At 30.2% G+C, this 49,637-nt stretch carries 47 protein-coding genes, 1 tRNA gene and 4 pseudogenes; 7 read left to right on the forward strand and 45 right to left on the reverse strand.

The annotated features are described in order from the left end of the window. Positions 1–77: 77 nt before the first annotated feature. The 11 genes and pseudogenes from HMPREF9131_RS03075 to HMPREF9131_RS03115 all read right to left on the reverse strand — a co-directional run bounded on the left by HMPREF9131_RS03075 (position 78) and on the right by HMPREF9131_RS03115 (position 12,342). Entirely contained in the window at positions 78–905 is an 828-nt protein-coding gene (locus HMPREF9131_RS03075; protein ID WP_009345316.1) for an exodeoxyribonuclease III, read from the reverse strand. Positions 906–1,039: 134 nt separating this feature from the next. Next, a complete protein-coding gene (locus HMPREF9131_RS08600) occupies positions 1,040–1,648 on the reverse strand; it encodes an ABC transporter permease (RefSeq protein ID WP_009345324.1) in 609 nt (202 codons plus the stop codon). A gap of 64 nt (positions 1,649–1,712) precedes the next feature. Beyond that, positions 1,713–5,066: an FtsX-like permease family protein gene (locus HMPREF9131_RS03080; RefSeq protein ID WP_009345322.1), complete on the reverse strand. Its 3,354-nt coding sequence runs from the start codon at positions 5,064–5,066 to the stop codon at positions 1,713–1,715. 7 nt (positions 5,067–5,073) lie between these two features. Continuing rightward, positions 5,074–5,775, reverse strand: coding sequence for an ABC transporter ATP-binding protein (locus HMPREF9131_RS03085; protein WP_009345323.1), 702 nt, complete (start codon positions 5,773–5,775; stop codon positions 5,074–5,076). A gap of 171 nt (positions 5,776–5,946) precedes the next feature. Then, complete coding sequence (gene smpB / locus HMPREF9131_RS03090) at positions 5,947–6,408, reverse strand: SsrA-binding protein SmpB (protein ID WP_009345329.1); 462 nt, start codon at positions 6,406–6,408, stop codon at positions 5,947–5,949. Then, positions 6,389–7,873, reverse strand: a complete 1,485-nt coding sequence (gene rnr / locus HMPREF9131_RS03095) for a ribonuclease R (RefSeq protein WP_232202578.1) — start codon at positions 7,871–7,873, stop codon at positions 6,389–6,391. Before rnr ends, smpB begins: the two co-directional genes overlap by 20 nt. Then, the gene (locus HMPREF9131_RS08605; RefSeq protein ID WP_009345318.1) at positions 7,800–8,504 is read right to left on the reverse strand and encodes a ribonuclease B OB domain protein; all 705 of its coding nucleotides are present in this window, start codon (positions 8,502–8,504) and stop codon (positions 7,800–7,802) included. Before HMPREF9131_RS08605 ends, rnr begins: the two co-directional genes overlap by 74 nt. Further along, positions 8,501–9,673, reverse strand: coding sequence for a D-alanine--D-alanine ligase family protein (locus tag HMPREF9131_RS03100; protein WP_004824416.1), 1,173 nt, complete (start codon positions 9,671–9,673; stop codon positions 8,501–8,503). The genes HMPREF9131_RS08605 and HMPREF9131_RS03100 overlap by 4 nt, the downstream gene beginning before the upstream one ends. Before the next feature lie 4 nt (positions 9,674–9,677). After that, positions 9,678–11,210: pseudogene (murF, locus tag HMPREF9131_RS08940) on the reverse strand (UDP-N-acetylmuramoyl-tripeptide--D-alanyl-D-alanine ligase). 3 nt (positions 11,211–11,213) lie between these two features. Further along, a complete protein-coding gene (locus HMPREF9131_RS03110) occupies positions 11,214–11,987 on the reverse strand; it encodes an alpha/beta fold hydrolase (RefSeq protein ID WP_009345337.1) in 774 nt (257 codons plus the stop codon). Beyond that, positions 11,980–12,342 carry a hypothetical protein gene (locus HMPREF9131_RS03115; RefSeq protein ID WP_009345317.1) on the reverse strand — a complete coding sequence of 121 codons (363 nt, stop codon included), beginning with the start codon at positions 12,340–12,342 and terminating at the stop codon, positions 11,980–11,982. The genes HMPREF9131_RS03110 and HMPREF9131_RS03115 overlap by 8 nt, the downstream gene beginning before the upstream one ends. 147 nt (positions 12,343–12,489) lie before the next feature. On the opposite strand from HMPREF9131_RS03115, the gene HMPREF9131_RS03120 reads away from it, so the two are divergent. Continuing rightward, a complete protein-coding gene (locus HMPREF9131_RS03120) occupies positions 12,490–12,732 on the forward strand; it encodes a glutaredoxin (protein ID WP_009345301.1) in 243 nt (80 codons plus the stop codon). A gap of 32 nt (positions 12,733–12,764) precedes the next feature. Here the strand turns inward: HMPREF9131_RS03120 and mgtE are convergent, their stop codons facing one another. From mgtE to HMPREF9131_RS03165, 9 genes and pseudogenes are all read right to left on the reverse strand, one after another. Beyond that, positions 12,765–13,739: a magnesium transporter gene (mgtE, locus tag HMPREF9131_RS03125; protein ID WP_232202579.1), complete on the reverse strand. Its 975-nt coding sequence runs from the start codon at positions 13,737–13,739 to the stop codon at positions 12,765–12,767. A 7-nt stretch (positions 13,740–13,746) separates the two neighbouring features. Beyond that, positions 13,747–14,124 (reverse strand): magnesium transporter MgtE N-terminal domain-containing protein, encoded by a 378-nt coding sequence (locus HMPREF9131_RS08625; RefSeq protein ID WP_009345308.1) that lies wholly within the window; start codon positions 14,122–14,124, stop codon positions 13,747–13,749. Positions 14,125–14,134: 10 nt separating this feature from the next. Then, positions 14,135–14,662, reverse strand: coding sequence for an NYN domain-containing protein (locus HMPREF9131_RS03135; protein ID WP_004824412.1), 528 nt, complete (start codon positions 14,660–14,662; stop codon positions 14,135–14,137). Next, positions 14,662–15,366 (reverse strand): 23S rRNA (guanosine(2251)-2'-O)-methyltransferase RlmB, encoded by a 705-nt coding sequence (rlmB, locus tag HMPREF9131_RS03140; RefSeq protein WP_004824439.1) that lies wholly within the window; start codon positions 15,364–15,366, stop codon positions 14,662–14,664. The genes HMPREF9131_RS03135 and rlmB overlap by 1 nt, the downstream gene beginning before the upstream one ends. Beyond that, positions 15,363–16,129 (reverse strand): annotated as a pseudogene (gene thyX, locus HMPREF9131_RS03145) (FAD-dependent thymidylate synthase). Before thyX ends, rlmB begins: the two are co-directional and overlap by 4 nt. After that, positions 16,126–16,539, reverse strand: a complete 414-nt coding sequence (locus tag HMPREF9131_RS03150; RefSeq protein ID WP_009345320.1) for a Mini-ribonuclease 3 — start codon at positions 16,537–16,539, stop codon at positions 16,126–16,128. Before HMPREF9131_RS03150 ends, thyX begins: the two are co-directional and overlap by 4 nt. Beyond that, positions 16,524–17,928 (reverse strand): annotated as a pseudogene (gene cysS, locus HMPREF9131_RS03155) (cysteine--tRNA ligase). The gene HMPREF9131_RS03150 and the pseudogene cysS overlap by 16 nt, the downstream one beginning before the upstream one ends. A gap of 29 nt (positions 17,929–17,957) precedes the next feature. Then, complete coding sequence (locus tag HMPREF9131_RS03160) at positions 17,958–18,461, reverse strand: NUDIX domain-containing protein (protein WP_009345333.1); 504 nt, start codon at positions 18,459–18,461, stop codon at positions 17,958–17,960. A gap of 80 nt (positions 18,462–18,541) precedes the next feature. Further along, a complete protein-coding gene (locus tag HMPREF9131_RS03165; protein WP_009345313.1) occupies positions 18,542–19,066 on the reverse strand; it encodes a GNAT family N-acetyltransferase in 525 nt (174 codons plus the stop codon). Between the two features lie 126 nt (positions 19,067–19,192). On the opposite strand from HMPREF9131_RS03165, the gene HMPREF9131_RS03170 reads away from it, so the two are divergent. Continuing rightward, complete coding sequence (locus tag HMPREF9131_RS03170; protein ID WP_004824449.1) at positions 19,193–20,155, forward strand: L-lactate dehydrogenase; 963 nt, start codon at positions 19,193–19,195, stop codon at positions 20,153–20,155. A gap of 188 nt (positions 20,156–20,343) precedes the next feature. On the opposite strand, the gene HMPREF9131_RS03175 is transcribed toward HMPREF9131_RS03170, so the two are convergent. The 11 genes from HMPREF9131_RS03175 to HMPREF9131_RS03225 form a co-directional block, all read right to left on the reverse strand. Beyond that, complete coding sequence (locus HMPREF9131_RS03175; protein ID WP_009345299.1) at positions 20,344–21,039, reverse strand: ABC transporter ATP-binding protein; 696 nt, start codon at positions 21,037–21,039, stop codon at positions 20,344–20,346. Beyond that, positions 21,032–21,805 (reverse strand): ABC transporter ATP-binding protein, encoded by a 774-nt coding sequence (locus tag HMPREF9131_RS03180; RefSeq protein WP_004824447.1) that lies wholly within the window; start codon positions 21,803–21,805, stop codon positions 21,032–21,034. The genes HMPREF9131_RS03175 and HMPREF9131_RS03180 overlap by 8 nt, the downstream gene beginning before the upstream one ends. Next, a complete protein-coding gene (locus HMPREF9131_RS03185; protein WP_009345307.1) occupies positions 21,798–22,793 on the reverse strand; it encodes a branched-chain amino acid ABC transporter permease in 996 nt (331 codons plus the stop codon). The genes HMPREF9131_RS03180 and HMPREF9131_RS03185 overlap by 8 nt, the downstream gene beginning before the upstream one ends. A 2-nt stretch (positions 22,794–22,795) precedes the next feature. Next, the gene (locus HMPREF9131_RS03190; protein WP_009345335.1) at positions 22,796–23,683 is read right to left on the reverse strand and encodes a branched-chain amino acid ABC transporter permease; all 888 of its coding nucleotides are present in this window, start codon (positions 23,681–23,683) and stop codon (positions 22,796–22,798) included. A gap of 41 nt (positions 23,684–23,724) precedes the next feature. Continuing rightward, on the reverse strand, positions 23,725–24,891 hold the full coding sequence (locus HMPREF9131_RS03195) for an ABC transporter substrate-binding protein (protein WP_009345312.1): 1,167 nt from the start codon (positions 24,889–24,891) through the stop codon (positions 23,725–23,727). Positions 24,892–25,141: 250 nt separating this feature from the next. Next, positions 25,142–26,749, reverse strand: coding sequence for a CTP synthase (locus tag HMPREF9131_RS03200; RefSeq protein WP_009345311.1), 1,608 nt, complete (start codon positions 26,747–26,749; stop codon positions 25,142–25,144). Between the two features lie 8 nt (positions 26,750–26,757). Continuing rightward, positions 26,758–28,833, reverse strand: a complete 2,076-nt coding sequence (locus tag HMPREF9131_RS03205; RefSeq protein ID WP_009345330.1) for a glutamine synthetase III — start codon at positions 28,831–28,833, stop codon at positions 26,758–26,760. Between the two features lie 189 nt (positions 28,834–29,022). Continuing rightward, a complete protein-coding gene (locus HMPREF9131_RS03210) occupies positions 29,023–30,135 on the reverse strand; it encodes a metal ABC transporter permease (protein ID WP_004824450.1) in 1,113 nt (370 codons plus the stop codon). Next, the gene (locus HMPREF9131_RS03215; RefSeq protein WP_009345293.1) at positions 30,132–31,013 is read right to left on the reverse strand and encodes a metal ABC transporter permease; all 882 of its coding nucleotides are present in this window, start codon (positions 31,011–31,013) and stop codon (positions 30,132–30,134) included. Before HMPREF9131_RS03215 ends, HMPREF9131_RS03210 begins: the two co-directional genes overlap by 4 nt. After that, complete coding sequence (locus HMPREF9131_RS03220) at positions 31,006–31,728, reverse strand: metal ABC transporter ATP-binding protein (RefSeq protein ID WP_009345297.1); 723 nt, start codon at positions 31,726–31,728, stop codon at positions 31,006–31,008. Before HMPREF9131_RS03220 ends, HMPREF9131_RS03215 begins: the two co-directional genes overlap by 8 nt. A gap of 8 nt (positions 31,729–31,736) precedes the next feature. Further along, positions 31,737–32,690, reverse strand: a complete 954-nt coding sequence (locus HMPREF9131_RS03225) for a metal ABC transporter solute-binding protein, Zn/Mn family (protein ID WP_009345294.1) — start codon at positions 32,688–32,690, stop codon at positions 31,737–31,739. A 191-nt stretch (positions 32,691–32,881) separates the two neighbouring features. On the opposite strand from HMPREF9131_RS03225, the gene HMPREF9131_RS03230 reads away from it, so the two are divergent. After that, positions 32,882–32,958, forward strand: a tRNA-Pro gene (locus HMPREF9131_RS03230). 8 nt (positions 32,959–32,966) lie between these two features. Here HMPREF9131_RS03230 and HMPREF9131_RS03235 read toward each other — a convergent pair. Beyond that, positions 32,967–33,491 carry a guanylate kinase gene (locus HMPREF9131_RS03235; RefSeq protein WP_009345310.1) on the reverse strand — a complete coding sequence of 175 codons (525 nt, stop codon included), beginning with the start codon at positions 33,489–33,491 and terminating at the stop codon, positions 32,967–32,969. Positions 33,492–33,596: 105 nt separating this feature from the next. Here HMPREF9131_RS03235 and HMPREF9131_RS03240 point away from each other — a divergent pair, with 105 nt between their 5' ends. From HMPREF9131_RS03240 to HMPREF9131_RS03255, 4 genes are read left to right on the forward strand one after another with little or no spacing between them, the layout of a single operon-like run. After that, complete coding sequence (locus HMPREF9131_RS03240; protein ID WP_009345306.1) at positions 33,597–34,664, forward strand: ABC transporter substrate-binding protein; 1,068 nt, start codon at positions 33,597–33,599, stop codon at positions 34,662–34,664. Then, positions 34,636–35,376, forward strand: a complete 741-nt coding sequence (locus HMPREF9131_RS03245; RefSeq protein ID WP_009345327.1) for an ABC transporter permease — start codon at positions 34,636–34,638, stop codon at positions 35,374–35,376. Before HMPREF9131_RS03240 ends, HMPREF9131_RS03245 begins: the two co-directional genes overlap by 29 nt. Next, complete coding sequence (locus HMPREF9131_RS03250) at positions 35,373–35,948, forward strand: ATP-binding cassette domain-containing protein (RefSeq protein WP_009345325.1); 576 nt, start codon at positions 35,373–35,375, stop codon at positions 35,946–35,948. The genes HMPREF9131_RS03245 and HMPREF9131_RS03250 overlap by 4 nt, the downstream gene beginning before the upstream one ends. After that, positions 35,935–36,237, forward strand: coding sequence for a cupin domain-containing protein (locus HMPREF9131_RS03255; RefSeq protein ID WP_009345303.1), 303 nt, complete (start codon positions 35,935–35,937; stop codon positions 36,235–36,237). Before HMPREF9131_RS03250 ends, HMPREF9131_RS03255 begins: the two co-directional genes overlap by 14 nt. 168 nt (positions 36,238–36,405) lie before the next feature. Here the strand turns inward: HMPREF9131_RS03255 and HMPREF9131_RS03260 are convergent, their stop codons facing one another. The 13 genes and pseudogenes from HMPREF9131_RS03260 to HMPREF9131_RS08630 all read right to left on the reverse strand — a co-directional run. Then, positions 36,406–37,242, reverse strand: a complete 837-nt coding sequence (locus HMPREF9131_RS03260; RefSeq protein WP_004823755.1) for a 3-hydroxyacyl-CoA dehydrogenase family protein — start codon at positions 37,240–37,242, stop codon at positions 36,406–36,408. A 9-nt stretch (positions 37,243–37,251) separates the two neighbouring features. Beyond that, positions 37,252–38,034 (reverse strand): enoyl-CoA hydratase-related protein, encoded by a 783-nt coding sequence (locus HMPREF9131_RS03265; RefSeq protein ID WP_009345334.1) that lies wholly within the window; start codon positions 38,032–38,034, stop codon positions 37,252–37,254. Between the two features lies 1 nt (position 38,035). Next, positions 38,036–39,223 carry an acetyl-CoA C-acetyltransferase gene (locus HMPREF9131_RS03270; RefSeq protein ID WP_009345315.1) on the reverse strand — a complete coding sequence of 396 codons (1,188 nt, stop codon included), beginning with the start codon at positions 39,221–39,223 and terminating at the stop codon, positions 38,036–38,038. 14 nt (positions 39,224–39,237) lie between these two features. After that, a complete protein-coding gene (locus HMPREF9131_RS03275; RefSeq protein WP_004823751.1) occupies positions 39,238–39,654 on the reverse strand; it encodes a MaoC family dehydratase in 417 nt (138 codons plus the stop codon). Between the two features lie 36 nt (positions 39,655–39,690). Next, positions 39,691–40,851 (reverse strand): non-hydrolyzing UDP-N-acetylglucosamine 2-epimerase, encoded by a 1,161-nt coding sequence (wecB, locus tag HMPREF9131_RS03280; protein ID WP_009345332.1) that lies wholly within the window; start codon positions 40,849–40,851, stop codon positions 39,691–39,693. After that, positions 40,852–41,901, reverse strand: a complete 1,050-nt coding sequence (locus HMPREF9131_RS03285) for a glycosyltransferase family 4 protein (RefSeq protein WP_009345331.1) — start codon at positions 41,899–41,901, stop codon at positions 40,852–40,854. Next, positions 41,888–42,514, reverse strand: a complete 627-nt coding sequence (upp, locus tag HMPREF9131_RS03290) for a uracil phosphoribosyltransferase (RefSeq protein WP_004823752.1) — start codon at positions 42,512–42,514, stop codon at positions 41,888–41,890. Before upp ends, HMPREF9131_RS03285 begins: the two co-directional genes overlap by 14 nt. Beyond that, on the reverse strand, positions 42,511–42,945 hold the full coding sequence (rpiB, locus tag HMPREF9131_RS03295) for a ribose 5-phosphate isomerase B (protein WP_009345328.1): 435 nt from the start codon (positions 42,943–42,945) through the stop codon (positions 42,511–42,513). Before rpiB ends, upp begins: the two co-directional genes overlap by 4 nt. Positions 42,946–42,954: 9 nt before the next feature. Next, on the reverse strand, positions 42,955–44,007 hold the full coding sequence (locus HMPREF9131_RS03300) for an L-threonylcarbamoyladenylate synthase (RefSeq protein ID WP_009345305.1): 1,053 nt from the start codon (positions 44,005–44,007) through the stop codon (positions 42,955–42,957). A gap of 73 nt (positions 44,008–44,080) precedes the next feature. Beyond that, positions 44,081–45,916, reverse strand: a complete 1,836-nt coding sequence (locus HMPREF9131_RS03305) for an LTA synthase family protein (RefSeq protein ID WP_009345338.1) — start codon at positions 45,914–45,916, stop codon at positions 44,081–44,083. Positions 45,917–46,614: 698 nt separating this feature from the next. Beyond that, positions 46,615–47,700 carry a phosphodiester glycosidase family protein gene (locus HMPREF9131_RS03310; RefSeq protein WP_009345295.1) on the reverse strand — a complete coding sequence of 362 codons (1,086 nt, stop codon included), beginning with the start codon at positions 47,698–47,700 and terminating at the stop codon, positions 46,615–46,617. 98 nt (positions 47,701–47,798) lie between these two features. Further along, complete coding sequence (locus tag HMPREF9131_RS03315) at positions 47,799–49,166, reverse strand: insulinase family protein (protein WP_009345314.1); 1,368 nt, start codon at positions 49,164–49,166, stop codon at positions 47,799–47,801. Further along, positions 49,154–49,637: pseudogene (locus HMPREF9131_RS08630) on the reverse strand (peptidase M16); the annotation flags it as partial. The gene HMPREF9131_RS03315 and the pseudogene HMPREF9131_RS08630, both read right to left, overlap by 13 nt.

The raw sequence follows: 49,637 nt of genomic DNA on the forward strand, positions 1-49,637 counted from the left end.
TAAAAAAACAAATATTTTTATTTTTAATTGTTAAAGGACAGTCTAAGGACAGTCCCCTTCGTGCAAAAACCATATTTTTATAAATCAATTTCCAAAATTATCGGTGTATGGTCCTGCCTTTGTCCGGAATCCATCATATGGGATTTTTTCACCTTATCTTTTATCCTCTGACTTACAAGAAAATAATCAATTCTCCAACCAGAATTATTAATTTTAGAAGTCTTTATCCTTTGAGCCCACCAAGTATATTTACCTTCAACATCCCCATTAATCAGTCTAAAAGTATCAACAAATCCTCCATCTAAAAGATTAGTAAATCCCATCCTTTCTTCATCTGTAAAACCAGCAGAAAAATGATTGTTGTTAGGATTAGCAAGATCTATTTCCTTATGAGCTACGTTGAAATCTCCGCACAAAACTAATGGTTTATTTTTATCAAGCTCTTGACAATATTCTAAATATTTTTTATCCCAAACTTGCCTATCAGAAAGTCTTTTTAAACCATCTCCAGCGTTTGGAGTGTAAACTGTTGAGAAATAAAAATCTTTAAACTCTAAAGTAAGGATCCTTCCCTCCATATCCATTGAGCCTGGGGCTCCAATTTCAGGATAAGTAGCTTTACATTCCAAATCTTTTTTATAAAAAATCATAGTTCCCGCATAAGATTTTCTTGCTTCTTCTTTGGAAGTTACATAAACATATGAATAATCTTGAAATTCCTTTTCCAAAATTTCCTTGTGCTTTTTTGACAATCCTGTAGGTGGCAGTTTAGTTTCCTGAACAGCAAATAAATCAGGATCTTCATCTCTAATAGAAGAAAGAACAGCCCTTGTTAAAATTGCCCTATTTGATGAACTCGTCAAAGCGGCATTTAATGAATCTATGTTCCATGAAATAAATTTCAATATAAAAACTCCTTTACTAAATTTATATACGTATTTATTATAACTAATATTAATAAAAAATTAAAAGTTTTAAACTCTTAGAATAGTAATACCCATAAAGTTATTAAGAACTCAAAACTTTATGGGTATTATTTTTATTCATTAGACTTTAATGATTCTACCATATCTATTTTTTTGATTTTGAAGTGGAAGATTATCATTATAAATATTGTTATAAATAAAGTTATAAGGCTTGCATAAATGTAGGAAACTACAACTAAATGTTCAGACAACATTACATAGTAAGGAACTACAATTTGCAGGATAAAATAATGAAGAAGTTTACCAACAATTAATCCAATAACTATTCCCAAAAAGGTTAAAATAAAAGTTTCCCTATAAACATATGCTGTAGTTTCTTTTGCATAGAAACCTAAAACTTTTATTGTGGCTATTTCTCTTCGCCTTTCTTCAATATTTATATTAGTTAGATTGTATAAAACAACTATAGCTAGAAGTGAGGACATTATTACAATAATTCCTTCAACTTTTTCTATTGAATATAGGAATTGATTCAAGGCTTTTCTGAATATATCTGCTCCCACAACTGAAGTGACGACTTTATAATTTATGACTTTGTTTTTTAAATTTTTCATTTCTTTGTCATTTAAATTTTTAATAAAGTCAGTATTTGTCGTAAATTTTTCGCCCTTAATTTTTTCATAATAATCCTTATTCATAAAAATATAATGAGTGATATACATTTCACATATATCTTTTACTTCTACTTCAAATTCGTTATCATAGGCATCTCTTATTTTTAGAATATCACCATTTTTTTATATGCAAGAGTTTAGATAGTTTTTGAGAAATTACCGCTCCTCTTCCGTCTAGATTTATTGCCTTTCTTGTTTTAGGATTTCTGATAGAGAAGAATTTAGAAAATTCATCAATATCAGAGGGAACTATAAGATTAAGGCTTTGGTCCATTTTAGGATACTCCACTGTAAATTGTTCTTGGTAAAACTTTCCCCTATCTAGGGAAGAATTATTTATAAATTCCTTATAGTTTTTAAAATCATCCTCATCAATATCCCTATCATAAGAAATTGCTAAATCATATTTAATTATTTGTGAAAATTGTAAATCTTCTATATCTTCTACTGAGCCTTTGATTCCAAAACCCAAGACCAATAAGGCAGTGCATCCCATTATGCCAATTACAGTCATAAACATTCTTTTCTTTGAGCGGAAAAGATTTCTTGCTGTAACCTTAAATAAAAAACTCATTCTCTTCCAAATAAAGGGAAATCTTTCCAATAAAATTCTGTTTCCTATCTTTGGAGGTTTTTGTCTTAATAGACTTGCGGTATTTTCACGAAGAGAATTGTTAGCTGTAAAAATTGCAGCTAAGGCTGTAAAAATAAAACCAACAATTATGGCAAATAATATTTTTAAAGGATAAGGACTAATAATTAGATTGCCTTCAAAAATACTATCAGTAGAATAAGCATTTCCAATAACATAGGTTAATATATAAGATCCTGAAATTGCACCGATCGATCCTCCAATTATTGAAGCCAACGCCCCATATATAAAATATTTTTCGGAAATTTCTTTATCTGTGTAACCAAGTGCCTTATAAGTTCCAATTATTGTTCTCTCTTCTTCCACCATTCTAGTCATAGTTGTAAATGAAACCAAAAGTGCAATAGCAAAGAAAAATATTGGAAATATTAAAGAGAGTCCATCAATTCTTTTTGAAAAATCTATATAGGTATTTACATCTACAATCTGATATCTAGGGCTTATAGAATATCTCGGTTCTTTTATAATATTTAAATATCTCTTACCCTTATCTATATCATTTTCAGCTTTAGATATTTTTTCTTCAGCATCTTTTGATTTGTCATTAAATTCGCTTTGTCCCTTTGCTAAATCTTTTTTTCCTTTATATAATTTATATTTGACATCATTTAATTTATTTTGTCCAACTTGTATCTCTTTATCGAAAGTTTTTTGACCTTCAGCAAATGCCTTTTGACCTTCATCATACTCCTTTTTACCAGATTCGTATTTAGCTTTACCTTCTACATATTTATTATAATTTTCATCATATTTTTTTAGACCTTCATCGTAATCTTTTTCACCTTTTTTAAGCTTACTTTCTCCTTCGTCTAAATCTTTTTTAGCTTTTATAAGCTCTTCTTTGCCAACTTGTATTTTTTTTCTATTATCTTTTATTTTTTCTTCATTTTTGGCATATTCAGCCTCTCCAGCCTCGGCTTCGCTTATACCTTCTTGGAGCTGTTTTTCTCCTTCTTCAAGCTGGGTCTTTGAACTGTCAAGCTTAGCTTTAGCTTCAATTAAAGTCTTTTCACCTGTTTGAATCTTAGCGACTCCATCCTTAGCTTGAGATAATTTTTCCTTTATAGAATTAATATCGCCAATATTTCCTATTCCTGGAAGGATTTTATCAAGTTCTGCAAAGTTCTTGTCAATTTCTTCCTTTGTTTTTTTAAGGGTTTGGAGTTTAAGATTTTCTTTTGCTAAATCTGCATTTATCTGATTTTTTTGATTTTTTAAAGATTCTAATTTATTGGAAAGCTCTTGCTTTTTTTGAGCATCATTTTCGTCTGCAATCTCTTTATTTAATGATTCAATATCAGCTTCAATTTTATTTTTTTGATTTTGATAGTTTTCTATATTTTTTTGAGATTGAGAAATTTGTTCATCAATGCCTTTACTTTGATCTATCAAGGGAGATAATCTGTCTAGGGCTGATGACATTGTAATAATTAGGCTTTGAGCTTGGTCATAATTTACATTTGATATGCCCATTTTGTTGAAAGTTTCAACAATCTTTCCCTTTGACTCTTCAAGCTTTCTTTTCCCTTCAGTATATTCTTGTAGGCCTTGTTCGTATTTTATTCTACCTTCTTGAAGTTTTATTTTTGATTCTTCAATTTTTTTCCAACCATCATCAAGTTTTTTTCTGCCATCTGCAAGCTGTTTTTCACCTTCACTTAAAGCCTCTTCTCCCGCCTTAAGCTGACCTTTGCCGTTTTCATATTTTCTGTAGCCATCTTGTAATTTTTCTCTATTTTCATCAATTTGGCTTTTGGCATCGTTAAGGTCTTTCTTTCCATTATCAAGTTTTTTCTTGCCTTCTTTTAAGTCTTTATCAGCTTTATTTAAATCGCCTTTTGCCTTAGATAATTTATATTTTGAATCTGTTAACTTGTCTTGTCCTTCTTTTTTTTGACTTTGAAATTCTTTTAGACCTTTTTCATATTGGTCTTGACCTTTTTTTAAATCATTCCTGCCTCTTTCAAGTTTATCCTTGGCGTTTATAAGCTGCATTCTGGCATCGGCTATTTTACCTTCGCCGTTTTTTATATCATCAGAAATATTGCCCTTTATTTTTTCTAATCTGTTGGAGGGTCTATATCTCATATCAATTTTTAAACTTTGAAATTTAGAAGATATTAAATTCTTATATTCTTTATCTGAAGTATCATATTTTTTTGAATCTTTATAAATAAGTCTAGCAATTGTTGGTTTATCATTAAATTCACCAGCATCAATATAAGCAAAACCTTGAATTTCTCCAAGACCTCTTTGAGAATATCCTCTGGTCCTGTTCATTATATAATCAAGACTATTACAAAAGCCTGAAACCTCATAGCTATAATTTTTAAGCTTGCTTTGCCCTTCATTTTCATCCATCTTGTTAACTTCTGTTGCAAAAGAAATTTTATCTCCAATTTTATATGAGAGTTCCTTTAATCTTTTGTCTAAAAGAATTTGACCTTTTCTTGGAGGCTTTCCTTCAATAATATTAGGCATATTTATCTTTAAGGGCATATTCATAACTTTAATGACTTCCGTACGTCCCTTTATAGATAAATCAATATCATAAGCATATTCAAGTTCATCAAGGCCATCTTGATTTTCAATAATTTTCATATCTTCATCTTCTAAGCCTGATGGTGCACTAACATATATATCTTGATAATTAGATTTATTTATGGCTTTATCTAGCGTCTTTCTCATTATAGGGCCTGTACAAATAAGTCCTATTAAAACAAAAACTCCCAGACCCACTATCAAAAGTATTGAAATAAACCTTGAAAAAGTGTTTTTAATTTCTTTAAAATTATCTTTTTTACTTGCTTTCAAAAGATCACTACCATTCTATTTGGCTAATTTTTTTCGGCTCTTTATTTATTGAAATATTTTTCACCTTTGCATCTGTTATCTCAATAACCCTATCTGCACAAGGAGCAATAGCACTGTTGTGAGTTATAACAACAACAGTAGTATCAGTGTTTCTTGTTAAATCCTGAAGAAGAGTCAAAATTTGTTTACCAGTCTTATAATCAAGAGCACCGGTCGGCTCATCACATAATAAAAGTTTGGGATTTTTTGAAATTGCTCTAGCTATAGAAACCCTTTGTTGCTCACCACCTGATAATTGTGATGGGAAATTATTTATCCTATTCTCAAGACCAACAGATTTTAAAACTTCAAGAGGATTCTTTGCATTTTTAACTATTTGAGTAGCTAATTCAACATTTTCAAGTGCAGTTAAATTAGGTATCAAATTATAAAATTGAAAAACAAATGCCATCACATTTCTTCTATATGTAGTTAATTCTCTATCTGTATATTTTGAAATTTCTTTTCCGTCTACTATAATTTCCCCATCAGTAGGCTTATCCATTCCCCCTAAAATATTAAGAAAAGTCGACTTACCTGCACCAGAGGGGCCTAAGATAATAGCAAACTCATTTTTTTCTATCTGAAAAGTCAAAGAGTCATTGGCAACAATGGAAGTTTCTCCAGCTTTGTAAACCTTTGACATATTAATAACTTCAATAAAAGCCATATTATCACCCTAATTTAATTATAACACAGAATTTTATAAAAAATTAAACTGATAGTCTAACAGACAAAAGGAAAATATTGACTATCCATACACTTAAAAATCTAATTTTATACATTAAAAAAGAGACTTGATGATTCAAATCTCATAATTTTCAAAAAATTTATATTTAGATTAATAATCTATTTTTTCTCTCAATCTTTTCTGAACTTCTTTTTTTGCCATGTCCGCTCTTTTATCGTATAGTTTTTTACCTTTAGCTGTTGCTATTTCTGCTTTGACTCTTCCTTTACTTAGATATAGACGCAAGGGTATTATAGAATAACCTTGAAGGTTCTTTATTTTTTCAAGCTTTCTTATCTCTGTCTTGTGAAGAAGTAATTTTCTTGTTCTTAATGGGTCAACATTATAAATATTTCCTTCTTCATAGGGAGCGACATGCATATTATAAATAAACATTTCTCCATTTTTTATCTGACAAAAAGCATCTTTTATATTAGCTGAACCATTTCTTATTGATTTAACTTCTGTACCTTTAAGTTCTATGCCTGCTTCATAAATATCTTCTATGAAATATTCATGCCTTGCTTTTTTATTTTGACTTAAATTATTTGCATCAGCCTTCTTCTTTTTCATTATCATCACTTTCTAATTCAAAATCTATCTTGCCTAAAGTTAAATTTACATTTACCACTTTAATTGTAACTAAATCACCAATTCCAAAAGAATTTTTTGTATCAACATCTACCGCCCTATAATTTACGGGGTCAAATTCATAAAATCCTTTCATGGTTTTGTAAGAAACTAATCCTTCAATTAAATTTTCTAATTCTACAAAAATTCCAAAATTTGTTATTCCAGAAATAATTCCATTATATTTATTGCCGATTCTATCAGACATATATTCCGCCATTTTGATAGATTCAACTTGTCTTTCAGCTTCTTGTGCAACTCTTTCTGTCGCTGAAATATGCTCACTTATTCCTTGCAACTCATCTTTTAATTTCTTGACTTTATTCTTTGACAAATCCCCTCTCAAAAAATCTTTTATTATTCTATGAACAGTCAAATCTGCATATCTTCTGATTGGAGAGGTGAAATGAGTATAATATTGAAAACAAAGACCAAAGTGAATATCATTTTTGGGTGAGTATCTTGCCTTTGCCATAGCTCTTAACGCCATAGTTGAGATAAATAATTCTTCTTTTTTACCCTGAACTTTTTTTAGAAGTTTTTGTATATCTCTTGATTTTATTTCACTTCCAAAATTTGCCATGTAGCCTAAGGGTCTAAGATAGGAATTTAATTCTTGGATTTTTTCTTCTCTTGGTTTTTCGTGAATTCTATATAAGAATGGGATTTCAAACTTAAAAAAATATTCTGCAACAGTTGTATTTGCAAGAAGCATAAAATCTTCTATTAATTTGTTGGCAGATCTTCTCTCTCTTCTTAAAATTTCTGTAGGCCATCCGTCTTCTGTTACCTTAATTAAAGCCTCTGGAACTTCAAAATCTATGGAGCCCATTTCTCTTCTTTTCTCCTGCAAAATTTTGGAAAGCTCATACATATTTTTTAATGTTTCCTCAAGTCCAATCAGAGAATCATCTGATACTCCATCCTCTAAATAATCTGAAACATAATCATAAACAAGTCTTTTTTTAGAATTAATTACTGACTCGCATATTTTTTTATTAATAACTTGACCTTTTTTATCCACTTCCATTATGCAAGATAGGGTCAACCTATCTACTCCTTCATTTAATGAACATATTCCATTTGAAAGTTCAAAGGGTAGCATAGGAATTACTTTATTTAAAAGGTAAACTGAATTTCCCCTTAAAAATGCTTCTTCATCTATGGGACTATCTTCTTTTACATAGTGAGCCACATCTGCAATATGAACACCTAAAAGATAATTTCCATTTTCTAATATTTCAAGACTTACTGCATCATCAAAATCTTTCGAATCTGCTCCATCAATTGTGAAAATTAATTTATCTCTTAGATCTAGTCTAGATTTAATTTCCTCAGCTTGTACTGAAGTTTCCAGTGATTTTGCTTCTCTTTTTACTGTTTTTTGAAAATTCCATAGGAATATCAAGTGATTTTGCCACAGATAAAATATCTACATGTGGTTCATCAGGATAACCTAAAATTTCAAGGACTCTTCCTTCTGGTTTTTTGCCAGGGCTTGGCCATTTGTCTATTTTTACTAAAACTTTTTGACCATTTTTTGCTCCATTCATACGTTTTTTAGGAATATATATGTCGGTAGCAAATTTTGCATCATCTGCAACTACAAAACCAAAATTTTTTGTAGCTTGAAAAATTCCAACAACTTTTTGATTAACTCTTTCGACTATAAAAACTACTTTACCTTCTGGTTTTGAACCTGAAGAATCCTTATATTTTTTTACAATTACATCATCGCCATTTAAGGCAAAATTTAAATTTTCTTCAGAAATATAAATATCTTCGTCCAGATTTTCAGTAATTAAAAATCCAAAACCCTTTTTAGAAGTTTGGATTTTCCCAAAGAAATAGGTCTTGTTGTCTACAAATATCAGCTTAGCTTTTTTGTCTTCAAAGACCAAGCCTTGTCTTTGAAGGTTTTCCAACAAAAAATAAAAATTTTCCCTATCTCTTTTTTTTATATTAAAAACTTTTGCCAAATCTTCTTTTGTCTGAGGTTTTGAATTTTTAATTACTTCTAAAATCTTTTCTTTAATCATTTAATTTTTGCTCCATAACTTGTCTTGTTAAAGAGATTTGAATCATAAGAGTACACATTTTCTTCTTTTTCTTTAAATCGTTTAATAGCAATTTCTAAGAGTTTTGTAAGTAAATCTTTAAAAGATAATCCTTCTACTTCAAATAAATAAAATGCAATAGAACCCGGCAAAGTATTTATTTCATTTACATAAACTTCATCATTTTTTAGCAAAAAGTCTATTCTTGAAACTCCTGTTGCATCAATTGCCTTAAATGATTCTTTAGCCAATTGGCAGATTTTATTATGCACTTCTTTTGACAAATCTGCAGGAAGTTTTTTCTTTTGATTTTCTTGTGAAGCCATCTTTGTTTTTGATGAACCCACATATTTATCACCATAGGTTAAAATATCTTCTGCTGTAATAGGTTCTTCACAAGCTGAAACTTTTAAATCATCTTGGTCACCCAAAACAGCAACATTTATTTCTCTATGGTCTGTAAGGCACTTTTCAACTATTATTTTCTTATCATAATTTGATGCCACTTCTAAAGCCTTAGTAAGTTCAAGAGTATCTTTAACTTTTGAAATGCCAATAGAAGAACCAAGATTAGCTGGTTTTACAATTAATGGATACCCTAATTTTTCACATTTTTTTAGAACACTTTGTAAATCTTTAAGCTCACTTCTGTAAAAATAAGTATAATCAACTACAGGAATATTATTTGCTTTAAATATATCCTTCATAATAACTTTATCCATACCACAGGCTCCTGCCAAAACTCCACAGCCTACATAAGGTATATTCATATATTCAAAAAGCCCTTGGATAGCTCCATCTTCGCCAAAAGTTCCGTGAAGGGCTGGAAATATTGCATCAATTCTTGCATAAATATAATTTTCTGTATGGGTTTTTTTAAATATTCCGCCCACTACCTTTGTAGAATATAAAAACCTATCTCCTTTTTGAGGAATTATAAAAACTTCAGTAGCTTCTCTATATTTTCCTTCTTTATAGGTCTTGAAATCTTTTAACATTTCACCGCTATAAAATCTACCTTCCTTAGATATATATATTGGAATCGGGTTGAATTGTTCCTTATCTAAATTTTCAATAACTTGAAGACCTGTGATAACTGAAACTTCATGTTCCACAGATATTCCTCCAAAAACTACAGCCACATTAAACATAAAATCACTCCTCGTTATAATTATCAGGCAAGTCATTTTCAAATAAAACTACATCGCCAGCTTTGGCGATTTCTACTAATTTACTTGTGCCATCATTAAGACTTTTTACTGTAAATATCCTATCTTCGTTAAAATTATTATCTATCAAAGCTCTTTTTATCGGAGCAGAAATTTTTTGTCCGACAAGAATTACATAATCGCAGACTTTTGCAATTTCTATACCAATTTTATAATTTTCCTCTTCTTCAATTGCTCCAAGTTCTACCATTCCAGGTGTAATAATTATTTTTTTACCTTCTTTAAATTCATCTATAACACTAAGAGCGGCACGAAAACCTACAGGATTGGAATTAAAGGCATCATCAATTACTACATATCCAGCAGGTGATGGCACAATATTTAGTCTGTGTTCCACAGCCTTAACTTTCTCTATGCCATTTTTTATTTGTTCTAGATTAAAACCTAAAACATAAGCTGCACTTGCTCCTGCAAGCAAATTAGAAATATTATGAATTCCTAAAAGAACTGATGAACATGAAATTTCTCCTAATCCCTTTATGCCAAGAGTAAAAGTTGAACCTTTCTCATTAACCCTTATATCTTTTGCATAGACATCAAGTTTTTCTATATCCTTAATTCCGTAACGATAAGTTTTTTTCTTTGTCTTATCAGCTAATGGTTTGACATAATCATTATCATAATTAAAAATGGCAATCCCATCTTCAGGTAAATCTTCAATTAATTCATACTTGGTATTTTGAATATTTTCTATAGTTTTAAATAGGTGCATATGAGTTGGCCCTACAGCAGTAATAATTCCAATATCAGGAGAAACAAGCTTTGCAACTTCATCAATTTCACCCTTTTTGTTTTGCCCCTAATTCAGCAATAAAAACTTCATGATTTTTATCTAATTCATTATTTATTACCTTAGAAAGTCCCATGGGTGTATTAAATGATGATGGAGTATTTTTAGTCCTATATTTTTCTTTTAAAATTGTATCACTGATAAATTTAACTGATGTTTTGCCAAAAGAACCTGTGATTCCTAAAACTTTCAGTCCACTTTCTTTTTTAGGGTCTTTATTTTTTCTTGAGCTTGAAGATAAAAACCAAGATTAATTTTTTCTTCCTTGGGTTTTCTTATAGCATTTGAAATCAGTAACAAAACATATTGGAAATAATAAATCAATAGTGAAAAAATTATTAGTCCTATAAGGCTTAAATAAGATTTTGTATTTTCATATATTATATCAGTAATTATTGCCCCTATAAGAAAGCATATGACATTTACAAGTTTGTGAGTCTTTAAAAGTCTTTTTGCCCTGTCAGTCCATACCAAAGGAGTTTTTGACTTATAATTTTTGCTGTAGAAAAATTTACTAACATGGTCTTTATTTTCCCTTATCCAATTTTTGTATTCCTTATTATCATAACCTTCAAGTTGCAACATGTGAATTGGATAATTGCTCCTGTAATAAGAAAAATATAAGCCAATACATATAATTATAAATTCACACAAATAAAATATTATCATTTCCTATTCTCCTAAAAATGAATTAATTACAGCCCTAAAAGTTCCAAAATCATCAATATATGAAAAATGACCACCATTTAAAACCACAAGGCCAGAGTTTTCTATTCCTTTTTCAAAAATTTTTCCCATATAAAGAGGTGTGGCATCGTCCTTATCTCCCCAAAGTAAAAGAGTTTGGGCTTTTATTGCAGATAGCTCTTTTAAAGTCGATTCATTCACCACTTTTACAAAAACTTTTCTCATAATACCTTGGGAATTTTGATAATCATCAGAGCCGTGATTTTTATAAAATTTTTCCAAAGCATTTTTGTCATTTTTATGGGTCAATAAATATAATTTTTTTAAAGTTTTAAAAGTATATACCTTAACATAATATGAAAGTTTTCTTTTAGGGATAATTCCTGAGGCATCAATTAAGATGAGTTTTTCCACTAAATCTTTATCTCTTGAACCTAAAATCGTTAAAGTTTTGCCCCCAAAAGAATGACCTATGAAACTTGCCTTTTTGATATCAAATTGCCTACAAAATTCTTTCAAAAATTCATAATAATCATAAGTTCCATATACATAATCCGGATTCTCACTATCTCCAAAACCCGGTCCGTCATAAGCATAGACTGTATAAGAAGGTGGTATAGAATTAATTATAGGCATAACAGATTCTATATTTGCTCCCCATCCATGTAGAACAAGGGCAACTTTTTCTCCGCCCTGCCTTTTAATGTAGGCTGTATCAATATTTTTAATTTTTACAAAAGATTTTTTTATATTATTCATCATTATCTTTTTTATTATCCATTATATATAAGCCAGAAGTCCCTGAATCTATAGAGTCTTTTCCTTGACTTTTTATAGAATCTTCTAAAGATTTAATTCTTGCTAGAGAAATATCTATTTTTACAATTTGATTATCTTCATTAAGGGTGGTTTCCAAATTTTTATATAGCTTGTAATGATGTGTTCCCAATTCTTTGTATAAATTGTTTAAATTTTTCTTTTCTTTTATAATCTCTAACTTAATTTTTGCTATATCTCGTATCTCTCTTGTGTTTTGTGAAAATCTTTTTGTTATAATATTTAAATTATTTCTTATTTCATCTAAGTTTGTTTGAAAATTGTCTAAAAAACTCAAAAAATCACCCCTTATCAAAGGCTATTATACCAAAAAATATAAGTAATTAAAATATTTGTGTTTCCATAAAAGTTTTAAGTAAGTCCTTAGATAATACTTTTTTAAAAGTGCTTTTCTTGGGTAATAATTTATTAAGGAGGGATTTTTTTGGAAAACTTAAGATTATTTGTTGGCACTACCTGCCCCTTTTGCAAAAAAGTTGAAGACTACATTGAAAAAAATAACATCAGTGGTGTGGAATTAATTAATATTGATAAGGATAAAGAAGCTCGCAACTACTTAATAGAAAATGGTGGTAAAAAACAAGTTCCTTGTCTATTTATCGGTGAAGAAGCTCTTTACGAATCATTAGATATTATTTCCTACTTAAAGGATAAGTTTAATAAATAAATCATCAAAACCCGGCTAAGTGCCGGGTTATTTTATATTCCAAGTATAATTGATGCTAAGCCAAAATAAATAACTAAAACTACAGAGTCAATAATAGTTGTTATTAAAGCCGATGCCATAATGGCAGGGTCGAGATTAATTCTTTCAGCAAATAATGGAAGAATTGCTCCCATTAATTTTGAAAGAATTACTGTACATAAAATAGTTAAAGAAACTAAAAACGAAATTTTTATATCAGCCTGTGTAAAGATCAATAATCTTAAAAAATTCACTGCTGAAAGCACAACGCCACAAATTACACCAACTCTAAATTCTTTAAATATTACAGCAACTCCATCCCTTAATCCAATTTCTCCAGTAGCTATTGCTCTTATTACTACTGTTGATGATTGAGAACCTGAATTTCCTCCTGTGTCTGTTATCATTGGTATAAATGAGGACAAAATCAAAAACTGACTCAAAATAAAATTATATTTTGTAATTATCCCCGAAGTTAATGTTGCAGAAATCATAAGAATAAGAAGCCATGGTATTCTATTTTTTGCCAGTTGCCATGGAGTTTGGTCTAAATATTCGTCTTCAGATGGATTAATAGCTGCCATCTTGTGAATATCTTCTGTCGCTTCATCTTCAACAATATCCATAACATCATCGAATGTTATAATACCACAAAGTCTATGCTCTCTATCTACAACAGGAATTGCTATATAACCATATCTTGTGAAAGCTTGAGCAACTTCTTCCTTATCATCAGATGTAGAAAAGTAAACCAGATCAGTTTCCATAATATCATTTATCAAAGCATCCTTATCCGCCACCACAAGAGTTCTTAAGGAAACAAATCCTAACAATTGCTTATACTCACTTTCTACATAACAGGTATAAATAATTTCTTTATCTTTTCCAAATTCTTTTATATGATCTAAGGCTTCTGCTACAGTCCAATCTCTTTTTAAAGACACATATTCTATGGTCATTATGGAACCGGCTGAATTTTTATCATACATCAAAAATTTACTTTATTTCTGTTCTTTCTTCTGGAGTTGATTTCTGAAGAACTTTTGTAACAACATTAGCAGGCATTTCTTCCAAGATATCAATCATATCATCAAAATCAAGTTCATCTAGGATTTCTTCAAGCTCGCTGTTATTAATCTTATTTATTATTCTCTTTTGGTCATAGGGTTCCATAAAAGAGAATACTTCAGCACCCTTTTCTTTAGCCAACATTCTGAAACAAATTAAAAGATAAGTATCTTCCATATCTTCAATTATTTCAGCGGTGTCAACTACATTCAAGTCTGCTAGAATATTTTTAAGTTCAGTAAGTCTTTTCTCATCTACCATCTCAACGAATTTTTCTCTATATTCTGCATATTCTTGATAATTCATTTCACATCACCTACTTTAAATTATTTTTTAAATCTTTAAGTTTTTTTATATCATTCTTATCAAAGGAAGATAAATTTTTTTCTTTGAGTTTTTTCTGTAGATTTTTGGTCACTTTTTTTGAGTTTTCAACCTCTGCTAAAAGTTCTCTTGCAGAAATTCTTGTGCCTCCCCTTGAAAGAATAATTTCTTGAATTGTAGCATCAGATGTGGCAACTCTAACATTTCTAAGTCTGCCTATCATATCAAGCTCTCTTTCAATATAATGGTCTGCCCTCTCATTTTCCTTAGTAAAAACAATAACTATACCATCTTTTTTATAAATTTTTCCACCAGAACCCTTAACTAAATAGGCATCAAAGACAAGAATTATCTTTTCTTTAGTAAAATGAGAAAATTCAATCATTTTATCTATAAAACAAATTCTTGAATCTTCAAGATTTATATCCTTTAGTTTAACTAAATCCGGCCAAAAATTTATCATATTATAAGCATCTACAAATAGATAATTTTTATCTTTTTCATACCTAATTCTATACATTACCTTATCACTTCATACATAATTATTCCTGCTGCAACAGAAGCATTTAGAGAATCAAATTCTGATAAATTCGGAATTTTTACCTTAAAATCTGAAGCTTTTATTAAATTATCGCTTATTCCCTTTCCTTCATTTCCTATGATTATGGCAACTTTACCTGAAAAATCTACATCTTTTATATTATCTCCTTCAAGAAGAGCTGCATAAATCCAAAAACCTGCTTTTTTTAATTTTTCTATAGTTTGGCTTAGGTTTGTAACCTGACATATATTTACATTATCAACTGCCCCTTGAGAAGTTTTATAAACAGTATCATTAACTAAGGCTTCCCTATGTTTTGGGATAATTATTCCGTCAAAATTAAAAAATAAGGCACTTCTTGCTATGGCTCCTAAATTGTGGGGATCTTCCATCTTATCTAAAATTAATAGACGAAATTCTTTTTTGTCCTTATTTTCATCCAATAATTCTTGAAAATCTTTGTATTCATAACCGCTCACAAGAGCCACGACTCCCTGATGATTTTTTCCTGGAGCCATTTTGTCTAGCCTATCCTTTGAAAGGCTTGAGATTAGAACTTTTTTTTCTTTTGCCATAGCCTTTATTTTAATGATTGAGCCTTCATGAGAGGCTAAATAAATTTTATCTACTTTATTATTTTTTAAGGCCTCTATAACAGGTCCTCTTCCGTAAATGTAACTCATTTTTCACCTAAATTCTTAAAAAATTCTCTGACTTCTTTTGCTTTTCCACAAGTCATTTTTCCTTCTGGACAAGGTCCATAAACACAACCTGGTCCTGCATTCTTAAACAAAATTGGAGAAATCTCTTTTAACTGTCTAAGCATTTCTGTAGCCATCTGTCTTATTTCCCACTGAGCCCTATTGCAACATCTAAGTGATAAGAAGTGTAAAAGGGTCCTTACATTCATTGTAAAAACAATTTTTGTTTCACAAGCATTAGGGAAAACATATCTGGCATCTTCTATTGATTGTTTTTCAACTTTTTTTCTTGCCTTATCCTTGTCAAGTCCCATCTCTATATATTCTTTTGAATTTTCTTCAATTAAAATTTCCACTAAATCATCATAGGCTTTTTGATCTTCTTCCATAGTCCTGATAAAAATTTCCTTAGCCTTGGGATTTTTTCAATTTGTGGTGGAACTATATACTCAAAATGATTTAATCTTACATATCTTTGAGATTGTTGAGAGTATGAAGCAATTCTGTGCCTTACAAGTTGATGAGTCAAAGTTCTTGATACTCCTTCTACTGCAAAGGTAAAAGATGCATGTTCAAGAGGTGACATATGAGAAAAACCCATAAGCATATTTAAAAATTTATTTGTAGAATCTTCATCTAGTTTTTCTGAAATCTCATCTACACCCACTCTTGAATAACAAAGTTTGGCACTTTTCGCTATAGTTTCTTCAGGAAATTCAGTATGAGCAATTATTTTTACCTTCAATTTATCATCTCCCCAAAAATTTCTACCAGTCTATCAAGCCTATCAAGTAAATATAAATATCCGAAAAGAGCCTCAAGACCCGTCGCTTCCATGTAGTCGCCAAGTGTTTGATTTTTTGCAACAGTATGAGGTTTAGAATTTTTACCCCTATTATACACGCCCAATTCTTCTTCACTCAGGCTTTGCAAAACTTTTTCTATCAATTCTTTTTGACCCTTTGCCTGAACATATTTTATACTTTTAGTATGAAGTTTATGGGCGGGGATATTTCCCTTTAAAACCATAGTTCTCACTAAAAGCTCAAAAACTGCATCTCCCACATAGGCTAGGGCTAGAGAATTTAGCTCTTTTATGGACTTTTCATCACAAATTTTACCAAAAGCTAAAAAGTCTTTTAAAGTCTTTTCCACTCAATACCCTTTCTGGTATCTTTAATTTCTATACCCTTTTCTAACAATTCATCTCTAATCTCATCAGCTCTTTTAAAGTCCTTATTTTTTCGTGCATCTTCTCTTTCTTTGATAAGATTTAAAATTTCTTCATCTAAATCATCACAATTTTTTTCTCTTTCCATGATACCCAAAATTTTAGTCAAAGTTTTTAATAAAGACATTCCTTCTTCCAATAATTTTTTTGCAGAATTTTCATCTAAATTAACATTTATATCTTTAACTAAATCAAATATAGCTGTAATGGCATCTGCGGTATTTAAATCATCTTCCATAGCTTTTTCAAAGCTTTGTCTATGAGTTTGGAATTTTTCTTCTATTTTCTTTTCATCTTCTGTCAAAGCTCTTTCTTTTGAAAGTTCAATGTCTTTTTCAAGTTTATATTTAGCATTATAAAGCCTTTCAAGTGCATTTTTTGTTTGATTCATGACTTCCCTTGAAAAATTAATTGGTGCCCTATAAGAAGTTGTAAGAAGGAAAAATCTAAGTATTTCTAAATCATATTCTTTTGACACTTCTCTAACTGTAAAAAAAGTTTCCCTTTGATTTACTCATCTTTTCGTTATTTACAGTTATCATTCCATTGTGAAGCCAAAATCTTGCAAAAGGTGCATCATTACACGTTTCAGATTGGGCAATTTCATTTTCATGGTGAGGAAATTTTAAATCTTCGCCACCTGTGTGGATATCTATAGTATCTCCTAAAAGTGTTTTTGCCATGACTGAACATTCAATATGCCAACCTGGTCTTCCTTCTCCCCATGGAGCTTTCCAATATGGCTCATTTTCTTTCTTATTTTTCCAAAGAGCAAAGTCATAAGGATTTCTTTTTAAATCTGAAACATCTACACGAGAACCCGCTCTTAAATCTTCAATCTTTTTTCCTGAAAGTTTGCCATATTCCTTGTCATAATTCACATCAAAATAAACATCACCTGATGAAACATAAGCTGCACCCTTGTCTATTAAAGTTTGTATAAAACTAATCATCTGATCTACAACATGAGTAGCACGAGGATTTATTGTTTGGTAATCATAAAGACCAAGGGCACTTGCATCTTTTTTAAACTCTTCTATATATTTTTCAGCTATTTGTTCAGTTGTTTTGTTCTCTTCATTGGCACGGTTAATTATCTTATCATCTATATCTGTAAAGTTAAGCACAAATTTTACATCCAAACCTTTATATAGAAAATATCTTCTAAGAGTGTCAAAAACAACAATAGGTCTTGCATTTCCAACGTGAATATAATTATAGACAGTAGGTCCGCAATTATACATTGTTACTTTTCCACTATTAATTGGATAAAATTCTTCTTTTTTACCAGTCAAAGAATTAAAAAGCTTCATAAATTTCCTCCTATAAAAAAACGCCTCAATTAGAGACGATTATTTTTAATTTTGTCAAAAAAATCTTTGTAATAAGATAAAGAAATAAAAATTTTCTTGTCTATCATTTGGAAAATTTCTTCTTCTGTAGCTAGAGCCACATCCATGACCTCTTCTTTTTGCAAAGTTAAATCTTCTAAATCTATATCTTTTCTAACTAAGAAAATATGAAAAATAAAATTTTTGCCGGTAACTATCCTTTTTAGCCTAATATCTTCAATAGGTATATCTATACCCAGCTCCTCAAAAAATTCTCTTTTCATTCCTTCTTTGCTAGTTTCCCCACTGATGCAGGAACCACCTGCAGAGCAATACCACATACCAGGAAAACTCGATTTTTCTAAAGATCTTCTCTGAATAATAAATTTTTTATCAGACCTATAAATCCAACCTTCAGATATCAAATGATACTGGCCCTTTCTCATGGGCATACCTTTTTTTATTACTTTATGCTTTAATTTTCCCTTCTTATTATAAAGATCCCAATACTCCAAGGTTCATCTCCTCATAATTATTTTACACTATATAGACTTTTAATTAAAGATAATTATTAACAGACCCTCACTTTTTCTTTCTAAGCTTGTAAGATTGAATAAATTTTAAAAGACACATACTGACCCTTTCTAAAAAATAATTCTCTCAAAGTTCCTTCATAAGTCATTAAGCATTTTTCCATAACTTTTTGTGATGCAATATTTCTCACATCAGCCATGGCTTCTATTCTGTGAATATTTTTCTTTTCAAATAAATATTTTATAAATTCTTTGCAAGCTTCAGTCATATAACCCTTGGACCAATAATTTTTATTTAAAGCATATCCAAGCTCTGCACACCTATCTTTTGAATTTGTTTGTCTAATCCTTCCTTCAATAATTCCTATTACTTTTTTATCTTCCTTGTGATATATAGCAAATCTTGGCACTTTTTCATCTTGAACTGAGAAAATTTTTAAAATTTCTTCAGCATCTTTAACACTTTTATAAGAATCCCAAGTCAAAAATTTTGTCACTTGGTCATCTTTTCCATATTCATATAAATCATAAGCATCATCAGGAATTGGCAGTCTTAAAATAAGCCTTTGGCAATAAAGTTTTTCCATATATACACCTCTTATATATAATAAAATTTTATAGTAATATAATGTTTTATAATATTTTATAAAATCCTTTTGACGAAATCAATCAATAAGGGTATAATTATCTCGCAACATTAGGAGGTATAAAAGATGATTAAAAACCCAAATTTTAAAGTAATTTTAGTTGGAGATGGCTCTGTAGGTTCAAGCTTTGCTTTTGCAATGACTTTAAAGGGGCTAGGTAGAGAATTAGGAATTATTGACATCAATAAGAAAAAAACTATTGGCGATGCAATGGATTTAAATCCTGTTTTAACATACAATTCTACAAAACTTATTTATTCAGCCGATTACAGCGACTGTAAGGATGCAGATCTTGTAGTTATTACATCAGGTGCTCCACAAAAACCAGGCGAAACAAGACTTCAATTAGTTGATAAAAACTTAAAAATTATAAAAGATGTTGTAGATAATATTATGAAGTCAGGCTTTGATGGATTATTCTTAGTTGCAGCAAACCCTGTTGATATTTTATCTTATGCTGTTAAAGAATTCAGTGGATTCCCAAGAGAACGTGTTATTTCTTCAGGTACATCCCTTGACTCTGCAAGATTCTGTGATGAAATTTCTAGATTTGTTGGTGTTGATCGTCGTGACATCACAGCATATATTATGGGTGAACACGGAGATTCTTCTTTTCCATGTTGGTCAAACGCAAATATTGCCGGTAAAAAAGCTACTGAATGGATTGCAGAAAAAACTGATGATTTAGAAGCTGCAAAAGAAAAAATTTATACAAATGTTCGTGACGTTGCTTACAGAATCATTGAAAATAAAGGTGCAACTTATTACGGAGTTGCCACTGTTTTAGCTAGAATTTGTAGACATATTATTGAAGATTCTCATTCTATAATAACAGTTGGTGCTTGCCTTGAAGGTGAATACGGCTTAAGTGGAGTTTATATGGGAACACCTTGTGTTATTGGACGTAACGGAATAGAAAAAATAATTGAAGTTGAACTTGATGAAAAAGAAAAAGAACTTATGGAAAAATCTTTTAAGGCTTTAAAAGAAGTTCAAGATAAGGGAATGGCAAAAGTTAGAGAAAACTAATTAAAATTCAAAAATTAATAATTTTAAATTTGGGACTTTCCTATGGGATTGTCCCATTTTTATTATAGATTTTATTTGACTTATTTATATTTTTAATATCAAATTTGTACCAGTATTTTGAAATTAATTTTTTCTAAAACTATTCTCAAAAAAAAGATTATTAACCTAAAAGATTAATAATCTTAAACTTATTCTCCTAAATATGCTGTTTTTATTGTTGGGTCATTCTTAAGTTCTTTAGCGCTACCTTCTTTTACAATTTTTCCTGTTTCTAATACATAGGCCCTATCAGATACTTCAAGTGCTAGATTTGCATTTTGTTCAACTAACAGCATAGTAATTTTTTCTTCTCTTAACATTTCTATTACTTTGAAAATTTTTTCAACATATAAGGGTGAAAGACCCATGGAAGGTTCATCTAGAAGTAAAAGTTTAGGTCTTGACATTAAAGCTCTACCCATAGCAAGCATCTGTTGTTCTCCACCAGATAAAGTTCCTGCTAACTGATTTTTTCTTTCTTCTAGTATTGGGAACATTTGATAAATTCTATTTAAAATTTTTGTATTATCTTCCTTTATTAAAAAAGAACCTAGATGCAAATTATCATAAACTGAAAGACCAGTAAATACTCTTCTTCCTTCTGGAACTTGTGCAATACCAAGTGCTGTAATTTGATTAGCTTTTAATTTTGAAATATTTTTTCCCATAAATTCTAATTTTCCACTTTTAGGGATTAAACCTGATATGCTTTGCAAGGTTGTGGTTTTACCTGCACCATTTGCACCAACAAGGCATATTGTTTCTCCCTCTTCTACGTGAAAATTGATTTCTTTTATAGCATGAATATTTCCATAATATACATCTAATTTATTTACCTTAAGCACCTCTGACACCTCCCAAATAAGCTTCTACAACTTTAGGATTATTAATTACTTCTTTTGGATCTCCTTGATGCAAGATTTGACCATAGTTTAATACCATAAGTCTTTGACATATTCCAAGAACAAGTTTCATATCATGTTCTATTAACAATATTGTTATGTTAAATTTATCTCTTATTAAATTAATGGTTTCCATCAATTCTTCAGTTTCTTTCGGATTCATGCCTGCTGCTGGTTCATCTAATAATAGAAGAGATGGTTTTGTTGCCATTGCTCTTGCAATTTCAAGTTTTCTTTGTTGACCATAAGATAAGGATTCAGCAGGTAATGACCAATATCTGTCTAAATCAAATATTTTAAGCATTTCAATTGCTTTTTCATTGATTTCATTTTCTTCTTTCCAATATTTTGGAAGTCTAAACATCCCAGTAAAAACTCCATAAGACATCTGTCTATTAGATGCAACTTTTACATTTTCAAGCACAGTCATCTTTTGAAAAAGCCTTATATTTTGAAAAGTTCTGGCTATTCCCATTTTTACAATTTTATAAACTCCCAAACCGCTTATTTTTGAACCGTTAAGAAAAATTTCTCCTTCTGTTGGATTGTAAACACCTGTGATCATATTAAAAACAGTAGTTTTTCCTGCACCATTAGGACCTATAAGACCTAAAAGTTCTCCTTTTTCTATTGTAAGGTTAAATTTATTTACAGCCTTTAAACCACCAAATTCTATACCTACATCTTTGCATTCCAAAACTTTATTCATGTTCATCACCCTTCGCTCTTAAAAATTTTCTCTTATCCGAGCTAGTTATAATATCAAAAACTTTATGAAGTGAGAATTCTTTTCTTCCCAACAAACCAACTGGTCTAAATATCATCATAACTATCAATACTAATGAGTAAATTACCATTCTATATGATGCAAATGACCTCAAAATTTCAGGAATTATAGTAAGAACTGTTGCTGAAATTACAGAACCGGTAAAAGAACCCATACCTCCTAGTACAACCATAACTAAAATATCGAAAGATTTGTTATAGTCAAAAATTTTAGCATCAATTACCCCAATATTTTGTGCATAAATGGCTCCAGCAAGACCAGCAAAAAAAGCTGAAAGTGAAAAAGCAAAAGTTTTGTAAAATGTTACATTTATGCCAGATGCTTCAGATGCTATTTCATCTTCTCTTATAGATAAGACCGCCCTGCCATGTCTAGTTGTCATGACAGAATACATTAAGGTTACGCATATTATCATGATTACATAGATGATATCAAAACTTTTCATCATTGGAATGCCGCTTAAACCTTGTGCTCCACCTGTAAAATTAAAATATTCTATCAAAACTCTTATAATTTCACCAAAGGCAAGAGTTACAATAGCTAAATAATCTCCTTTTAATCTTAAGGCAGGTAAACCAATAATAATTCCAAAAATAAATGCAACGAATCCACCAAAGAAAAGGCTCAATATATATCCTGCCATTCCTGGAACAATAGCTGATTTTGCAAATAAAGCTGCACTATATGCACCAATTGACATAAATCCAGCATGACCAAGGGTGATTTGACCCAAGTTACCTACTGTTATATTTAAAGATGTAGCTAAAATTATGTTAATAGCGACCATTCTCAAAACAGTTAATGAATATCTATTTACAATTCCTTGTCTATTTAAAAATAAAATTATTCCATAAAGACCTATTAAAAGTAAAAAAGCTAATATATAAGTTAATATATTTTTTCTATTCATACTTACACCTTTTCCTTTACATTTTTCCCTAAAAGACCTGTTGGTTTAATTAAAAGTACAATTATAAGAATGGAAAATACAATAGCATCTGCAAGTTTTGATGATAGATAAGCACGTGTCAAAGCTTCAACTATTCCAAGTAATAGTCCACCTATAACTGCACCTGGAACTAAACCTATTCCACCAATAACTGCGGCTGTAAAAGCTTTTATTCCAAGCATTGAACCCATTAAAGGCTGAGCTTGTGCATAAGTGCCCATATATAAGACTGCCGCAACTCCTGCAAGAGCCGAACCAATTCCAAAAGTTAATACCATAGCATTATCAACATTTATGCCTACAAGTTGTGCAGCTTTAGAATCTTCAGATGTGGCAATTAAAGCTTTTCCCATCTTAGTTCTAGTCATAAAATATTGAAGTGCTACTGTTAAAATTGCAGTTATCACTATGGTTATAAGAGAAATAAAAGGAATTTCTAATGAGCCTAATTTTACTATCTGAGTTTTAAATAAAGATTGAGTAGACATAGCTCCAGCACCAAAAAATAACATTACAATGTTTTGTAAAAATAATGAAACGCCTATAGCTGTAATTAAATTTGAAATTCTTGGAGAATTTCTTAGAGGTCTGTAAGCTACCCTTTCAATGAAAAGTCCTAAAATTGTGCATAAAATAACCGCTGGTATAATTGATAACCACAAGGGTGCACCAATTTTTGCTAAACATAATGTTGTTGAAAAGACAACAGTATAAGCACCTATCATTATTATTTCACCATGAGCAAAATTTATTAATAAGGCAATACCATATACCATTGTGTATCCCAAAGCTACTAGAGCATAGATTGAGCCAAGGGAAAGCCCGTTTATTATTTGTAATATGAATCCCATAATACCTCCAAAAAAAGGGCAGTAAACCTGCCCACTTTTTATTATTCTACAAATGAATCTAAAACATATTGTCCGTTTTTTATAGTTAAGATTGCACTAGATTTGATAGGATTATTATTCTCGTCAAATTTAAGTGAGCCTGTAACTCCATCAATTGTAGTATTTTTCAAAGCTTCTATAACATCTTCATGCTTTAGTGATTTTGCATTCTCAAAAGCATTTTTATAAACATAAACGGCATCATAACCTAAGGCTGAGAAAGCAGATGGATCTTCATTGTATTTTTTTCTATAATTTGTAACAAAATTCTTAACAACTTCTTTTTGGTCATCAACATAATAATGGTTAGTAAAATAACAATTTTCAAGTATTTTGTCATCACCTTGTGCTACTGTTGAAAGCACTCCATCCCATCCATCAGGTCCAAGAATTTTTGCGTTAATTCCTAAATCAGCAACTTGTTTTGCAATTACAACATCATTTTCATAATAATCTGGAACAAGTATTACTTCAGGATTTTTTGACTTTATATTTGTAAGCTGAACTTTAAAATCTTTATCTGTAGCTCCATATCCTTCATCAGCTACAACTTGAATTCCTTTTTCTTTAGCTTGCTTGATGAAAGCATCAGCAACTCCATTTGAATAGTCTGAAGAAGTGTTTCTTAAAACTGCTGCAGATTTTACCTTCAAATTATTTGAAGCGAAATTTGCAAGTATAACTCCTTGACCAGGGTCTGTAAAGCAAATTCTAAATACGTTAGGTTTTCCTTCTGTAATTGAGTTCATTGTTCCTGTAGGGGTAATAATTGGCATATTATCCTCTTGTGAATTTTCAGCAATTGCCAAAGATGGTTTTGATGTAACAGCACCTATGATACCATCAGCACCTTCTTCAACATATCTAGAATATAAATTCATAGCTTCAGTTGAATCTCCCTTATCATCACCAGTTGCATAATTAATTTTTTTACCATTTATTCCGCCAGCCTCATTAATTTCATCTATGGCAAGTTTTATTCCGTTTTCAGTTGTTTTTCCATAAATAGCAACGGCTCCTGTCTTTGGTCCCATACTTCTTAAAATAATTTCATCAGACGAATCTTTTCCTTGTTCGCCCTTACTTGCTTCGTTGACATTATCAGTAGTACCACATGCTGTTAAAACTAGCATAAAGGCTAATAATGCAAATAAAATTTTCTTTTTCATAATTTTCCCCCCATTTTTAAAAAAATTTTTCCTAATTATAACACTATTTTTGACCAATTAGAAGATATATTTTTAAATTTTAAAAAGTTCAACTGTTTAATTTATATATTTATAGAGTTAAAGTTTAAATTGATAATATGTTATATAGATAATAGTGTCCCTCTTACTGGTAACTAAGCCCGATAGAGCTTAAATAAAATATTTTTGAAATAAAAAATGCAGGATATAAATCCTGCAAATTAAATTATTTTTATTTATTTATTTGTTTTTTATTTTCAATACTTGCTCTTATAAATCCGTTAAATAATGGGTGAATTTTTGTAGGTCTTGATTTGAATTCCGGATGAAATTGGCAAGCTAAGAAAAATGGATGGTCTTTACACTCTATTATTTCTACAAGATCTAAATCTTCATTTATACCAGAAAATTCTACCCCTGCTTTTCTTACAAGGCCTCTGAAGTCATTATTAAATTCATACCTATGTCTGTGACGTTCTTCAATTTTTTCCTTACCATACAATTTTCTTGCCAAAGTATTTTCTTCTAATGAGCATGGAAAATTACCAAGTCTTAGAGTTCCTCCTAAATTCTCTACAGATTTTTGATTTTCCAATAAATCTATTATTGGGTATGGTGTTTCTGGATTAATTTCTGTAGATGAGGCTCCTTTAAGCCCTAATTTATTTCTAGCTATGTCAATAAGTGCAATTTGTAGACCGTAGCAGATTCCAAAGTAAGGAATTTTATTTTCTCTTGCAAATTTTGAAGTTAAAATCATTCCTTCAGTTCCTCTTTGACCAAAACCACCAGGAACTATAATTCCATTTACTCCTTGTAAAATTGATGTATCTTTTTCAACATCTTCAGAATCTATCCATTTTATTTTTACCTTGTATCCATTTTCATATCCTGCATCAAATAAAGCTTGAGTTACTGATAAGTACGCATCATGAAGGCTAACATACTTTCCTACAAGAGCTATATTTAATTCTTCCTTGGCTTTCTTAAATCTTTCTACCATTTTGGACCATTTGTATTCAGATTTTTTTTGATTTTTTAAGTCCAGTTTATTTAAAATATATTCATCAAGACCTTGCCTATGAAAAACAATTGGTACTTCATAGATAAGCTCAGCATTTTCAGATTGAACTATAGCCTCCATAGGAACATCACAAAACAGTGAAATTTTTTCTTTTATTGATTCAGTTATTACCCCGTTTGATCTAATTATTATTACATCCGTCTTTATTCCGTTTGACATTAATTCCTTAAATGAATGTTGGGTAGGTTTTGTTTTTAATTCGTCAGAGCCTGGTATATTTGGTACTAAAACCGTATGAACAAATAAAACATCTTCAATTTTATTTTCTGAGTGAATTTGTCTAATGGCTTCTAAAAAAGGTAGAGATTCAATATCTCCAACAGTTCCACCAATTTCTGTTATCACAACATCTGCCTTTGATTCTTTTGCAGCTTTATAAACTGAATTTTTTATAGCATCAGTTATATGAGGAATAACTTGAACCGTTGCACCGTTATAATCTCCTCTTCTTTCTCTTGCAATAACTTTTGAATATATCTTTCCTGTAGTTATGCTTGCTTCCTTAGTGAGTTCCTCATCAATGAATCTTTCATAATGACCTAAGTCAAGGTCTGTTTCTGCTCCATCATAGGTTACAAAAACTTCTCCATGTTGATAAGGACTCATTGTTCCTGGGTCAATATTTAGATATGGGTCAAATTTTTGCATAAAAACGCTTAGACCTCTATCTTTTAAAAGCCTTCCAATAGAAGCTGCAGAAATTCCCTTGCCTATTCCTGAAACAACTCCTCCTGTTACAAAAATATATTTTGTCATATTTCCTCCTAATCTAATGAATTAAACATATCTTCATAAGTGGGAAGATTTAAATTCTTCCTGCTTATTAAAACTTCAACTTTATCAGAAACTTCTCTTATATCTAGCACTTTTTCGTGCAAATCATTTTGTGTAAATTTAGCCTTGTCTTCTAAATTTTCAATCTTAACAGCGTGTTCATAAGAAAGTTTTAAATCAAAATATTTATTATATAGATCACTTAAACAATTATTAATTGTATCATATATTTTCTTTAATTCCTTGTTTTCAGTGAATTTTAAAATCTCTTCTATATCTCTAAGCTCACTTTGCAAAGATTGGCAGATATCCTTAGTCAGCATAGAAAGAAGTGTCTTAACTTCAAGTAAATTATAATTAATAATTTCCTTACATGAAATTTCATATAAAGCTCTCAATTCATTAGAGGTAAAGATATTTGAATCAATAAAAATCTTTTTCAAATCCAAATTTTTTGCATCTAAAAGGGCTTCTAAATAATTTTTGTGATTTTTTAATCCTCTTTTTATAGCTTCTTCTTTCCATTCTTTTGAATAATTATCGCCTGAATAAACAATATCTCCATGTTTTTTCATAACATCTTTAACAATTTCAAGAACTTTTTTTCTCAAATTAATCTTGTCATCTTTATATGGCATAAGTATATCTTTCATTTCACCCAAAACTTCAGCCATTGCAGCGTTAAGACATATATTAATATCAGAAGCATTTTTTGAAGAACCAAGCATTCTAAATTCAAACTTGTTTCCTGTAAAAGACATGGCAGAAGTCCTATTTCTGTCAGATGCATCAAGAGGTATGTCCTTTAAAGAGTAGGCTCTAAATTTACTTTTTGAATCATTACTATACTCTTCATCATCCCTGATGGCATTAAATAAATCTTCCAAATCAGATCCCAAAAATACGGAAATAATTGCCGGTGGAGCTTCAAGACCACCCAATCTGTAGTCATTTGACGGAGAAGATGAGCATAATCTAAGCAAAGTTTGATATTTATGGCAAACTTTTATAATAGCTGCTGTAAAAAGTAGAAAAACATTGTTATTGTAGGGGTCTTCGCCTGGTTCAAAGCAGTTAAGACCATAGTTTGTAGTTATGGAATAATTGTTATGCTTACCACTACCATTTACTCCATCAAAGGGCTTTTCGTGTAGTAGACATACCATACCATGCTTTAAAGCTTCTTCTTTTAAAATATTCATGCATAAAAGGTTATCGTCAATTGCTACATTGGCATTTTCAAAAATACTTGCCAACTCAAATTGCAATGGTGCATTTTCATTATGTTCTGTTTTTGAATAAATGCCCAGTTCCCAAAGCCTCTTATCTACATCCTTATAAAATTCTTCTACTCTTTTTGGAATTTGACCAAAATATCTATCCTCAAACTCTTGACCCTTTGGTGATGGGGCTCCAACGAGAGTTCTTCCAATGTTTATAAGATCAGATCTTTTATCATAAAGTTTTTTATCAACTAAGAAAAATTCTTGTTCCAAACCAACCTTAACACGCATCCTGTAAGCGTGAGTATCTGAAAATAAATTTACAATATCCCTTCCTACATCAGATAGAATATTGCAAGAATCCAAAAGTGGTCCTCTCTTGTCAAGTTTTTCTCCATAATAAGACATGAAAATTGTTGGAATATATAAAACATTTCCAATAATAAAAGAATTTGCAGTTAAATCCCAATAAGTGTAGCCTCTTGCTTCAAAGGTTGAACGCATACCTCCAGATGGGAAAGATGAAGCATCGGGCTCTCCTTTTATTAATTCTTTTCCAGAAAATCTTTCAATAGGATCTCCGTCAACTGTCCTATCTAAAAATGCTACATATTTTTTTGCAGTATGACCATTTAAGGGTTGAAACCAATGTGCAAAATGTGTTGCTCCATTTGCAATAGCCCAATCTTTCATGGCATGAGCAATGGCATCAGCACTCTCCTTATCTAAATCTTTTTCTACCCTTTGAGCATCTTTCCATTTTAAGTATATTGGATAAGGTAGTTTTTCTTTCATCTTTTCCTTATTAAAAACTTTAACTCCAAAATTTTCAGTGGTCTTCATTCATTATCCTCCTACAGTTAGATTCCCTCCATACCATCCTGGTAAAATATTGTGGACGTTTGAGAAACTTGCCTATTAACAATAAAAAATGGCAGAAATTATTTCTGCCATTATGAAAAAAACTTCTTCGGTTTTTTTTTATTTTATTGCTTTTTTTATTCTTTGTCAAGATATTAATTGGTTAAATCCCTAACATAAATTATAATCTCTTAAAAGTTCCCTGTATTTTTCAACACCTTTAGTATTTAAATTATACATTTTTTTCTTACAATCTCTATCTATGTAAGATTTTTTTGTTAAATACTCCAAAACTTTTTCTAAAGTTTTATTATCCCAGTTCAGATAAGTATTTATTGTTGCAAAACCAAGCTTATTTTGAGCATCTTCTTCTTGTGCACTATCACCAATATAGATTAAAAGCAGATGAATTTTTACTAATTGTTTATTTTTTCGTCTTAGAAAAATTTCTGTTATCAAACCTCTTTTGTTAAATAATAGAACTAAGAAAAATAGAATTCCTGATACTGTGGCAGTCATTCCTGCCATTGATACATTAAAGGCATATCCAAAAATAAAACCTAAATAAGAACTTATTAAAGAAAATAAAGCAGATAAAATTAATAAATTTTTTAATTTCGTTGTTAATAAAAATGCAGTAGCACCAGGAACTATAAAAAAGGATATAACTAATATTGCCCCGACTGAGTCAAAGGATACAACTGCTGTTAAAGAACTTAGTGCCATTAAAGAGTAAAATAACATTAAAGAAGAAAATCCACTTATTGTTGAAAAATCTGGATCAAAAGTTGTAAGTTTAAGCTCTTTATAAAATACAGTAATAAAAGTTAAATTAATAAGTAAAATTAAACTTGATGATATTAGTGCCTTTGGAACTTCTATAGATAAAATATTTACAGTATTTAAAGGTGCTAAAATAACTTCTCCCATCAAAACAACATCTGTGTCTATATGAACATTTCTTGCATATTTAGATATAAGTATTACAGCCAATGAAAAGAATAAGGGGAAGATTATTCCGACTGCATCATCATTTTTAACAAGACCTGTACTCGATAAAGTTTCAATGGCAAAAACAGTTAAAAGACCAAATATTGCTGCTCCTATTATTAGAAAATTAGATGAAATATCACCACAGACAAAATATGCCAAAACTATTCCCAAAAGAACACTGTGACTTATGGCATCGGTTACCATAGATAAATTTCTAAAAATTAAAAAAACTCCAATCAGACTACAGGACAAAGAAGTCATAAAAAGTATTAAAAAAATCATTTTATTCATTTATATTTACTCCTTTTCCTATAATTTGCCAAATACCCTTTAGGTCCGAATATCAGAGATAAAAATGCAAGTATTGTCATAGTTACAATAATAGTCGGTCCTGTGCTCATTCCTGAATAAACTGTTGAAATATAAGTTCCTGTGATGGCAGAAAATCCTCCCACAAAAGATGCGATTACCATAACTTTAAAAAAATTATTAGACCATTGCAAGGCAGTTATAGCTGGTACAATTAAAAGAGAAGAAATTAAAATCGCCCCAACAAGCTTTAAGCCTGCACCAATAACACTCATAGAACATAGCATAATAATCCCATAAACTATCTTACAATTTATGCCTATACTTTGAGCATAAACTTCATCAAAAACAAAAAGTTTAATCTCCTTGTAAAAAATTCCAATAAGTAGTAATGATAATAAAGAAATTATAGATATGAGTTTCACATCCGCCATAAGCATATACGCAGCTTGACCAAAAATATAATTTTGCAAGCCAGATTGTGAAGCTTTAAGAAAATTGGGATTTCCTTGAATATAGGATTTCAAAACCATACCCATACCAAAAAAAGTTGATAAAACGACGGCTAAAATTGTATCTAGGCTGATTTTTGTATTTTTATTTACAATTTGTATCAATATAAAAGCTATAGACCCGGAAAAAATTGCTCCCAAAAGAAGAATCAAAGGCTCTCTTCTTTCAAATAAAATAAAAGCAAGTACAAGTCCTGGAAAACTGCTATGCCCTATTGCATCTCCAATTAAAGATTGACCCTTTAAAACTGTAATAGTTCCAAGACTTGCAGCCGCAATTGATAAAAATAAGGTTCCTAAAGCTACAACTAAAAATGCATAAGAACTTATAACTTCATATTTAAACAAGAAATTCCCCTCCAAAAGCCATCTCAATATTTTCGCTTGTAAAAACATTATTTACAAGACCCTGAGCAATTATTCTTTTGTTAATAATTACCAAATGGTCAAAATATTTTTTTATAGTATTTAAATCATGATGAACAACTATGGAAGTTTTTCCCATTTTTTGTGAATCCCTCAAAAATTCCATGATAATTCCTTCAGTTTTTTTATCAACACCTGCCAAAGGTTCATCCATAAAATATATATTTGCATCAGATGCAATTGCTCTTGCAATAAAAACTCTTTGCTTTTGACCTCCTGAAAGCTGTGATATCTGCCTATCTCTATATTGACTTAAACCTATTTTTTCTATTGCATCAAGGGCTTTTTTCTTATCGCTTTTATTAGGTCTTTTAATCCAACCACAATGAACATATCGCCCCATTAAAACCACATCAAAAACTGTTGTTGGAAAATCCCAATTAACAGAAGAAGATTGAGGTATATAAGCAATCTCTTTCTTCACATCCTTCAAGTTTTTGCCTTCAATCTCAATCTTCCCGGAAAGGATTTTTTTTAAACCTAAAATACCTTTTAAAAGAGTAGATTTCCCTGCTCCATTAGGTCCAACTATGGCGGTAATAGAATTTTTTACAAAATCTATATTATTATCCCATAATACAGGTTTGTCATTATAAGCAATAGTTAAATTCTTTACACTTATAACTGTATCCTTCATTATTTCACCTATTTTAAATTATCTACAATCAAATCAACATTATGTTTATACATATCTATATAATTATCACCATCTTGACCAGATGGAGCTAAAGAATCGGAAAATAATTCATTTCCATCTCCAGATACAACTTTCACATCAAATCCTTTAGACTTACACATTTCTTTTAACTTTTCCATCCTTGCAGGGTCAGTTGTTGATTCTGCAAATATTGCCGGTACTTTATGTTCAACAATAAAATTAGCAGTGCTTTCAATATCCTTATTTGCAACTTCTGAATCAGTAGAAACACCTTGTGGTGCAACAACTTTTATATTGTATGCTCTTGAAAAATAATTAAATGCATCATGGGGAGTTATAAGATATCTTGAGCTTTCTTTGATTTCTCCAAGCCTTTTCTTATTATAAGCATCTAAATCATCAAGTTTTTTCAAATAATTTTGTAAATTTTTATCAATATCTTCTTTATGTTCTGGTACAAGTTCATCTAAGGCTTTTGCAGCATTTTCACAAGCAAGCTTATATAAAGAAATATCAAACCAAAAATGCGGATCTACAATAGTTTTTCCGCCTTCATCCATTTGTCCGATTTTATCCTTAGGAAAATTAGCCGATAAATCTACACCATTTTTTTCTAAGATATCAACCATCTTTCCTTCAAAATGAAGACCGTGGAACAAAACTAAATCGGCATTTGTAATTTTTTCAACATCCTTAGTTTTTGGAATATAAAGATGTGGATCTTCTCCTGCTGGAATTACCATGTCAACATCAACATAATCTCCAGCCAAAACTTTTGTCATATCATATAAAAATGATGTTGTTGTAGTTACCATCTTTTTAGATTCTGCAACTTCAGTTTTTTGTGAATCGCTAGTATTAGCTTTATTTGTATTGTCTTTTGATTGTCCACAAGCTGTTAAACCTATCAATAAGACAAAAAGTAATAATAATTTTTTCATATAACCTCCAAAATAAATTTAGGCATAATTATTAAGTTAGCCTAACCTAACAGAATTATATAATAAAAATCATTACCATTCAATCTTTTTTTTACAAAAAAATAGGATATCTTTAAAAGATCCTACTCTTAACATCTGCCTTATTTTAAAATTGCAATTACAAGTTTTTTATTGTAAAATATAAAACGTATCGGGGTGTAGCGCAGCTTGGTAGCGCGCATGGTTCGGGACCATGAAGCCGGAGGTTCAAATCCTCTCACTCCGACCATTTTTATATCATGAATTTTTTATTATCTTTAATACTTCATTTAATGTATGAACTTCACTTTTATCTGCACTTATCTTGTAATCACACATAGATGAAAAATCAAATACTTCTTTCATTCTTTTTTTTATCGTTTCTTCATTTTCGTTTCTAATTTCTAATCTTTTTTCTCTAGTACTATCATCTAAATCAAGATAAATACATTTAGCTTTTGGAATTAACTTTTTTATCTTCTCAAGTCCATTTTGGTCAACTATTATTATCATTGGATTTTTTGATTTTTCCGCTTTTTCTAAGTCGCTTTTTAATGTTCCATAAAAATTTCCCGCATACTTTGTCGGTCCAATAAATTCATCGTTATTATATCTTTTTAGAAATTCTTCTCTGTCAATAAAAAAATAATCAACACCATGGATTTCACCAGGTCTTTTTGGTCTTGTCGTGTAAGTTATAATTCTATTGTACCCACGGTCTTTTAAATCTTTAGCTAAGGTGGATTTTCCACTTCCAGAATTGCCTACTATAATATAAAGCATCTATGCCTCCCTTGTTCTTTTCATTTTAGTATAGCATAATTTTGAAAAAATTTTGAAACTTTGTGCTATACTAGAGTTAAATATTTTAAAAATAGGGAGTGTATTATGAAAAAGAAATTATATTCATTATTTACTATTTTTCTAATTTCAACACTTATGCTTACAGCCTGTGGTCAAGGAGCAAATAGTGCAAATTCTAAGGAAAATAACAAAAACACAGCAAATGCTGCTGTAAACAATAAAAAAGATACAGAAGAAAATAAATCTACTGATGAAAGCTCAAAGGTAGATATAAAACTTGGAGCTTTGAAAGGACCTACATCTTTAGGTTTAGTAAAACTTTTTGATGATTCCGATAATAAGAATGCATCAAATAATTACAATTATGAAATTTTCAACTCACCTGATGAAGTTGTAACAAAAATTGTAAAGGGAGAACTTGACTTAGCAGCAGTTCCTGCTAACTTAGCAGCAGTTTTATACCAAAAAACTCAAGGAAAAATTAAAGTTTTAAATATTAATACTCTTGGTGTTTTATATATTGCATCAAAGCAAGATATAAAATCACTAGATGACTTAAAAGGAAAAACAATTATAACTTCAGGTAAAGGTGCAACACCGGAATATGCTTTAAGATATGTATTAAAACAATCAGGTATTGACCCCGACAAAGACCTTACAATTGATTTTAAATCTGAACATACAGAAGTAGTCGGTGCTTTAGCAGCCGATGAAAATGCTATTGTAATGCTTCCAGAACCATTTTTAACTGTTGCAAAAACTAAAGTCCAAGGCTTAAAAACCAACCTTTCTTTAACTGATATTTGGGATAAATTACCTGGAGATTCTCAACTTGTAACAGGCGTAATGATTGGAAGAAGTGATTTTATTGATGAAAACAAAGATGCAGTTAATAGTTTCTTAGAAGAATACAAAAAATCTGTAGAATATGTCAATAAAAATACAGAAGAAGCCGCAAAATTATCTGAAAAATATGATATAGTAAAAGCTCCAATTGCCCAAAAAGCAATTCCTTCTTGCAATATTCATTTTGTAAGCGGTGATGAAATGCAAAAAGTTTTAAGCGCATACTTAAAAACACTTTTTGACCAAGATCCAAAAGCAGTAGGAGGTAAACTGCCTGATGAAAACTTCTACTACAAAGAAGCTTAAAAAATTTTCAGTTGCAATATTTTGGATAGTAATTTGGCAAATTTTTGCCCTATTAATTAATGAGGAGATACTGATTGTATCTCCTTTTAAAGTTTTCTTAAAAACCTTAGAGAATTTACAAGATAAAACTTTTTACCTTGCTATTTTTAATACAAGTTGGAAAATTCTTATGGGATTTTTGTTAGGACTTTTTATAGGAGTTATACTTAGCTTTATCTCATATAAATTCAAGACATTTAAAGATTTTATATATCCTCTAGTCCAATTTATAAAATCTGTACCTGTAGTTTCATTTATAATGCTACTGTTGATGTTTTTAAATTCTAAATACTTATCTGTATTTATACCTGCAATTATGAGTTTTGCGATTTTTTATACAAATATTCTAGAAGGTCTACTTTCCATAGATTATAAGATTTTAGAAATGGCAAAAATTTTTTCCATATCAACTAAAAATAAGCTTAAATATATATATCTTCACTCCCTAAAACCCTATCTTTATTCAGGTGCATCTCTTGCCATGGGCATCTCCTTTAAAGCTGGACTTTCAGCCGAGGTAATCGGAATAGCTGATAAGACTATTGGTAGAATGCTCTATGAATCAAAAGTTTATTTAGATATAGCAAATCTTTTTTCTTATACCTTTGTGGCAATGATAATAGCCATAATTTTTGAAAAAATCATCCTTTTCATCTTAAGGAGGTTCTTATGATAGTATCTTTAAAAAATATTTATAAATCATTTAAGAATAAAAAAGTATTTGATAACTTTTCGTTGGAAATTGGAGAAAACGAAAAAGTAGCCATTATTGGTAAAACAGGTGTGGGTAAAACTACACTTATAAATTTAATACTAAAAAATATAGAAGCTGATAAGGGTCAAGTTTTTGTAACAGATAAAATATCTGTAGTCTTTCAAGAAAATAGGCTTTTAGAAGATTTTACCGCATATGAAAATTTAAATATTATTTGTCCCATGACTAAAGAAAAATGCGAAGAATATTTATCTCTTATGAAATTAGATGGAAATGCAGATACCCTGGTCAAAAATTTATCAGGAGGTATGAAAAGAAGGCTTGCACTTTTAAGAGCCTTAATTTATCCTTGCCAACTTCTAATTTTAGATGAAGCAGTAAGAGAAATTGATGAAGAAACTAGAAAAGTAATACTTGATAGCATTAAATTATTTTTAGATAAGAAGACACTCATTTACATCAGCCACGACTACGATGACATAAAAAAATTAGGAATAGAAAGGGTAATTAATTTAGATGAAAAGATTTAATATATTTGAAAATGTACATTTTTCTGAAGATAAAGAAATAGAAGAAATTATTTTTGAAAATCAAAACATAAAAGCTTTAAGAATAGTGTCTTTAAACCAAAAGACAGATTTTATGAAAGAAGAAAATTTGGAACTTGTCCTTGTTGCAAGAGGAAAAGCTAAATTATTAATAAATGATGAAATTATAAACTTAAAAGAAGGAGATTTCTTAGAGATACCAGCAAACACTTCCCACAAAATAATCGAACAAGAAAATGTAATTTGGTATTGTATATTTTCGAAAAAATAATAATACAAAAGTTGAATTTACTTGATGATTACATAAAAATTACTTATGATTTCTTATAAGTTCTATTTATTTTAGAAATATTATATAAAATCTCAATAAAAAAGATGCTAAAAACAGATTATCTATTCCTTAGCATCTCTTTTTTATATATAAGAGTTTAGTCTTTTATTAATATTTATAAAAACCTTCTTTAGTTTTTCTACCCAATAGACCTGCTCTAACCATCTTTTTAAGTAATGGATGTGGTCTGTATTTTGGATCAGCAAATTCGCTATAAAGAACTTCCATAATTGCAAGAACTATATCTAGTCCTACTAAATCTCCAAGTTCAAGTGGTCCCATTGGGTGATTAGCTCCAAGTTTCATTGCTGTATCTATATCTTCTTTTGAAGCTACTCCTTCTGCATAGATTCCAATAGCTTCATTTATCATTGGTATAAGAATTCTATTTACAACAAATCCTGGTGCTTCTTCAACTTCAACTGGAGTCTTTCCTATTTCTTTTGCAAGGTTAATTATTGTTTCTTTAACTTTTGCATCAGTTTTTTGTCCTGAAATTACTTCTACTAATTTCATTAGAGGAACTGGATTGAAGAAGTGCATTCCTATAACTTTTTCAGGTCTTTTTGTTGCTTGACCAATATCTGTTATTGATAATGAAGATGTGTTTGAAGCAAGGATTGTTTTTTCTTGACAAACTTCATCTAATTCAGCAAATATTGATTTTTTTATCTTAGGATTTTCTGTTGCTGCTTCTATAATTAAGTCGCAATCCTTAATATCTTCAATATTTGGTGACAAAGTTATATTTGAAATGGCTTTTTCCATTTCTTCTTTTGTCATTCTTTCTTTTGATACATTTTTTTCGTATCCTTTTTTTATTTTTTCCATTGCATTTTTCAGTGCATCTGGATTTATATCTCTTACAACAACTTGGTGATAGGCAGCCATTGATTGTGCAATTCCTGCGCCCATGGTGCCTGAACCAATTACAGCTATTTTCATTTTTTCTCCTTATTTACCAATAAAATTAGCCTTTTTCTTATTTAAAAAGGCATTCATACCCTCTCTTTGGTCATCTGTTGAGAACAAAAGACCAAAAGATGTTCTTTCAATTTCCATTGCTGTTTCAATATCTGTTTGAGAACCACTTTCTATGGCTGATTTTGAATATTGAATTGCCTTTGGTGCTTTGCTTGCTATTAATTGTGCCATTTCTAAAGCCTTATCTAAAAGCTCATCAGCTTCGTAAACGTGATTTACAAGTCCCCATCTTTCTGCTTGTTCGGCATCAATCATTTTTGCTGTGAATATCATTTCTTTAGCATATCCTGGTCCTATTGCTCTTATAAGCCTTTGAGTACCACCGAAGCCTGGAATAATACCTAAGCCTACTTCAGGTTGTCCAAATTTAGCACGTTTTGATGCAATTCTTATATCACAGGCTAAGGCAATTTCGCATCCACCGCCAAGGGCATAGCCATTTACAGCAGCAATTACAGGTTTCTTACCTTTTTCTATTTTCATAAGCGTATCCATACCAAGCTTACCGAAATCATAGCCTTCAGTGGCTGAAAGTGTAGCCATTTCACCAATATCTGCACCAGCTACAAAAGATTTTCCTGCACCTGTTAAAATTACTACATTTACATCATCATCTTCAAATATATTTTCAAAAAAATCGCTAAGTTCTTTTAATACTTCAGTATTTAAAGAGTTTAATGTTTTTTCTCTAGAAATTGTAAGGACAACTATTCCGTTGTCCTTACAATCAACTTTCAAATATTTATAATCCATTTTAGTCCCTTCCGACAACTAAAGCAGTTCCCATTCCTCCGCCTATACAAAGAGTTGCAAGACCCTTCTTGGAATCTCTTTTTTGCATTTCGTATAGTAAAGTTGTCAAAATTCTTGCGCCACTTGCTCCAATTGGGTGACCAATTGCTATAGCTCCACCATTTACATTAACTTTAGAAATATCAAATTTCATAACTTGATTTACTGCACAAGCTTGTGCTGCAAAAGCTTCGTTTGCTTCAATTAAGTCTAAGTCATCTGCTGTAAGTCCTGCTAACTTTAGGGCTTTTGTTGATGATGGAATAGGTCCTGTACCCATAACTTTAGGATCAACACCACAAGTTGCATAAGAAATAATGTATGCAAGTGGAGTTACTCCAAGTTCTTTAGCCTTAGATTCTTTCATAACTATTAACATTGCTGCTCCATCGTTTATACCTGAAGCATTACCTGCTGTTACTGTACCGCCATCTTTTTTGAAAGCTGGTTTTAATTTAGCTAAGGATTCTACAGTTACTCCATCTCTAATAAATTCATCATCTTCAACTACTGTAACTTTTCCCTTACGTCCCTTAACTTCAACAGGTACGATTTCGTCTTTAAATCTTCCTTCTGCTCTTGCTTTTGACGCGTTATTTTGAGATCTGCAAGCTAATTCATCTTGCATTTCTCTAGTTATTCCATATTTTTCAGCAACATTTTCTGCTGTAATTCCCATGTGGTAATCATTAAATGCATCCCAAAGACCATCTTTGATCATTAAGTCAACTAATGTTTTGTCATTCATTCTTGCTCCCCATCTAGAGCTTGGAATACCATACATTGAAGCTGACATACTTTCACTACCACCAGCTAAAACAATTTCTGCATCTCCAGCTTTTATTACTTGGGCTGCAAGTGAAACTGCTCTTAGACCTGAACCACAAACTATATTTATTGTTACTGCTGGGCATTCTTTTGGAATTCCAGAACCTAAAACTATTTGTCTTGCAACGTTTTGTCCTTGTCCTGCTTGCAAAACATTTCCAATGTAAGCTTCATCAATCATTTCTGGAGATACTTTCGCTCTCTTCATTGCTTCTTTTACAGCTACGATACCTAATTCTACAGGTCCTACTGTTTTAAATGCTCCACCAAAAGCACCTACTGGAGTTCTTGCTGCTGATGCTATAACTATTCTATCTTCCATTTTTTTCCTCCTTGTCATGCACGTGGTGGCATAACACTTGCCACTCCTTCTAAAACTACTTCACCTTTTTGATTTGTGCATGTTGTTTTTAATTTTAAAATTTTTTCCTTAACGATTTCGGTGGCCTCAACTTTTGCAGTTATGGTGTCACCAAAATAAACAGGTTTGGTGAATTTTAATTCTTGCCCAAGGTAAATAGTTCCAGGTCCAGGAAGTTGCATTCCTAAAACCGCAGATACAAGCCCTGCTGTTAGCATACCGTGGGCTACTCTCGTTTTAAAGATTCCTTTTTCAGCTTCTACCTCATTGATATGGGCTGGATTTAAATCTCCTGTAATACCAGCATAGGTATATACATCACTTTCCGTAATTGTCTTCGTAAAACTGGCACTGTCTCCAATTTTAATTTGGTCCATGGTTTTCCCTTTCATGTTTTACCTCCTTAGACATTTCACTCATATTATACCCTAAAAAAAGTCTAATAATAGACGTTTTTCACCAATTTTACATTTTGAAAAAAATTTATATATTTTTTCTAAAATTTCTACAATTCGTATAGAAGCTTTCCCATCTCCATAAGGATTTACAGCCTTACTCATTTTATCATAAACTTTTTTATTGTCTAGAAGTTCTATGATATTTTTATACACATTTTCTTTTTTTACACCGATTAGCTTTGCAGTTCCAGCTTCTACGCCCTCTCTTCTTTCTGTTTCATTTCTAATTACTAAAACAGGTTTACCCAAAGATGGGGCTTCTTCTTGAACTCCTCCGGAATCAGTTACAACAAATTTAACCTTATTCATCAAGTTTGAAAAAGGTAGGTATGATAGGGGTTCAATTAAATGAACTCTATCTAAACCATCAAAATGCCTGTGAGCAATCTCTCTTATAAGAGGATTTAGATGCATAGGAAATATTACTTCTACATTTTCTCTTTCATTAACTATTTCTGAAAAAGCTGAAAATATATCTTCCATGGGTTTTCCCCAATTTTCACGTCTGTGTGAAGTGAGTAATATTACATCTTTATTTTTATAGTCAATATTATTTAACAAGTCATTTTCAAATTTGTAATTATCTTTTACCGTATATTTTAGAGCATCAATTACTGTATTTCCAGTAACAAAAATATTCTTTTCATCATATCCTTCCTTCAAGAGATTGTTTTTATTGTTTTGTGTTGGTGCAAAATTAAAGTTTGAAATTACTGATACTAATTTCCTATTTGCTTCCTCAGGATATGGTGAATAAATATTTCCTGACCTTAGACCTGCTTCTATATGGCCTATTTTTATTTTTTTATAAAAAGCTGCAAGTGCCGCAGCAAATACAGTTGTTGTATCTCCTTGCACTAAAAGTATATCCGGTTTTTGCTCATCTAAAATATTTTCAAGCCCTCGTAGACTTTGTGTTGTAATGTCTGTAAGACTTTGTCCTTTTTTAAAAATATTTAAGTCAAAATCGGGTTTAATATTAAAAATTTTTAAAACTTGGTCAAGCATCTGTCTATGTTGACCAGTTACACATATTAAACTTTCAATGTTTTTGTGTTTTTCAATTTCTTTTATAACAGGAGCCATTTTTATTGCTTCAGGTCTGGTTCCAAATACAAATAAAACTTTCATTTATTCCTCCTTATTTGAAATCATTCCACTAAATATTCCTATTAATATTATAGCAACTATTATTAGAATTGAAACGATTAAACCTACTTGAGATTTGAAATCAGCAATAAAATTAGCCAAAATTCCAAATATAATAGAAATGCTATATAAGATTAATACTGTTTGTTTTTGATTTAATCCTTTTGCTAGTAGTCTATGATGAAGATGACCTTTATCAGCTTCCACTATTGATTTTCCATGCAATTTTCTTCTAACCATAGCAAAGGCTGTATCAAAAACAGGCACTCCTAGGGCTAAGAGAGGAACAAACATCATCAGTATAGCTGCTTGTTTCATTACTCCTTGAATTGTTATAAAGGAAAGCATAAAACCTAAGTATAAGGCTCCTGTATCCCCCATAAATATTTTTGCTGGGTTAAAATTGTAAGGCAAAAATCCCAAGCATGCACCTGCAACTAGAACACAAATAAAGGTAACTGCTATATGGTTTATTCTTCTCGTGATAAAAAACATTGATATGGCACATATCATTGATATACCTGCTGCCAAACCATCTAATCCATCTATCAAATTAATAGTATTTGTGATTCCACATACCCAAAAAATTGTTATCGGTATTGAAAGTAAATTTATAAGTTCTAGCATTTGTTCAGCTTCAAAAGGATTTGTAAAAAATTCTATTTTTACCCCACCTATTATCAAGCATACCGCTGCAAGAACCTGAAAGAGAAGTTTCATCTTTGGACTCAAACTTTTCTTATCATCAATAAGTCCTGAAACAACAATAATAGTTGAACCTATAAGCAACATAACAAGCATCCTGTCTAATTTTAAAAAATAAAGACTGAGGATACTTATTACTATATACATTCCCAAGCCACCACCTATGGGCATAGGCTTGTTGTGCATCCTTCTGTTGTCCTTTGGTATATCTAGAAAATTAAACTTTTTTGCAAGGTATATAACTACTGGTGTTATAAGTAAAGTGAAAACAAAAGCTAATAAAAAAGGCTTTAAATAATATTTAATTATCATATTATTTTGTACCAAACAATCTATCTCCGGCATCTCCTAAACCGGGCAAAATATATCCGTGTTCATTTAAACATCTATCAACTTCACAAACATAAATATCTACATCTGGATGTTTTTCTTGAACTGCTTTTATGCCTTCAGGTGCTGCAAGTAAGTTCAAACTTTTTATCTTTGTAGCTCCTTTTGCTTTCAATTCATCAATAGCTTCTACTAAAGTTCCTCCTGTTGCAAGCATCGGATCAAGAAGAATTACTAATCTGTTTTCAATATCTTTTGGCAGTTTGCAATAATAAGTTACTGGTTTTAATGTTTCTGGATCCCTATACATTCCTATATGACCAACTCTTGCAGAGGGTACAATTGTTAAAAGTCCATCAACCATTCCAATACCTGCTCTTAATATTGGAACTATACTTATTTTTTTACCAGAAATTTCTTGACCAACCGTTTTTTCAAGAGGTGTTTCAATATCAATATCTCTCAACTCTAAATCTCTTGTAACTTCATATCCCATTAGAGTTGCAATTTCAGTTGTTATTTGTCTAAATTCCATAGAACTTGTTTCTTTCTTTCTAAGTATGGTCATCTTATGCTTTATTAATGGATGATCCATTATTTTTAAACTCATAAATCCTCCTCTATTTTTTCTACTCTTCTTATATGTCTACCGCCTTCAAATTTGCTTTGAACAAAAGTATCTACAATTTCTTTTGCCATATCAAGCCCTATTAATCTTGCTCCCATAGCAAGCATATTGCAATTATTATGATTTCTAGAAAGCTTTGCGCTCAATGGTTCTGAGCAAAGGGCACATCTTATTCCTTTTACCTTATTGGCAGATATTGAAATTCCGATGCCTGAACCGCAAATAACTATTCCGTAATCAACACTTCCATTTTGAACTGTCTTTGCGACTTTATGTCCAAAATCAGGATAATCACATCTTTGATCAGAAAAACTTCCACAATCTATTGTTTCTATTTGTTTTTCTTGCAAATATTTTTTAATGTCTTCTTTGAGATGAAATCCTGCATGGTCGCTACCTAATGCTATTTTCATTTTACCTCCTTAAAGTCCAATTACAACCCTACCGGCACAGGCTTTAAGAAGTCTATTCATAATACTTAGGCCCATACCCTTTAATTCAAATCCTTCAGCGAAAATTACATCAACTTTTTCTTCATCGCACTTTCTTAAAAGGTCAAATAAAGAATTTGCTACTTCTTCAAGATTATCTCTATCTCCTAAATTTAGGATAAGGTCTGCTCCCACATACTTGTCAAGATTTTGGCTGGTAGCAAGAACCGCAACCCTACCCTTTGAATTTTTTATTCTTTTATTTATCTCATTTACAATTCCATCCATCTCACCGACAAAGCAAGTTGCCATTCCCTTTGGGGCATAGTGTTTGTATTTTTGCCCCGGAGATTTTGGTATTGACTTATCCTTTGCATCAATAGTTGTATTATCTATTCCAATGGACTTATCAATTTTTTGTAAATCTTCCAATGTTACCTTTCCAGGTCTTAAAATCATAGGTGGATCTGTTGTTACATCAAGAACTGTAGATTCAATTCCAACAATAGATTTTCCCCCATCCACAATTATATCCACACGACCCATTAAATCTTCAATTACATGGCTCGCTTTAGTGGGTGATGGTCGTCCAGAAATGTTGGCAGAAGGCGCTGCTATTGGCAAATTTACATTTTTTAAAATTTTTGCTGCAATTTTATTTGACGGCATTCTTATAGCAACAGTATCAAGTCCTCCCGTAACTTCCATAGGAACAATATCAGACTTTTTAAAAATTATAGTCAACGGCCCTGGCCAAAAATTATTTATACATTTTTTTGCGATTTTTGGAATTTCACTGACTAACTCATCTAACTGTGAAGTTTTTGCAATATGAAGAATTGATGGGTTGTCATTAGGACGACCTTTGGCTTCATAAATTTTTTTCACAGCTTCCTTATCTAAGCCGTTTGCGCCTAATCCATAAACTGTTTCAGTCGGAAAAACAACTAATCCCCCTTCTTTAAAAGTTTCGGTTATTTTTTTTAATTCTTTTTTATCCTTATCTATATCTTTTTCGCTTAATTTAATAATGCTTGTTTTCAAAAAAACACCTCTTTTAAATCTTATTTAATTATATCAGTTTAAAAGGTCAATTTTAAGTCTTAGGTAAAATTTACTATTTTTTTCTTTGATTAACTCTGTAATATTCATATGCCCTGTAATCCATATATTTTTGGGCTGCTTCTCCGCCAACTTTTTCCTTTGGATAAGTTGCATCCTTAGTATATATAAAATGTCTTGAAATAATAGGCATATAATCTCTCAAATTAGAATTATACTCAAAGAAATTGTCAGCTTTTGTAAAGCCAAGCATATCTAAAACACTTGATCCTAAAAAGTTTGCAGAAATTACTGTGCCTTTTGTAAGCTTAGCATTTTCTACATTCAAATATTTTCTTCCTGCTTCATTTGCAGTTATAAAAAAAGGTGTAGAGTGACGAGTTATTTCATCCTCTAAAGTATCGACTTTCATATCAACACCTATTTGTTTGTATCCATCAGGGTCTTCTCCTAAAGCTGGAAGATGGTCACCATAAAATACAAAAATTATAGGTTCTTGTCTAGACATTATAAAATCATAAACTCTGCCAAGCATTGTATCAATATCTTTTACTCCTATAAAATAGGAACCCCAGCACACTTTTGCTTCATCTGTTAGAGGTTTAGTGCAATTAAAAGGCAAAGTTTGTCCATATTTATCATAAAAATATGGTCCATGATTTTGAATATCCACTGCATAATCAAAAACTGTTTCTTTTGAATCAAGAGATTTTTTCAATCCATCTAGATATATATCGGTAAACTTTTCTTCACTGAAATAATCTCCTTTATTTTCAGGATTTTTTATATTTTCAAGAAAACTAGATTTATCAAAACCAAGTCTTGGATATACAACATTTCTGTGGTAGAACCATTCATAACCTGGGTGAAATGCCATAGTATTATAGCCAATATTTTTTAGTACACTTGCCAAAGATTTAGTATTATTTTTTACAATGTTAAAAGCATAAGATCCATTTGGAGCTGTATCAATAGTTAAGGTTCCTGTTAAAACATCAAATTCTGTATCACCAGTGCCTCCACCAAATCCAGGCACTACAATTCTTCCTGTCATTGGTGCTTGGTTACAAATCTTTTTAAAATTTTCATTAGGGTCATTTCCCTTATCAAAAGAAAATACGGGATTTTGTGAAAAATCTGTAAAAGATTCGCCCATTATCCAAACAATATTTGGTTTTTCTTGAGCTTTTAATACAGAAATTTCTTCCCCTCTATCTTCCCTATCTCTATTGGCATATTCTTCTTTGTTATAATTTTGTGGTGGTCTAATCATTGAAGCATTGATTTTAAAAATAAAGGAATAATTAAATCCCATGGAATTATAAACATCAATTTCATTAAAAGGATTACCATAAACTTTCAAAGAATTATAAACATTTGATGAAATATAAAATCCCTTGTATGAGAAAAATCCAATTACGAGGCTTATTATAAGAATTGTTGCTCTTGTTGATAAATTCAATTTATTAGTTTTATAAAAAAATAATATTATAGCTAAAAATATAAAAAATAACAGAGCTAAAATTATAGAAAACTTATCAGGAGAATAAGAACTTTTCACCATTTTTACAGCTTCTAAACTTTCATTTATATCCGAAAGTTTAAAAGGGTCTTTTCTATAAATTATTTTCATTCTATTTATAATAAGAAAAATAATTTGAAAAGCTGAAACTAAAACGATAGAAATTTTTACCCTGCCACTTAAACCATATAAAAATAAAGCAAGCAAAAACGGAGGTAAAAAATTTAAAATAACAAGTTTAAAAGAAAATACATTTTTTATTAATTCAAAAAAAGGCGCCGTTGATAAAACAAAAACCATAATAGTACTCAACAAAGCCACAAAAGCAATAAAAAATATATCCTTAAATAATTTATTAAAATTTTCCATAACATCACCTCACTTAGTATAAAGCAATCAATAAAAATTTACAATTTTAGTGTCAGAAATTTATAAAATTTCACCAAATTTTAATATTTCTTTTACATAGCATTCACATTATTTTAAATACACAAAAAGCCACATTTGGGAGAATGTGGCTTTCGGTATTTTCCGTCCATACTGAATATGAAAGGAGAGGATGGAAAATAAGACTGGTATAAAATTTAAGTTTTAATCTCAAGGGGGGTATCCTTAGATTAAATTAAAGTACAGCTATAATGTAGAATTCTACATTATAATAAATGGGTGCAATATGAATTAACCATAAGTTAATTCTAATCATTTGAGTAAATGATAGTTAGTATCAACTAACTATGTCTTATTATAACTTAGTCAGAAAAAATTGTAAAGCTTTTTTTGAAATTTTTTCCAAGGAATTTACTATGATTATTTTTTATCCCTATACAAATATTGATTTTTAGCGATTTCTATATGAAAATTATTTTTAAATTTTTTTAAAATTTATATTAGTTAAACTTATTTTTTAAATATATTAAGCATATATTTTATTAAAATAAATTTTCTTACAAAAATAATTTTTTAAATTAATACTTATTTTAAATTCTATATAAATTTCTATAATTCGCACTAAAAAACTGGTGGCAAAATTTTATTTATTCTTAGCCACCAGCACATTCTTTTGATTTTTATTTAAAAATTAAGACAGTATTAAGATTTCTGCCAGCATTTTTTATAACTTTTCCATTTGCAAATAATGCTGATGATGCACCTCCATCTAAATTCATAGCATCAATACATCCTAAATCATTCATTATTAAAGCAAGTTTATCAACGTTTGCTACAGTTGTAAGTAAAATAACTTTTCCGTTTTTAGTAATCCCTATAGCTGACCTTTGACCTGTGGATGAATTTATTTTTCCTTCTTTATAATTATTCTTACTTTCTGCTACAACATTTTTGCCATTTTGTAAAAGCATAGGTCCTGCTGCTACAAGTTCTGTTACCTTGCTATAACTTATATCTTGACCATTGTATTTAAAAGTTTCGTTACCCTTGCCATCCACTAAGACAAGTTCAACTTTTCTACCAAGCTTAAATCTTTGGTCAATATATGATTTATCTACAGAATCTTTTCCAAAATAAATTATGTATCCATCTTTAGGTAAAGAAATTTTTCCTTTTGGCTCATAAATTTTTGTTACAGTATCTTTTACTACTTCAATAACTCTTCCATTCCTTAAATTTAATTCATTATTATATTTATTAGTGAATTTAAAAATTCCTGCAGTATCAGTAGGATTAACATTTACATACCATAAATCGAAAACATTAAATTCCATAAGACCCTTATCATTATTCCATTCATTTTTTCTTTTACCATCAAGGTAACCCTTGTATTTTAAAGATAAATTATCAATTTTTACCTTATTTTTATCAAATACAAAAAAAGAAGGTGTGGTGCCTACCATTTTCCAAACTTCTCCATCCTTAATAATTGTTGCCATAGGAACTAAAGTTTTATAAGCATCAAAATAATTACCGTTAATCGCTACTTGAGCCTTGTTATTTTTTACAATTTCATAAAAATTTTCTGCACCTATTAAGGCATTTTTCCCTTTTGCAACATGAATTTCTGAAGTTTCGTCTAAAGTAAGTTCACATACATTACACCTAACTCCTTGAATAGTTTTTGTTGAAACATTAGATTTCACCTGCCCAAAAACAGGAATTATTAAAGTTAAAGCTAATAAAATTCCAATTATTTTTTTCATAATATATACCTCCAAATTGATTATAAATTATATAATTATTTTTGACAAATAGTATAAAAAAGAACTTTCAAAAATGAAAGTCCTTTTTTTTAATAGTATTAATTATTTTTATTGAGTGGAATTATTTCTTTAAAATATTTTGAATTTTCTCTCAATTTTTCTTCATTTCCTATGGCACCTATATAATTTTCATTTAAGGCTTTTTCTATTATATCTGCATAGGATTTTAATTTTTCCATATTTGTCTTTAAGGCTTCTTCCTTATTTTCTATGACTTTTTCGTCAAAAACTTTTGTCAAGTATTTCGACAAATTTAGTTCATCAATTACTGATAAGCTAAGAAGTGGATCAAAGGAGTTCATACTGCCAATTATATAATTTTTCAAATCATCCTGTGATAAATCCAAATTTCTTATATAATTTGGAATTTCATTATAGACTTTGATGGTATTTTCTACATTAGGATCCCTGTAGGAGTAAGTTAAGAAATCTCCATTTCTTGAGAATACCGCTCCATCTCCATAGGCTCCACCTTTTGCCCTTATCTCTGTATGCAGATAAGATGAAGATAAAATATTTGCAAGAACAACCTTATCTCCTGTATATTTTTCGCCTAAATCTTTTAAATTATATCCCTTGGATATGAAATTAACATTTGATGAAAGGTATATCCCTTGATTTTTATTGTTCTTAATGAAACTGTATTTAGCTTTTTTGAATTCTTGCCTATTTAAATTATTTATATATTTTTCAAGAGCCTTCTTGTTATTATCCAAATCTTCGTCCTTACCAACAGAAGATATTATCAAATCCTTGGAGTTAAAGATTTTTTTATAAAGCTTTATTAACTTGTCTTTAAGTTTTGAAAACTCACTTTCAAAATCACTTAAAAGTTCTGACAAATATTTATAAGCATCAAGTCCTGAAACTTTATTGTTATAAGAACCCATTGGTGAGTAATAAGATTTTACAAGTCCCATAACCACTTGTGAACCTGACATTAATAAGCCTGATTCTATTTGTGATTTTGAGCTTAAAAGAATTTCCTTAATTCGTTTTTTATCATCAAATTTTGTATTTTTAATTATTTCAATAATTAAGTCTATTGCTTGATGGAAATTTTCCTCTAAGACTTTAAATTTTATATTTAGCCTAGGCTTGAATTCTTCTTTTTCTTCTTCTTTATAAGTTGAACATCCAAAAGAAATTCCACCACTAGCTATATAAATTTCATTATCTAGCTCTTGATAAGAATATTTTTTTGTATCAAGGCTTGCTATTAAAGCTAACAGTATTGGAAGATTTTTAATTTCATCATCATTAAGAAAATCAATATTGTGAGAAATAGTTGTATATACAATATTATTTGTAGCCTGATCAGATCTTAAATATAAAGCATCTGAAATTTTATCTTCTGTGCAATTATACTCACTAATACCATGTGAGATATCACTTAGTTCAAGCATAGGTATTGTTTTTTGTCTTCTTCAGAATCATCTTCTAATTGATACTTAAATAAGTTTTCTGCATTTTCTTTTATTTTATCAATTTTTTCAGGGCTTAAACTTTCTTTAAATTCCCTCAATTTTTCTTTTAATTCATTTTCTTCTTTAAGATTTTTATCTAGTTCTTGAGTACATGATAAAATTACAGAATAATTATTGTTTAATATTTTTTCTTTTATATATTCTTCGACAAAACCCTTATCTGCTGAGGTCTTTATTTCTTCTATTATGTCATTAAATTCAAGTGATTCTAATGGGCTTCTATCATAAAGCCAAGAATTTAAGGCTCTTATATAATATATTATTGCCTTTTGAGTTCCTCCACCTTCTCTGTAATTAAATTCGAAACGAGATAAGGTTGCTTGCAGTAGTTTTTTATCGACGCCTTTTTCAACTATATCTTTTAAAGTATCTTCTACAATTTTTTTAAAT

The sequence above is a fragment of the Peptoniphilus sp. oral taxon 836 str. F0141 genome (assembly GCF_000179335.1).
GTDB classification, from domain to species: domain Bacteria; phylum Bacillota; class Clostridia; order Tissierellales; family Peptoniphilaceae; genus Peptoniphilus_A; species Peptoniphilus_A lacrimalis.

Coding starts and splice junctions, on each gene's coding strand:
- HMPREF9131_RS03100 (WP_004824416.1), bottom strand. CDS start 9,673: ATGTTTAATGTGGCTGTAGTTTTTGGAGGAATATCTGTGGAACATGAA.
- HMPREF9131_RS08625 (WP_009345308.1), bottom strand. CDS start 14,124: ATGAATTATCAAGAATATGCAGAATATAGAGAAAAATTCGTTGAGATG.
- HMPREF9131_RS03135 (WP_004824412.1), bottom strand. CDS start 14,662: ATGTATAGAATTAGGTATGAAAAAGATAAAAATTATCTATTTGTAGAT.
- HMPREF9131_RS03210 (WP_004824450.1), bottom strand. CDS start 30,135: ATGAATAAAATGATTTTTTTAATACTTTTTATGACTTCTTTGTCCTGT.
- HMPREF9131_RS03180 (WP_004824447.1), bottom strand. CDS start 21,805: ATGAATAAAGTTTTGGAATGCAAAGATGTAGGTATAGAATTTGGTGGT.
- HMPREF9131_RS08605 (WP_009345318.1), bottom strand. CDS start 8,504: ATGATTAAAGAAAAGATTTTAGAAGTAATTAAAAATTCAAAACCTCAG.
- HMPREF9131_RS03190 (WP_009345335.1), bottom strand. CDS start 23,683: ATGGGATTCATATTACAAATAATAAACGGGCTTTCCCTTGGCTCAATC.
- HMPREF9131_RS03225 (WP_009345294.1), bottom strand. CDS start 32,690: ATGAAAAAATTATTATTACTTTTTGTCTTATTGATAGGTTTAACAGCT.
- mgtE (WP_232202579.1), bottom strand. CDS start 13,739: ATGTATGATAAAAATTCAGCCGGTTCCATAATGACCATAGAATATGTG.
- HMPREF9131_RS03275 (WP_004823751.1), bottom strand. CDS start 39,654: ATGAAAGGGAAAACCATGGACCAAATTAAAATTGGAGACAGTGCCAGT.
- HMPREF9131_RS03250 (WP_009345325.1), top strand. CDS start 35,373: ATGATAGTATCTTTAAAAAATATTTATAAATCATTTAAGAATAAAAAA.
- HMPREF9131_RS03305 (WP_009345338.1), bottom strand. CDS start 45,916: ATGGAAAATTTTAATAAATTATTTAAGGATATATTTTTTATTGCTTTT.
- HMPREF9131_RS03245 (WP_009345327.1), top strand. CDS start 34,636: ATGAAAACTTCTACTACAAAGAAGCTTAAAAAATTTTCAGTTGCAATA.
- HMPREF9131_RS03220 (WP_009345297.1), bottom strand. CDS start 31,728: ATGAAGGATACAGTTATAAGTGTAAAGAATTTAACTATTGCTTATAAT.
- HMPREF9131_RS03315 (WP_009345314.1), bottom strand. CDS start 49,166: ATGCTTGAACTAAGTGATATCTCACATGGTATTAGTGAGTATAATTGC.
- HMPREF9131_RS03240 (WP_009345306.1), top strand. CDS start 33,597: ATGAAAAAGAAATTATATTCATTATTTACTATTTTTCTAATTTCAACA.
- wecB (WP_009345332.1), bottom strand. CDS start 40,851: ATGAAAGTTTTATTTGTATTTGGAACCAGACCTGAAGCAATAAAAATG.
- upp (WP_004823752.1), bottom strand. CDS start 42,514: ATGAGTTTAAAAATAATGGATCATCCATTAATAAAGCATAAGATGACC.
- HMPREF9131_RS03165 (WP_009345313.1), bottom strand. CDS start 19,066: ATGGAAAAACTTTATTGCCAAAGGCTTATTTTAAGACTGCCAATTCCT.
- HMPREF9131_RS08600 (WP_009345324.1), bottom strand. CDS start 1,648: ATGTATATCACTCATTATATTTTTATGAATAAGGATTATTATGAAAAA.
- rlmB (WP_004824439.1), bottom strand. CDS start 15,366: ATGAGTTACATTTACGGAAGAGGACCTGTTATAGAGGCCTTAAAAAAT.
- HMPREF9131_RS03205 (WP_009345330.1), bottom strand. CDS start 28,833: ATGAAGACCACTGAAAATTTTGGAGTTAAAGTTTTTAATAAGGAAAAG.
- HMPREF9131_RS03185 (WP_009345307.1), bottom strand. CDS start 22,793: ATGAATAGAAAAAATATATTAACTTATATATTAGCTTTTTTACTTTTA.
- HMPREF9131_RS03270 (WP_009345315.1), bottom strand. CDS start 39,223: ATGGAAGATAGAATAGTTATAGCATCAGCAGCAAGAACTCCAGTAGGT.
- HMPREF9131_RS03170 (WP_004824449.1), top strand. CDS start 19,193: ATGATTAAAAACCCAAATTTTAAAGTAATTTTAGTTGGAGATGGCTCT.
- HMPREF9131_RS03310 (WP_009345295.1), bottom strand. CDS start 47,700: ATGAAAAAAATAATTGGAATTTTATTAGCTTTAACTTTAATAATTCCT.
- HMPREF9131_RS03110 (WP_009345337.1), bottom strand. CDS start 11,987: ATGAATAATATAAAAAAATCTTTTGTAAAAATTAAAAATATTGATACA.
- HMPREF9131_RS03085 (WP_009345323.1), bottom strand. CDS start 5,775: ATGGCTTTTATTGAAGTTATTAATATGTCAAAGGTTTACAAAGCTGGA.
- HMPREF9131_RS03195 (WP_009345312.1), bottom strand. CDS start 24,891: ATGAAAAAGAAAATTTTATTTGCATTATTAGCCTTTATGCTAGTTTTA.
- rpiB (WP_009345328.1), bottom strand. CDS start 42,945: ATGAAAATAGCATTAGGTAGCGACCATGCAGGATTTCATCTCAAAGAA.
- smpB (WP_009345329.1), bottom strand. CDS start 6,408: ATGAAAAAGAAGAAGGCTGATGCAAATAATTTAAGTCAAAATAAAAAA.
- HMPREF9131_RS03235 (WP_009345310.1), bottom strand. CDS start 33,491: ATGCTTTATATTATAGTAGGCAATTCTGGAAGTGGAAAATCCACCTTA.
- HMPREF9131_RS03260 (WP_004823755.1), bottom strand. CDS start 37,242: ATGAAAATAGCTGTAATTGGTTCAGGCACCATGGGCGCAGGAATTGCA.
- HMPREF9131_RS03200 (WP_009345311.1), bottom strand. CDS start 26,749: ATGACAAAATATATTTTTGTAACAGGAGGAGTTGTTTCAGGAATAGGC.
- HMPREF9131_RS03255 (WP_009345303.1), top strand. CDS start 35,935: ATGAAAAGATTTAATATATTTGAAAATGTACATTTTTCTGAAGATAAA.
- HMPREF9131_RS03265 (WP_009345334.1), bottom strand. CDS start 38,034: ATGGATTATAAATATTTGAAAGTTGATTGTAAGGACAACGGAATAGTT.